This window comes from Streptomyces sp. NPDC047880 (assembly GCF_040706515.1).
Lineage (GTDB): Bacteria > Actinomycetota > Actinomycetes > Streptomycetales > Streptomycetaceae > Streptomyces.
Genome location: NZ_JBEZOK010000038.1, coordinates 1 through 56,273 on the forward strand (window position 1 = coordinate 1; position 56,273 = coordinate 56,273).

The 56,273-nt window shown below is 70.4% G+C and carries 48 protein-coding genes and 7 pseudogenes (1 of these 55 running past the window's edge); 26 read left to right on the top strand and 29 right to left on the bottom strand.

Features of this window, described 5'->3' with window-relative positions; all coding sequences use genetic code 11:
* Positions 1–100 precede the first annotated feature (100 nt).
* The 5 genes from AB0937_RS36255 to AB0937_RS36275 form a co-directional block, all read right to left on the bottom strand.
* A complete protein-coding gene (locus AB0937_RS36255; protein WP_366718095.1) occupies positions 101–1,129 on the bottom strand; it encodes a methyltransferase in 1,029 nt (342 codons plus the stop codon).
* 86 nt (positions 1,130–1,215) lie between these two features.
* Positions 1,216–2,319 carry a right-handed parallel beta-helix repeat-containing protein gene (locus tag AB0937_RS36260; protein WP_366718097.1) on the bottom strand — a complete coding sequence of 368 codons (1,104 nt, stop codon included), beginning with the start codon at positions 2,317–2,319 and terminating at the stop codon, positions 1,216–1,218.
* 213 nt (positions 2,320–2,532) lie between these two features.
* Positions 2,533–3,003: a hypothetical protein gene (locus tag AB0937_RS36265; RefSeq protein ID WP_366718099.1), complete on the bottom strand. Its 471-nt coding sequence runs from the start codon at positions 3,001–3,003 to the stop codon at positions 2,533–2,535.
* A gap of 193 nt (positions 3,004–3,196) precedes the next feature.
* Complete coding sequence (locus AB0937_RS36270; RefSeq protein ID WP_366718101.1) at positions 3,197–3,748, bottom strand: GNAT family N-acetyltransferase; 552 nt, start codon at positions 3,746–3,748, stop codon at positions 3,197–3,199.
* A gap of 66 nt (positions 3,749–3,814) precedes the next feature.
* A complete protein-coding gene (locus AB0937_RS36275) occupies positions 3,815–4,447 on the bottom strand; it encodes a hypothetical protein (RefSeq protein ID WP_366718103.1) in 633 nt (210 codons plus the stop codon).
* A gap of 282 nt (positions 4,448–4,729) precedes the next feature.
* Here AB0937_RS36275 and AB0937_RS36280 point away from each other — a divergent pair, with 282 nt between their 5' ends.
* Positions 4,730–4,897, top strand: a complete 168-nt coding sequence (locus tag AB0937_RS36280; protein WP_366718104.1) for a hypothetical protein — start codon at positions 4,730–4,732, stop codon at positions 4,895–4,897.
* A gap of 73 nt (positions 4,898–4,970) precedes the next feature.
* Here the strand turns inward: AB0937_RS36280 and AB0937_RS36285 are convergent, their stop codons facing one another.
* Positions 4,971–6,476, bottom strand: a complete 1,506-nt coding sequence (locus tag AB0937_RS36285) for an FAD-dependent oxidoreductase (protein WP_366718106.1) — start codon at positions 6,474–6,476, stop codon at positions 4,971–4,973.
* A 156-nt stretch (positions 6,477–6,632) separates the two neighbouring features.
* On the opposite strand from AB0937_RS36285, the gene AB0937_RS36290 reads away from it, so the two are divergent.
* Positions 6,633–7,829 carry a cytochrome P450 gene (locus tag AB0937_RS36290; RefSeq protein ID WP_366718108.1) on the top strand — a complete coding sequence of 399 codons (1,197 nt, stop codon included), beginning with the start codon at positions 6,633–6,635 and terminating at the stop codon, positions 7,827–7,829.
* Between the two features lie 127 nt (positions 7,830–7,956).
* Here the strand turns inward: AB0937_RS36290 and AB0937_RS36295 are convergent, their stop codons facing one another.
* Complete coding sequence (locus AB0937_RS36295; RefSeq protein WP_366718110.1) at positions 7,957–8,334, bottom strand: hypothetical protein; 378 nt, start codon at positions 8,332–8,334, stop codon at positions 7,957–7,959.
* 201 nt (positions 8,335–8,535) lie between these two features.
* Between AB0937_RS36295 and AB0937_RS36300 the strand changes: the two are divergent.
* Positions 8,536–9,023 (top strand): annotated as a pseudogene (locus AB0937_RS36300) (MarR family winged helix-turn-helix transcriptional regulator).
* A 71-nt stretch (positions 9,024–9,094) separates the two neighbouring features.
* Here the strand turns inward: AB0937_RS36300 and AB0937_RS36305 are convergent.
* Positions 9,095–10,441, bottom strand: coding sequence for a jacalin-like lectin (locus AB0937_RS36305; RefSeq protein WP_366718112.1), 1,347 nt, complete (start codon positions 10,439–10,441; stop codon positions 9,095–9,097).
* A 760-nt stretch (positions 10,442–11,201) separates the two neighbouring features.
* Here AB0937_RS36305 and AB0937_RS36310 point away from each other — a divergent pair.
* Positions 11,202–11,825, top strand: a pseudogene (locus tag AB0937_RS36310) (fuconate dehydratase); the annotation flags it as partial.
* A 110-nt stretch (positions 11,826–11,935) separates the two neighbouring features.
* On the opposite strand, the gene AB0937_RS36315 reads toward AB0937_RS36310, so the two are convergent.
* A complete protein-coding gene (locus tag AB0937_RS36315) occupies positions 11,936–13,447 on the bottom strand; it encodes a glycoside hydrolase family 43 protein (RefSeq protein WP_366718114.1) in 1,512 nt (503 codons plus the stop codon).
* 317 nt (positions 13,448–13,764) lie between these two features.
* Between AB0937_RS36315 and AB0937_RS36320 the strand changes: the two genes are divergently transcribed.
* On the top strand, positions 13,765–14,391 hold the full coding sequence (locus tag AB0937_RS36320; protein ID WP_366718116.1) for a TetR/AcrR family transcriptional regulator: 627 nt from the start codon (positions 13,765–13,767) through the stop codon (positions 14,389–14,391).
* A gap of 133 nt (positions 14,392–14,524) precedes the next feature.
* Here the strand turns inward: AB0937_RS36320 and AB0937_RS36325 are convergent, their stop codons facing one another.
* The 3 genes and pseudogenes from AB0937_RS36325 to AB0937_RS36335 form a co-directional block, all read right to left on the bottom strand.
* On the bottom strand, positions 14,525–15,676 hold the full coding sequence (locus AB0937_RS36325) for a S1 family peptidase (RefSeq protein WP_366718118.1): 1,152 nt from the start codon (positions 15,674–15,676) through the stop codon (positions 14,525–14,527).
* A 172-nt stretch (positions 15,677–15,848) separates the two neighbouring features.
* Positions 15,849–16,277: pseudogene (locus AB0937_RS36330) on the bottom strand (glutaredoxin domain-containing protein); the annotation flags it as partial.
* Positions 16,274–16,804 (bottom strand): ATP-binding protein, encoded by a 531-nt coding sequence (locus tag AB0937_RS36335; RefSeq protein WP_366718120.1) that lies wholly within the window; start codon positions 16,802–16,804, stop codon positions 16,274–16,276. The gene AB0937_RS36335 and the pseudogene AB0937_RS36330, both read right to left, overlap by 4 nt.
* A gap of 244 nt (positions 16,805–17,048) precedes the next feature.
* Here AB0937_RS36335 and AB0937_RS36340 point away from each other — a divergent pair, with 244 nt between their 5' ends.
* The 5 genes and pseudogenes from AB0937_RS36340 to AB0937_RS36360 all read left to right on the top strand — a co-directional run.
* Positions 17,049–18,464: a family 2B encapsulin nanocompartment shell protein gene (locus AB0937_RS36340; RefSeq protein WP_366718121.1), complete on the top strand. Its 1,416-nt coding sequence runs from the start codon at positions 17,049–17,051 to the stop codon at positions 18,462–18,464.
* A gap of 130 nt (positions 18,465–18,594) precedes the next feature.
* Positions 18,595–20,001 (top strand): family 2 encapsulin nanocompartment cargo protein terpene cyclase, encoded by a 1,407-nt coding sequence (locus AB0937_RS36345; protein ID WP_366718123.1) that lies wholly within the window; start codon positions 18,595–18,597, stop codon positions 19,999–20,001.
* A gap of 17 nt (positions 20,002–20,018) precedes the next feature.
* On the top strand, positions 20,019–20,900 hold the full coding sequence (locus AB0937_RS36350; RefSeq protein WP_366718125.1) for a geranyl diphosphate 2-C-methyltransferase: 882 nt from the start codon (positions 20,019–20,021) through the stop codon (positions 20,898–20,900).
* 183 nt (positions 20,901–21,083) lie between these two features.
* Positions 21,084–21,479: a DUF6281 family protein gene (locus tag AB0937_RS36355; RefSeq protein WP_366718127.1), complete on the top strand. Its 396-nt coding sequence runs from the start codon at positions 21,084–21,086 to the stop codon at positions 21,477–21,479.
* Positions 21,470–21,661, top strand: a pseudogene (locus AB0937_RS36360) (hypothetical protein); the annotation flags it as partial. The gene AB0937_RS36355 and the pseudogene AB0937_RS36360, both read left to right, overlap by 10 nt.
* A 31-nt stretch (positions 21,662–21,692) precedes the next feature.
* Here AB0937_RS36360 and AB0937_RS36365 read toward each other — a convergent pair.
* A pseudogene (locus AB0937_RS36365) lies at positions 21,693–22,883 on the bottom strand (spore photoproduct lyase family protein).
* Between the two features lie 184 nt (positions 22,884–23,067).
* Between AB0937_RS36365 and AB0937_RS36370 the strand changes: the two are divergent.
* The 6 genes and pseudogenes from AB0937_RS36370 to AB0937_RS36395 all read left to right on the top strand — a co-directional run bounded on the left by AB0937_RS36370 (position 23,068) and on the right by AB0937_RS36395 (position 30,036).
* Entirely contained in the window at positions 23,068–23,712 is a 645-nt protein-coding gene (locus AB0937_RS36370; protein WP_366718129.1) for a hypothetical protein, read from the top strand.
* A gap of 80 nt (positions 23,713–23,792) precedes the next feature.
* Positions 23,793–23,900 (top strand): annotated as a pseudogene (locus tag AB0937_RS36375) (AraC family transcriptional regulator); the annotation flags it as partial.
* Positions 23,901–24,125: 225 nt separating this feature from the next.
* Positions 24,126–26,408 carry an NACHT domain-containing protein gene (locus AB0937_RS36380; RefSeq protein ID WP_366718131.1) on the top strand — a complete coding sequence of 761 codons (2,283 nt, stop codon included), beginning with the start codon at positions 24,126–24,128 and terminating at the stop codon, positions 26,406–26,408.
* A 425-nt stretch (positions 26,409–26,833) separates the two neighbouring features.
* A complete protein-coding gene (locus AB0937_RS36385; protein WP_366718133.1) occupies positions 26,834–27,391 on the top strand; it encodes a PadR family transcriptional regulator in 558 nt (185 codons plus the stop codon).
* A 78-nt stretch (positions 27,392–27,469) separates the two neighbouring features.
* Complete coding sequence (locus AB0937_RS36390; protein ID WP_366718135.1) at positions 27,470–29,194, top strand: acyl-CoA dehydrogenase family protein; 1,725 nt, start codon at positions 27,470–27,472, stop codon at positions 29,192–29,194.
* Positions 29,195–29,601: 407 nt separating this feature from the next.
* On the top strand, positions 29,602–30,036 hold the full coding sequence (locus AB0937_RS36395; RefSeq protein ID WP_366718137.1) for a VOC family protein: 435 nt from the start codon (positions 29,602–29,604) through the stop codon (positions 30,034–30,036).
* 103 nt (positions 30,037–30,139) lie between these two features.
* On the opposite strand, the pseudogene AB0937_RS36400 reads toward AB0937_RS36395, so the two are convergent.
* A pseudogene (locus AB0937_RS36400) lies at positions 30,140–31,156 on the bottom strand (PHB depolymerase family esterase); the annotation flags it as partial.
* A gap of 340 nt (positions 31,157–31,496) precedes the next feature.
* Here AB0937_RS36400 and AB0937_RS36405 point away from each other — a divergent pair.
* Complete coding sequence (locus AB0937_RS36405) at positions 31,497–32,951, top strand: tannase/feruloyl esterase family alpha/beta hydrolase (protein ID WP_366718139.1); 1,455 nt, start codon at positions 31,497–31,499, stop codon at positions 32,949–32,951.
* Between the two features lie 29 nt (positions 32,952–32,980).
* On the opposite strand, the gene AB0937_RS36410 is transcribed toward AB0937_RS36405, so the two are convergent.
* Both AB0937_RS36410 and AB0937_RS36415 read right to left on the bottom strand, forming a co-directional pair.
* Positions 32,981–33,637 carry a DUF1326 domain-containing protein gene (locus tag AB0937_RS36410; protein WP_366718140.1) on the bottom strand — a complete coding sequence of 219 codons (657 nt, stop codon included), beginning with the start codon at positions 33,635–33,637 and terminating at the stop codon, positions 32,981–32,983.
* 112 nt (positions 33,638–33,749) lie between these two features.
* Positions 33,750–34,586: a DUF2182 domain-containing protein gene (locus AB0937_RS36415; protein ID WP_366718141.1), complete on the bottom strand. Its 837-nt coding sequence runs from the start codon at positions 34,584–34,586 to the stop codon at positions 33,750–33,752.
* A gap of 146 nt (positions 34,587–34,732) precedes the next feature.
* Here AB0937_RS36415 and AB0937_RS36420 point away from each other — a divergent pair, with 146 nt between their 5' ends.
* Complete coding sequence (locus AB0937_RS36420; RefSeq protein ID WP_366718142.1) at positions 34,733–35,239, top strand: hypothetical protein; 507 nt, start codon at positions 34,733–34,735, stop codon at positions 35,237–35,239.
* 43 nt (positions 35,240–35,282) lie between these two features.
* Here the strand turns inward: AB0937_RS36420 and AB0937_RS36425 are convergent, their stop codons facing one another.
* Together AB0937_RS36425 and ppk2 are read right to left on the bottom strand one after the other, a co-directional pair.
* On the bottom strand, positions 35,283–36,098 hold the full coding sequence (locus AB0937_RS36425; RefSeq protein ID WP_366718144.1) for a beta-glucanase: 816 nt from the start codon (positions 36,096–36,098) through the stop codon (positions 35,283–35,285).
* Positions 36,099–36,219: 121 nt separating this feature from the next.
* Complete coding sequence (ppk2, locus tag AB0937_RS36430) at positions 36,220–37,023, bottom strand: polyphosphate kinase 2 (protein ID WP_366718146.1); 804 nt, start codon at positions 37,021–37,023, stop codon at positions 36,220–36,222.
* Positions 37,024–37,279: 256 nt separating this feature from the next.
* Here ppk2 and AB0937_RS36435 point away from each other — a divergent pair, with 256 nt between their 5' ends.
* Positions 37,280–38,305, top strand: coding sequence for a 6-phosphofructokinase (locus AB0937_RS36435; RefSeq protein WP_366718148.1), 1,026 nt, complete (start codon positions 37,280–37,282; stop codon positions 38,303–38,305).
* 4 nt (positions 38,306–38,309) lie between these two features.
* Here the strand turns inward: AB0937_RS36435 and AB0937_RS36440 are convergent, their stop codons facing one another.
* Together AB0937_RS36440 and AB0937_RS36445 are read right to left on the bottom strand one after the other, a co-directional pair.
* On the bottom strand, positions 38,310–39,197 hold the full coding sequence (locus AB0937_RS36440) for a universal stress protein (RefSeq protein WP_366718150.1): 888 nt from the start codon (positions 39,195–39,197) through the stop codon (positions 38,310–38,312).
* A 156-nt stretch (positions 39,198–39,353) separates the two neighbouring features.
* Positions 39,354–40,355 (bottom strand): DUF389 domain-containing protein, encoded by a 1,002-nt coding sequence (locus tag AB0937_RS36445; protein ID WP_366718152.1) that lies wholly within the window; start codon positions 40,353–40,355, stop codon positions 39,354–39,356.
* 200 nt (positions 40,356–40,555) lie between these two features.
* On the opposite strand from AB0937_RS36445, the gene AB0937_RS36450 reads away from it, so the two are divergent.
* Entirely contained in the window at positions 40,556–40,957 is a 402-nt protein-coding gene (locus tag AB0937_RS36450; RefSeq protein ID WP_366718154.1) for a hypothetical protein, read from the top strand.
* Positions 40,958–40,987: 30 nt separating this feature from the next.
* Here the strand turns inward: AB0937_RS36450 and AB0937_RS36455 are convergent, their stop codons facing one another.
* Positions 40,988–41,824 carry a DUF5937 family protein gene (locus AB0937_RS36455; RefSeq protein ID WP_366718156.1) on the bottom strand — a complete coding sequence of 279 codons (837 nt, stop codon included), beginning with the start codon at positions 41,822–41,824 and terminating at the stop codon, positions 40,988–40,990.
* Between the two features lie 1,130 nt (positions 41,825–42,954).
* Between AB0937_RS36455 and AB0937_RS36460 the strand changes: the two genes are divergently transcribed.
* A complete protein-coding gene (locus AB0937_RS36460) occupies positions 42,955–43,389 on the top strand; it encodes an NlpC/P60 family protein (RefSeq protein ID WP_366718158.1) in 435 nt (144 codons plus the stop codon).
* Positions 43,390–43,635: 246 nt separating this feature from the next.
* Here AB0937_RS36460 and AB0937_RS36465 read toward each other — a convergent pair whose 3' ends face one another.
* Both AB0937_RS36465 and AB0937_RS36470 read right to left on the bottom strand, forming a co-directional pair.
* Complete coding sequence (locus AB0937_RS36465; RefSeq protein WP_366718190.1) at positions 43,636–44,664, bottom strand: acyl-CoA desaturase; 1,029 nt, start codon at positions 44,662–44,664, stop codon at positions 43,636–43,638.
* A gap of 192 nt (positions 44,665–44,856) precedes the next feature.
* A complete protein-coding gene (locus AB0937_RS36470; RefSeq protein ID WP_366718160.1) occupies positions 44,857–46,371 on the bottom strand; it encodes an alpha/beta fold hydrolase in 1,515 nt (504 codons plus the stop codon).
* Between the two features lie 121 nt (positions 46,372–46,492).
* Between AB0937_RS36470 and AB0937_RS36475 the strand changes: the two genes are divergently transcribed.
* Positions 46,493–47,437, top strand: a complete 945-nt coding sequence (locus AB0937_RS36475) for a MerR family transcriptional regulator (RefSeq protein ID WP_366718192.1) — start codon at positions 46,493–46,495, stop codon at positions 47,435–47,437.
* Positions 47,438–47,514: 77 nt separating this feature from the next.
* Here AB0937_RS36475 and AB0937_RS36480 read toward each other — a convergent pair whose 3' ends face one another.
* Both AB0937_RS36480 and AB0937_RS36485 read right to left on the bottom strand, forming a co-directional pair.
* The gene (locus tag AB0937_RS36480; protein ID WP_366718162.1) at positions 47,515–48,318 is read right to left on the bottom strand and encodes a phosphatidate cytidylyltransferase; all 804 of its coding nucleotides are present in this window, start codon (positions 48,316–48,318) and stop codon (positions 47,515–47,517) included.
* Positions 48,315–50,072, bottom strand: coding sequence for an aminotransferase class I/II-fold pyridoxal phosphate-dependent enzyme (locus AB0937_RS36485; RefSeq protein ID WP_366718164.1), 1,758 nt, complete (start codon positions 50,070–50,072; stop codon positions 48,315–48,317). The genes AB0937_RS36480 and AB0937_RS36485 overlap by 4 nt, the downstream gene beginning before the upstream one ends.
* A gap of 177 nt (positions 50,073–50,249) precedes the next feature.
* Here AB0937_RS36485 and AB0937_RS36490 point away from each other — a divergent pair, with 177 nt between their 5' ends.
* Positions 50,250–50,870 (top strand): LysE family translocator, encoded by a 621-nt coding sequence (locus tag AB0937_RS36490; RefSeq protein ID WP_366718166.1) that lies wholly within the window; start codon positions 50,250–50,252, stop codon positions 50,868–50,870.
* Between the two features lie 56 nt (positions 50,871–50,926).
* Here AB0937_RS36490 and AB0937_RS36495 read toward each other — a convergent pair whose 3' ends face one another.
* Positions 50,927–51,160, bottom strand: coding sequence for a hypothetical protein (locus tag AB0937_RS36495; protein ID WP_366718168.1), 234 nt, complete (start codon positions 51,158–51,160; stop codon positions 50,927–50,929).
* On the opposite strand from AB0937_RS36495, the gene AB0937_RS36500 reads away from it, so the two are divergent.
* Positions 51,150–51,488: an alpha/beta hydrolase gene (locus tag AB0937_RS36500; RefSeq protein WP_366718170.1), complete on the top strand. Its 339-nt coding sequence runs from the start codon at positions 51,150–51,152 to the stop codon at positions 51,486–51,488. The two genes, AB0937_RS36495 and AB0937_RS36500, sit on opposite strands and share 11 nt — an antisense overlap.
* 27 nt (positions 51,489–51,515) lie before the next feature.
* On the opposite strand, the gene AB0937_RS36505 is transcribed toward AB0937_RS36500, so the two are convergent.
* Positions 51,516–51,974: an SRPBCC family protein gene (locus AB0937_RS36505; RefSeq protein ID WP_366718172.1), complete on the bottom strand. Its 459-nt coding sequence runs from the start codon at positions 51,972–51,974 to the stop codon at positions 51,516–51,518.
* A gap of 155 nt (positions 51,975–52,129) precedes the next feature.
* Positions 52,130–53,638: a cryptochrome/photolyase family protein gene (locus AB0937_RS36510; RefSeq protein WP_366718174.1), complete on the bottom strand. Its 1,509-nt coding sequence runs from the start codon at positions 53,636–53,638 to the stop codon at positions 52,130–52,132.
* A gap of 209 nt (positions 53,639–53,847) precedes the next feature.
* Here AB0937_RS36510 and AB0937_RS36515 point away from each other — a divergent pair, with 209 nt between their 5' ends.
* Positions 53,848–54,399, top strand: coding sequence for a SigE family RNA polymerase sigma factor (locus AB0937_RS36515; RefSeq protein WP_366718176.1), 552 nt, complete (start codon positions 53,848–53,850; stop codon positions 54,397–54,399).
* On the top strand, positions 54,396–55,757 hold the full coding sequence (locus AB0937_RS36520; RefSeq protein WP_366718178.1) for a PQQ-binding-like beta-propeller repeat protein: 1,362 nt from the start codon (positions 54,396–54,398) through the stop codon (positions 55,755–55,757). The genes AB0937_RS36515 and AB0937_RS36520 overlap by 4 nt, the downstream gene beginning before the upstream one ends.
* Positions 55,758–55,812: 55 nt before the next feature.
* On the opposite strand, the gene AB0937_RS36525 is transcribed toward AB0937_RS36520, so the two are convergent.
* Positions 55,813–56,273: the 3' portion of a phospholipase gene (locus AB0937_RS36525; protein ID WP_366718180.1), read on the bottom strand. The gene runs 49 nt beyond the window's last position; the window shows 461 of its 510 coding nt (coding positions 50–510); the start codon falls outside the window, past its right edge; the stop codon is at positions 55,813–55,815.

Sequence of the window (56,273 nt, forward strand, 5' to 3'; positions counted from 1 at the left end):
GGTCCCCCCCGGGCCGCCGGGCCCGCCCGGCGGCCCACCCGGCGACCGGTCGTCCAGGGGGGAGCCGCGGGGCACCAGGGCTCCGCGGTACGCGGTCGGATCAGCCGGGAACGTGGCAGTCGAACGCGTGCAGGTAGGGGTTGACCGGGCTGATGTCGTCGATGACCAGGCCCGCCTCGGTCAGCCGGTCCACCATGCTCCGGGTGGTGTGCTTCGCCCCGCCGACGTTGAGGAGCAGCAGCAGGTCCATCGCGGTGCTGAACCGCATGGACGGCGTGTCGTCGACGAGGTTCTCGATGACCACGACCCGCGTCCCCGGGCCGCCGGCCTGGCGGACGTTGCGCAGTGTGCGGGCCGTGCTCTCGTCGTCCCATTCCAGGATGTTCTTGATGACGTAGACGTCGGCCTTCACCGGGACGGCCGTCCGGACGTCGCCGGGCACCACACGTGCGCGGTCCGCGAGGTCGCCGCCCGCGCGCAGCCTCGGGACGGCGTTCTCCACCACCCGCGGAAGGTCCAGCAGCGTCCCGTGCATCGCAGGGTACTTGTCCAGCAGGCTCGCGACCACATGCCCCTGGCCGCCGCCGACGTCGGCGACCGACGCACTCCCCGACAGGTCCAGGAACTCCGCGACGTCGCGCGCCGACTGCACGCTGGAGGTCGTCATGGCGCGGTTGAAGACGTCGGCCGACTCCGGGGCGTCCTCGTTCAGGTAGGGGAAGAACTCCTTTCCGTACAGGTCCTCCACCACGTTGCGGCCGGTGCGCACGGCCTCGTCCAGCTTCGGCCAGACGTCCCAGGTCCACGGCTCGGTGCACCACAGCGTGATGGCGCGCAAGCTGTTGGGGTCGTCCTCGCGCAGCAGCCGGGAGACGTCGGTGTGTGCGAAGGTCCCGTCCGGGCGCTCGGTGAAGACGCCGTAGCAGGACAGTGCCCGCAGGAGTCGGCGCAGCGGGCGGGGTTCGGCCTTCACCGCGGCCGCGAGGTCCTCCACGGCCATGGGATCGTCACCGAGCGCGTCGGCGACGCCCAGCCGGGCGGCCGCGCGAAGGGCGGCGGCACATGCCGCCCCGAATGCGAGTTCCCGCAACCGCATGGAGGGTGCGGGGGCGGGCTGAGTGGTCGTCATGTGCCGCCTTCCTTCTTGAGTCACGTGAAGCAGGGGTTACCGGGTATGTGTGCGGGCCCCGGTGCGCCGAGGAGCGGGACGGACGATCAGCACAGGCCGGCGGGCCGGGACGTCGCGCAGGAGTTGTCCCGGAACGTGTTGCCCCGACCGGAGTCCGTGTTGATCAGGTCCGCCGGGGAGTTGCCCTCCAGCCGGTTGCCGCTGATCCGGTTCCGCTCGCTGGTCGTGCCCACGAAGCTCTTGAACACGACGATGCCTCCCGACAAGGGGGACCTGCCGACGTTGTCCCTGATCACGTTCCGAGTGATCAGATTGTCGTCGGCGCCCGTCACGACGATGCCGGATCCCTGCAGGGCGTCCAGCCGGGCTGTCTTCGGGCAGGACTTGTTGTTGCGCTCGATGCGGTTCCCGCGCACGGTCACGAAGCCGGCCTTCGGCTTGTTCTCGTCGCCGACGACGAAGACCGCCGCGCAGTTGCCGGTGAGGTGGTTGGCCGCGACGGTGAGGTTGCGCAGCCGTCGCACGGTGACACCGATCCGGTTGCCCTCCAGCCGGTTGTGCTCCACCACCGTCCCCCCGGTGTCCGAGGCGCCCTGTTCCTCCTTCACCGTGTTGGCGAGGAACAGACCCGCGTCGCCGTTGTTGCGGGCGACGTTGCCGCGGAACACGCCACGGCGTGAGCGCTCCGTGGCGATGCCCCACACTCCGTTCCGGACCGCGGTGACATTCCGTACGGTCAGGCGGTCGGCCTCATGGGCGTAGACGCCGGTCTTGGGGAAGCCGGTCACCGTCAGGGAAGCGATGGTGACGCCGGCGACGTTGTGGCCCTTCGTGCCCGCCACGCAGATGCCGTTGCCGGCCGCGGCACAGCTGCCGGCGGCCTTCGGTGCGCGCGATGCGGTGCTCGGGGCGGTGGCGGCGGTGCTCGTGCCCGCCGCAGGCCGGAGCACCGTGCCCCGGCCCATGCCCCGCAGGGTCAGCCCGGGCGTGGTGATGTCGACGCTCGTACGGTGGATGCCGCGACCCAGCAGAACGGTGTCGCCCGGCCGGGCCGAGTCCACCGCCTTCTGGATCGACTCTCCCGGCTTGACCACGTGGACCGTATGGGCGGCGGTGTGCGGAGCGGCGCCGAGCCCCGTCCCGAGCAGCGCCGCCAGGCACGCCAGAGGTGCGATATGGCATTTACTCATATCGCGCAGGTTATGTCCCAATGCTTCCGAGTTGGCGGGTTGGTCCATCCGGCGGCGTGGCTCCGACAGCCCCCACGGCCAGGCAGCAGCCGGCCGCCTCGTCCCTGCGCACCCGCGCGCCATGCGTCAGGCGCAGCAGTAGCTTTCGTGGCTGCTCGCAGCCCTCGGCAGGATGCAGGCACCCTCGCGCTTCAGCGCACCGCGAGGCGCACGTCAGGCGATCCACGCCTCGTTGTGCCTGTGACGGTCCAAGCCCACCGCCGAGAACTCGTCCTCTCCGGCACGCGCCACAGCTCCCAGTCGCCGCAACGCTTGGGAGACCGGACTCCCGACCGGCGCAAAGGGCTCACCTTCCTCCACGTGAAGCGGCCCGAGCGCGACCTCGCCGCCGTCCCACACGACAGCCCGCTGCTCGCCCACACCGCCGAAGTACTCCGACTCCACGTACGCCACCGGCCCACCCGCTGACCAGCGGGCCAGGGCCTGCTCGAACCCGCCCGGGAGCCGCCGGAACCCCAATGCGCCCACCCCGCTGCTGTCCGCGACGGTTTCGAGCAGCGCGTCCGTCAACGGCATCATCGACAGACCCTGCCCGATGGGTGCCAGCCGGGCGGCGGTCAGCTCTCGCGAGACCACATGCAGTGCCTCCTCGGCCGCGATCACTGCCTGTAGGTCGTAACTCATTCCAGCCCCCCTCAGTGAGGGTCCCCATCATGTCCTGCAACACACCGAGATGTGCCGCCGCTCGGAGGCCCATGCGCATGCCGGGGAGGGAGAAGGCGCCGCCGGGGGCGGAGAGACCGCAGCCGACGGACCCGGGCCACGCGCGGCCGACCGAAGCCCCCGGCAACGTGGGAAGCGGCACGGAGACGGCCGCTCAACCGGAGGACACGCTGCCCGACTTCCGCACGCCCAACCACTGTTCGGTGCCGTACTCCTCGAACCGTTCCACCTCGCTGAAGCCCAGTTTCGCCGCGAGGCGCATCGCGCGTGCGTTGGCGGTCTGGGTGCACAGCACCACCGGCTCGCCGGGAAGCGCGTCGGCGAACCAGTCGAGTACCGCCGCGCACGCCTCGGCGGCGTATCCGTGCCCCCACGCCTCCGGCAGCAGCATGTAGCCGAGTTCGGCCTCCTCCGCTTCCGGCCGGACGTGTCCCGGACGCTCCGCGCCGCGCCGGTCGAGCGTGATCATGCCGATCATCGCTCCGTCCAGATCGATCACGAAGACGCCGGGGCGACGCCCGGGCGCCTCGGGAACCGCACGCTCGAGCTCGTCACGCGGCCGGGCGCCACCGACGTAGGTGCCCACCTCCGGCGAGGCGAACAGCTCGATGAACGCCGCACGGTCCCGCGCCTCGGACCCGCGGAGCACGAGCCGTTCGGTACGTAGGGGGGCGGGTGGCCAGTCGAGGGGCTCGGGTCCAGTCATGGCGCGCAACGTACCGCACGAGCCGCGAACCGCCGTCCCACAGGGCCTCGTCGGCCCGCCCGCCTCTCAGCTGTCGGCGGTCTCGGTCTCGGCCTTGGCCTCGGGTGCGGCCGAATCCTGCTGTGCCGGTGCGCTGTAGAAGACGGACCTGCCCTGCTTGGAGCGCTCGGCACCGCTCTTGGCCACGAGCCCCTCCAGGGTGACGCGCACGACCTTCGGGGAGATGTCACGGTCGGAGTGGGCCTGGCCGAGCGCCGTGGAGATCTCCGCGGCGGAGCGGGGTTCCTTCTGTTCGGCGAGGTGGCGGCGGATGAGTTCCACCAGGGTCAGGTCGGCCGCCTTCGGCGTGTTCGCCGTCTTGGCCGCGGACTTCCTTACCGCCTTCTTCGCGGGAGCGGCAGTCGCCTTGCGTGTCTTCTGCTTCCCCCCGGCCGCGGCGGCCTTCTTCCGCCGCGGTGAGGGCACCACGGCGCTCTTGGACTCGGCAGCGGACGCGCTCCTCCCGTGGGTGATGCCGAGTGCCTGCTGCATGCTGACCAGCACGCCGTGGTCATGCTGCAGAGCGGCAAGCTGCTCCTGCAGGGAGGCGATCTCCGCGCTGATGCGTTCCTGTTCCTTGAGGTTGGCGTCAAGATCGCCCGTCACCTGGGCGATGTACTGGGAAGCCAGTTCGGTGGCGGGAGCTGCTGTCTCGGACATGGCACTGCCCTTTCCTGTGTACCGCAAGATGCCTTGGTGGGAGATGGTACGGACAAGAGCAGCGGCTTGTTCCCGTCGAGTGGCGTTCTTTTGCCCGGTGGCACCTTCTCACCCGCCGGGTACATCCCCAACAGGACTTGCCACAGTCCCAGTTGACTCCTGCGGTTCACGTCGCAGAGTCAGAAGACTTCATCGGTACCCGCACAGGCAGGCGAACATTCCGGTGTCTGCGGGGGTGAAGGCGGGGCATACGCGCTGCATCCCCTTCGAGAGGAGCTCGTCATGCTCGGCATTGTCGCTGCGGTGTTGTTCTTCCTGGCGTTCCTGATCAACGCGGCCGAGATCGGCACCAACGATGTGTTCTCTTCGACGAACGTCATGTTGCTCGGACTGATGTGCCTGGGTCTGCAGGTGGCCGGCGTCGGAGCCGGCTGGGCCCGCCGACGCTGACCCGGTGCTCCGCAGGTCCGGTGATGTCCGGTCACCGGACCTGCACCAGCCGGAGCGGCAGGGGACGGGACGGTTACATGACGCCGCCCTCCAGGCCGACTTGTGCCAGATAGCGGCCGAGCTGCTCGGCGCTGTCAGCGGCCAGGCCGATGTGGTGGTCGGGGCGGATGAGGAACAGTCCCGTGCCCAGCTCCTCAGCGAGCGGCCCACCGGTCACTTGATGGGTCCTGGGACCCTCTGCCGCGGCGGGCGGCGCACAGTTCACCGCGAGCAACGTGAAGTCCGGGCCGCGCAACAGCTCGAAGAGATTCCCGCAGAAACCCTCGGTGGTGACACACGGCAGGTCGGGCACACGGTCACCGGCCTGGACACCGGCCGGAGAGCGGCGCTCCCGGGCGTCCGTCGAGAGCTCACTGTCGCGGTAGTGCACCGACAGCAGGTGACAGACCCGCCCCCGGTAGCGAGCCTGCTCGCAGGGGTCCTGGGTCGAGCGGCCCGCCCGGTACAGGCGGGTGCTGAGGGCCAGGGTGTCCGCCGCGGCGGCCCGGCGCTCGACCTCGTAACTGTCCAGCAGCGCGTCCGGGGCATGGCAGCGCACGACCTGGCCCAGCTTCCAGCCGAGGTTGTAGGCATCCTGCACGCCGATGTTCAGCCCTTGGCCACCGCCGGGCGGGTGCACATGGGCGGCGTCCCCGGCGAGCAAGACCCGCCCGTGGCGGAAGCGTTCGGCCATCGCGGTACGAGGGCGGTAGAACGAGAACCACCCGACGTCCGTGACCGCTTCGGACGACAGATGAGTGCGGGCGGCGATCAGACCGCGCACGGTCTCGGGCGTCGCCGTGAACTCCTCACCGGTGATCTTGGCGTTCAGCTGGAAGTCGGCGGTCCCGGGCAGCGGACACAGCAGCAGTTCGCCGGCCGGGTCCGGCCAGACGTGCCAGTGATCGCGGTCCAGCCCCGGCACGCGTACGTCCGCCACCACTGCCGAACGCAGCCCGCTGTCCTCACCCTTCAGGGCGATGCCCAGGGATTCACGCACCGTGCTTCGGCTGCCGTCGGCGCCGACCAGGTAGCGCGCCGGCACCAGGTGACGGGTACCGTCGGAGTGCGTCACCTCCGCGCTCACGTGCGTGTCCGACTGCGTGAGGGAGGTGAGCCGTACACCGCACTCCAGCGTGCCGCCCAGGTCGAGCAGCCGCTCGCGCAGGATGTCCAGCGTGCGCCACTGGGGGACCAGCCACGGACGCGGATGACGCGACACCGGGGCCTGCGGGTCCGGCTCGATCAGCTGCCACTCGCCTTGGCGCTCGCCGTCGCGCCAGGTCTGCATGGGCGGGAAGAAGGAGCCGGCGGCCCGCAGCGCGTCGACGACACCCAGGTCGTCGAACGCCTCCAGGGTGCGGGACTGCAGGCTCTTGCCGCGTGAACCGGCCAGGAGCCGGTCACCGGCCTCGATGACATGGGTACGCACACCACGCCTGGCCAGGTCACAGGCCAGGGTGAGTCCGGTGGGTCCGGCTCCGACGACCAGCACGTCCACGGCCGGCCGCTGCGGTGTCTGAGGGGTGGGATCGGGCACGTCTCCCCGCTTTCTGCCGTTTGACCCGGCACTGGGTGCATGGAGCGGCGCTCTGCCGCACTATGCGAAATGTCCCCCGTGGGTCGGGCGGCCGTGCTCCGCGCCCACCGGGTTCCGCCCACATGGCCGCACCGCCGCACGCGCTCAGGAGTACCCATGGCCCACGTCGCCGTCTGCCCCTTCGACTTCAGCGAGCAACTGGCCTTCGACCCGTCACTCGGCCGGCTCATGGCCGACGGTCCGGTCAGCCGTATCCGACTGCCCTACGGCGAAGCCGAGGCATGGCTGGTCACCACCTTCGAAGGGGTACGTCAGGTGACGACGGACCCGAGATTCAGCAGGGCCGGCATCGTCGGCCGTGACTACCCCCGTATGACTCCCGAGCCGATCGTCTCCCCGGAGTCGCTCAACGTCATGGACCCGCCGCGCAGCACCCGGCTGCGTCATGCCGCCGCCCGCGCCTTCACACAGAGCGGCGTGAAACGCATGACGCCGGCCATCGAGAACGTGGCGCACCGTCTCGTGGACGAGATGGTCGAGCAGGGCCCGCCGGCCGACCTGGCCCTCGGCCTGTCCGCGCAGCTGCCCAACCACACCATCTGCGCCCTGCTGGACGTCCCCGTCGCGGACCGGCCCCTCATGCTGCGCCACACCCAGCAGATGCTCGCCACCGCGCCGGAAGCCCGTCAGGCGGCGGCCACGGCCAAGCAGCACCTGCGCGCCTACTTCACCACGCTCGTCGCCGAACGCCGGAAGGAGGGAGGCGACGGCCTCATCAACACCATGGCGGCCTGCGAACCGGGGGAGGAGCCCCTGAGCGACGACGAGCTGGCCGTCCTGGCACTGACCCTCATCCTCAGCGGCAATGACACCGCCACCTGCCAGATCAGCAACATCGCCTACACCCTGCTCACCCGACCCGAGCTTCTCGAGCTGCTGAGGAGCCGTCCCGAACGACTGCCCCGGATGCTGGACGAACTCCTGCGGCACATCCCCTTCCGCAAGGGCGTCGGTATCCCGCGCGTCGCGCTGGAGGACGTGAAAGTGGAGGGAGTGCTGATCCGCGCGGGTGACTTCGTCCACGTCTCCTATCTGGCGGCCAACCGGGACCCGGCGGTGTTTCCCGACCCCGACGCCCTCGACGTCGACCGCGCTCCTCACCCCCACATGACGTTCGGCTGGGGCGGCCACCACTGCATCGCCAGCACGTTCGCGATCGCGGAAGTCGGCACGGCGATCGAGGTCCTGTTCACCCGCCTGCCCGGCCTGCGCCTGGCGGTACCGGCCGAGGACGTGCGCTGGGACACCCAGACCATCCGGCGCTTCCCCTTGGAGCTGTCCGTGACCTGGTGAGACACACCCGCACTGACAACCTCCCACGACTTGGTCCACGCGAGCACCGTCAACAGCGGGCTCACCGAGCCGGGTTCGACCCGGCATCGACTGAACTCACCTGCGACACCACGGTGTGTTGCCTCCCTCAGGACAGCAGCATGCGCGTCCAGGCAATGGCCAGAACCGTGCAGGCGAACGTGAACAGGCCTTGCACGACGGCGGTGACGGGCATCCTCAGACGGGCCTGCACGACGGCGCCGGCCGCCGCCACGGCCGGAACACCCCAGATGACGAACCATGCCAGAACCGGAGTGCCGGAGGAGTGCGCCGCGGAGGAGTACGGCGAGTGCGCCCGGCCCATGCCGACAGCGACGAGCAGCATCACGGCCACGACGAGGATGACCACGTCCGCGATCAGGAGCAGCAGGGCGACGGCGACGTCGATCAGCCGGGAGGGACGCCCGCGCCCGGGAGGCGCCGGAGCGTCCTGGCCATCCGTGTCATCCGTGAGCGAGGGGGCCATGCCCTGACTGCACCACGGAATGGCACGTTCGACACCTTCCGGGGCCTGGGTGCATGGACCCGGCGCCTGAAACCCGGCCAGGGCTCGTCGGGGTGGGCGTGGGTGACGATGAGCCGGTCCAGCGGCTTGCAGGTGACGTCCGGAGACGGTGCGGCATGATCGGGGAGTGGGTGTGCGAAGGAACGAAGGGGAGCCGGGGCTGTGCATGAGCAGGCGATCTCGACGCCGGAGGAAGCGGCGAACGACGCCCTGGTTCTGCCTTCGGCCGGTTGCAGGCCGCGAACCGGCTGGAGTACATCCTGGGCCAGGCGCTGGAGGCGGAGTGCGGCATCAGCCATCTGACGTTCGAGGTGCTGCTCATCCTGGGGAGAGCGGGGGATCCCGGGCTGTCGATGGGGGCCATCGCCCAGGAGCAGGTGCTGACCACGGGAGGGGCCACCCGACTGGTGGACCGCATGGTGGCGACCGGACTGGTCGAACGGGTCGAGGACCCCGGTGACCGCCGCGCGCGTCTGGTGTGCCTGACCGCGCAACGGGAGGAGACCACGGTCACCGCGGCCCGGGCGCACGTGGAGAACATCAAGCGCTACTTCCTGGCGCCCCTGCCGGCCGAGGACCGGGAGCGGTTCGCCGAGAACCTCCGCGCGCTCAGCCATGCGGCGCGGGACATGCTGGCCCGCCTGCCCTGACGGCGGCGACAGCCGGTGAGATGCCGTCGCCGCCGTCCGCGGGCCGGCAACGAGGGCCGCCGGCGGGCGCGTCAGCGCTTCGTGTAGACGAAGCCCAGCTTGTCGACCTCGTCACCGGCACGCCCGTGGAAGCCGGCGATCTGCCATCCCGAAGGCGCTGTGCGCGTCACGCAGTCGGACGTGGTGGTCCCGCCCGACAGGCTCCGGCCGAGGTTCGTGGTGAACGCGGCGGAGAAGATCCGTGTACGGCCGCTCTTCTCACCCCGGCACAGCTGGGCGGAGCTGAGGTACTCCCCGCTGCCCAGGTTCAGGGACGACACGGTGCCGCCGGTCCCGCCGTGGCTGATGACCTTGCCGTTGCCGAGCGTCAGGCCGACACCGTCGACACGGGTGCCGCTGCGCAGCGAGACGCTGACCGGGCGTGCGCCCGCCGGTACGGCGTCGATGTCGGTGTAGTAGTCGCCGTGCGGCCCGCCGAACTGTTCGGTGAGCTGGAAGTCCGTGGTGCGCGACCAGGAGAAGTCCACCTTGATCGGGTCGTGGTCGGACAGCATGAGCCCGTCGCCGGTGAGGAACCTGGAGTGCTCGTTGTTGTACGAGGTGGCCTCGAGCGAGACGAGTTTGCTGCCGCGGTACAGGACCTTGTCCACGACCTCGCAGGTGTTGGGCACCGTGGGGCCGGTCTGGTCGCAGACCAGTGCTTCGCTGCCTTTGGCGGGCGGGACGCCGCCACGGATGAGCCGGACCCAGGGATCCGTCAGGCCGTTCGCGGCCGCGAACTCGGCGATGGTGTCACCGGAGCGCGTGTAGCGGGTGTTGGTGTCGCCCATGACGACGACGGCGTTCCCGGCCGAATGGCTCTTGATGAAGGCCGTCAGCTGGTTGAGGTTGTCCGCCCGCGAGGCCAGGTCGCCGGGGTTCGTCCCGGCGTTGGTGTGCAGGTTGTAGAAGTCCACGTACACGCCCTCGGCGAGGCGCTGGCGGATGAAGGTGAACCCCTTGGGCGTGAGGCAGTCCCCGGAGTCGAACTGGCAGGAGTTCCAGCGCACCCGCTCGAAGTCGTCAGTGTCGTAGGGGAGTTTCGCCAGGGTGTTGAGACCGCTGCCGATACCCGCACCGCCGCTGGTGGGTGTCCGGTGGGCGTGCGCGGTGTCGCCGGCGTAGAGCAAGGCGTGGTAGTTGAAGTCCTCCTGGACGTTGACGATGTCGTACGGCGCGATCCGCCGGCCGATTTCCGTGGTTGCGGGCTCGCGTGGGGTGGGAGCGCTGGAGATGCTCTCCGGCAGGCCCGCCACGTTGTAGGCGAGGACGCTGAAGGAACCGGACGCGGGGTCGGCGGCAGCGGCGGGGGAGACGTTCGTGACGAACCCTCCGATCGCAGCCGCGACCACCGCAAGAGGGGCTAGAAGTCGGCGCATGAACCGGGACTCCTGACAACGGGGAGTGGGGAGCCGGAACGTACCGCGGGTAACACCCCGGCGTCCCGCGTCCGCCTGAGCGAGACCGAATCTTGACCGACGGGTCCGGACCAGCCGGCTCGTGCTTGGAGCGAGCCCGCCGGCAGGTGACACCCACCCCGGAACGTTCTGCTGGTCCACGGTGCCGTGCGCACCCTGGATCTTCGATCCGCTGCGCGAGCGGCTCACAGCCCGCGACATCACCTCCTCCGCCCGTGCAACTGCCCAGCAGCAGCCCTGAATCCGAAGCAGTCAAGCGCCTCAACCGGCAGGGCGTACGCGCCTTCATCGAGAACCTGGGCGCCGCACCGGCAGACGTTCCGCTGACGTACGAGGTGGCCACCGAGGACCCCACCCCGCCGCCCCCCGTTCAGCAGCGGTGGGCCGCCCGTGCCGCTCACCGTCCGCGCATCCCCTCGGGGCATTCCCGCACTTGTCCCACTCCGAGGACATGGCCGTCGTCCTCGCGGAAGCGGTGGCACGGGCCGCAAATGACGACTGACGTCGATCGCTGACACTTTCCTCCGATGTATTCTTGAAGCAAAGGGAGTCGGTGTTCCTCCTTACCCGTGACATCGCCTTGCGTTTAAGGTCGCGCTGCTGTCATACATCCGATGACTGGGGGAGTGTGGCACGTGTCCGAGTGACACCGTCGAACTCCCCGTCGATGAGCTCGGCAGCAGGGTCAGGCCGCCCTCGGCCGAGCGTGAAAGGCAGGCCCGTGACCGCCGTCGCAGCCCGGATCACCGCACTCGACACACACGACGTCCGCTTCCCCACCTCGCGTGCACGGGACGGCTCCGACGCGATGAACCCGGATCCCGACTACTCCGCCGCCTACGTGAGGCTGCGCACCGACACCGCGGACGGACTCGAAGGTCACGGCTTCACCTTCACCATCGGACGCGGCAACGACGTGCAGGTCGCCGCGATCGACGCCTTGCGGCACCACGTCGTCGGACGTTCCGTCGCCGGACTCTGCGACGACCCCGGCTCGCTCAGCCGCGACCTGATCGGCGACAGCCAGCTGCGCTGGCTCGGCCCCGAGAAGGGCGTGATGCACATGGCCATCGGCGCCGTGGTCAACGCCGTGTGGGACCTGGCCGCCAAGCGCGCCGGCCGGCCGCTGTGGCGCCTGCTCGCCCACGCCGAACCCGAATGGCTCGTCTCCCAGGTCGACTTCCGGTACCTCACCGACGCCCTCACCCCCGAAGAGGCCCTGGCCCTCCTCCGCCAGGGCCGTGCCGGGCTCGCCGACCGCGAAGCGACGCTGCTGGAACGCGGCTACCCGGGCTACACCACCTCCCCGGGCTGGCTCGGATACTCCGACGACAAGCTCACCCGGTGTCGCCGTCCTCATGTTCATCTCTGACTCTCCTCTGTCGGCCGGGCGGGGCGCCCGTGGGGGGGGCAGGTGGTCGAGGAAAGGCCGGCCGGGGGCGACCCGGCGCCGGATCAGGAGCCGACGGGCTCGTGGTCGAACCAGTCGAAGTGGACCGCGCCGGCTGCGGCGTACATGCCGATGACCCGGCCGGTGAAACCGCCCGCCACCTCGGTCGACAGATAGCGGCCGTCGAGTGCTCCGAGTTCGGTGAACGTGCCGTCCGGCTCCTGGACGCCGAAGGTGAGGGTGTCCGGCCCGGTGCGCGGGCCGCGCGGCGGCGTGGGGGAGACGCGAAGTCCGAGGACCGCGGGTCCGGCGGGTACGGGCCGTGACGCCACGACCGTGCGCAGGGGCCCCACCCGGGCGAGCACCTGGACCTCTCCCTCGGACACCTCGATCTCGTAGTGGTGCTCCTCGTCCAGGCGGACCGCGAGCCCGCCGCGGCCTTCCGCCGGGTCGACACGGGTGCGCGCCTCGTACGTCAGGTGCTGCTGGCGGCGTCCGACGAACACGGCGTCCGGCTCGTCCAGCGACCCGCCGCGGGCGCGCAGCGTCAGCCAGCCGGAGCGTTCCTTGGTGGTGCAGTGCTCCACGGGCCTGTCCCGTACGGAGATCCACTGCGGGCGCAGCTCACTGAGGTCGAAGACGTCACGGACGGCCTCGGCGGGTGCGGGGACGAGCGGCCAGGCCGGTGCGGTCAGTTCGGTCGGCACCTCGCCGACGACCGGCCAGCCCTCCACCCACTCCACCGGCGCCAGGAACGTCTCGCGGCCCAGCACGTGCCAGCCCGGTGTGCCGCCCCGCGGCCGGACGGCCAGCAGCACCATCCACCACGAGCCGTCGGGCGCCTGGACCAGGTCCGCGTGCCCGGTGTTCTGGACGGGGCGGTCGGTGCCGCGGTGCGTCAGGACCGGATTGTGCGGGCACGGTTCGAACGGGCCGGAAGGAGACGCCCCACGGGCGATCGAGACGCCGTGGCCGCGCTCGGTGCCGCCCTCGGCGATGAGCAGGTACCAGTACGCGCCGATGCGGTAGAGGTGCGGCGCCTCCGGGGCCATGGCGCCGGGGCTGCCGGACCAGAGCGGCTGCGGCTCACCGAGCGTCTCTCCGGTGGACGGGTCGATACGCACCTGAGAGACACCGGCGACCGTGCACCAGCACGTGCCGTCCTCGTCCCAGGCGAGGTCCGGGTCGATGCCCCCGACCCTCGGCAGCCGCACCGGCTCCGACCAGGGACCGGCCGGGTCGGTGGCGGTGAACAGGAGGTTCCCCTCGCCCGGGGCCACGTTGGTGACGATCAGCCAGAACCGGTCGTCGTGGTGGCGCAGGGTCGGGGCGTAGATACCGCCCGACGACGCCATGTCCGGGGGCAGGCGGAGCTGGCTGGGCCGGTCCAGGGCGTTGCCGATCTGCGTCCAGTGCACCAGGTCGCGACTGTGGAACACGGGGATGCCGGGGAAGTACTCGAAGCTGAAGCACACGACGTAGTAGTCGTCGCCCACCCGGCACACACTGGGGTCCGGATGGAAGCCGGGGATCACGGGGTTGGTCACGGCAGCCTGCTGGAGCGCCTTCTCTGACACGCGGTCATTCCTTCTCGTCAGTGATCGGCAGACGTCTCGTCGAGGCGGAGGACACGGAGACAGCCCTTCTCCCTGGATTATCGAAGCGCTTCACTTGGCGGCGAACACTGGCGACAGGATTCGTGCGAAACAAGAGCGTCGGAAACCTGGAAACTTTCCTAAGTCACTGTATTGAAAGCCTGCCAGGCCGCCCGAGCGACAGCGTCGAAGCGCTTCAACTCCTCAGAAGCGGTCTGCTTCCGGGGCGCCGTGTGGGCTCTCCGTCCGGCGAGGTGCTGCCGGTCAGCAGCCGGCATCCGGGCGGCGAGAATGGTCCGGTGCCGAAACGCAGTGACAGCGACCAGAAGAAGTCCGCGGTGAGTCCGCCCGAGCGGCGCGGGGAGCTGCTGGCCATCGCGGCCCGGGTCTTCGCCGAGCAGGGGTACAACGCCACGACCGTCCGCAAGATCGCGGACGCGGCGGGGATGCTGGCGGGCAGTCTGTATTACCACTTCGACTCCAAGGAGTCGATGCTGGACGAGATCCTCTCCGGCTTCCTGGACGAGCTCTGGGCCCGGTACGACGCCGTGCTCGGCGCCGGGCTCGGACCCCGGGAGACGCTGGAGGCGCTCGTGACCGAGTCCTTCCGGGAGATCGACCGGCACCTCGACGCGGTCGCCATCTACCAGAAGGAGTCCAGGCACCTCGGAGACAGGCCGCGTTTCGCGTATCTCGCCGCGTCGCAGCAGAAGTTCGAGAAGGCGTGGCTGGGCACGCTTGAACGTGGTGTCGCCGCGGAGGTGTTCCGTGCCGACCTGGACGTGCGGCTCACCTACCGCTTCGTGCGCGACACGGTCTGGGTCGCCGCGTCCTGGTACCGGCCGGGTGGCCGGCACAGTCCCGAGGAGATCGCCCGCCAGTACCTGTCGATGGTGCTGGAGGGCATCGCCCTGCGCGGCTCATAGACAGTGCCGACCGCGCTGACGCCGGCTCCGGCATGGATCCGGCCGCCGTGTGGAGGACGTGGTGTGGTCCGGGCGGGCTCCGAGGGCCATGGTGTGCCGAGGCCGCCGGAGCCCGCCCGGGGTGCGGGTGAGGTCAGGCCGTGTGCAGTGTCAGCCCGTACCGGTTGAGGATCTCGTTGACGGGCTGGTGCCAGGTCTCGCCACCGCTGCCGCAGTTGCCCCAGCCGCCGGAGGTGACGCCCTGGGCCTGGTCACCGCTGATGAAGGAGCCGCCGGAGTCACCGGGCTCGGCGCAGACGCTCGTCTTCGTCATCTGGTGGACGGCGCCCTGGCTGTAGTTCACCGTCTCGTTCTTCGCCAGCACGGTGCCGCAGTGCCAGTGCGTGGTGGAACCGGAGCGGCAGACGGAGGCACCCACCGGCGCCTCGGCGGAGCCGCGTACGAGCCGGTCCGGGATCGTCCCCCAGCCGAGCACCACCGGGACGGTCCACCAGCCGCTGCCCACGTTCACCCAGGCGTAGTCGTCGCCCGGGAAGGAGGAGCCCTGGAAATTACCGATGTAGGACCGGTCCCAGCCGTACACCGCGGCGCTCGGCCTGCCGCAGTGCCCGGCGGTGACGAAGCCGCCGTGCACCGAGAAGCCGATGGAGCAGCGGACGTTGCCGGTGTAGTAGGGGTCGCCGCCCACCGTGCCGGCGGCGAAGGTGCGCGGTGCGGCGGGACTCTGCCGCACCGTTACCGGACCGGCCTGGCGGGCCCGGGAGAGGAAGGCCCGGACATCGTTGTCGTCCCGGTGTGCGGCGACGACGCTGACGACGACCTTGTTGGCCTTCGGGTCCACGTGCCAACCGGCGACTCCCGCAGGCGCGTTGAGAGTGTCCATGTGTTTCTTCACCGCGTCGAGGTGCCGCGCGTCGTACCGCACGAGGCGTACGGCCGCTCCGGTCGCGCGTACGGCGTCGGCACGCGTGGCACGGGTGAGGGCGACGGTGAGTCCGCCCCGGTGGGCGTCGAACCAGGAGCCGCCGTAGGCCGAACCCGCGGCTTTCCGAGCCCTGCGTTCGACATCTGTGGCGGTCTTCTCGGCGACCAGGCGAGCTTCCGCCTCGTCACGGGTCAGCCCCAGGTCGCGCTCCATCGCGGAGAGGAGCTCGGGGGAGGCGGGCGCTTGGGCGGAGCGCGCGGGAGAGTCCGCCGCGGAAGCCGGCAGGGCGCTCGCGGTCGCCCAGGTGCCGAGCAGGAGGAGCGCGGACAGTCCGGTGCGCAGGCTTGTGGTGCGTCTCAAGGGATGCCCCTTCGTTGTTCCAGCGGGTGGGGGTGGAACAGCAGAGCTTGAGAGCGCTCTCGGATACGCCCGGCAGAGCGTAGCCCCGGATCAGGAAAGGGTCTAGGCCTATCCTCGGCCGTTGTGGGTGCCCTGTGGTGTCCGGGCTGCGGCCGGCTCCTGGCCACGGGGAGGGTCGGAGCTGGGCGCGCACCCATGACGGATCGGGGTTGGTGTGCGGCCGGCCATCCACGACGACAGCGGGCACGGTCTCGTTGCCCTCGTTGACTTCCCTGACCGCCGCCGACGCGGCCGGGTCCCGCCGGACGTCGACCCAGTGCAGCCGGCGGGCCCTGCGCCCCAACCGGATGCGCAGACGCAGACCGTACGTGCAGCCCGGCCGCCAGAACACGACCGGCCGGCCGTCGACCGCGCTGCGGCGTCGCGCCTCCAGCGCGTCGATCGATCTCGGGAAGACCAGGGGCGAGTTGACGGCTGCGAGCAGCAGGAACGCCACCAGGAGGGCCGCGGCTGTGCCTGGGCTCCCCGCGGAGATCAGTCCCTTCGCGAGGAGTGAGCCGCACAGCACCAGCAGGACCGGCGGGATCCACATGAGCCTCATGGCCGTGGCCCGACGGCCTCGGCGATCCGCAGGGCGGCCTCGGCGGGCGTGAGATGCGTGGTGTCGACGACCTCGGCCGCGTCGTGCAGCCACGTGCGGGCCGCCTCCGCGTAGGGCGCGAGGTGTGCGAGACGGAACGGGGACGGGATGGCGTGTTCCCCCTCGATGCGCCCGCGGAGGGTGTCCTGGTCGGCGTGGAGGACAAAGTGCCGCACCTCGATGGAGTGTTGGGCGAGCCCCGCGCTGATCTCCCGCCAGTACTGTTCGACCAGCACCGTCATGGGGATGACCAGTGTGCCTCCCGCGTAGTCGAATACGTGGCGGGCCGTCTCGACCACGAGTGGACGCCAAGGCGGCCAGTGCTGGAAGTTCTCCCTGCCGGGGCCGGGCAGACCCGGCGTGATGTCCATGAGCGTCTCGCCGACCTTCTCGGCGTCGAACACGCGCGAACCCGGGATCAGTTGCTGCACGAGCGCACTGGTCGTCGTCTTGCCTGCGCCATGAGTGCCGTTGAGCCATACGATCACCTGTCCGACCCTACGGATACGGGCGATGACAGGTGGGCGGACCGATAAACCGCGAGCAACTGATTGTCACTGCTTCGAGGTAAGCATCCCGTCTCGATGGCCGATGCGGCCCCCTCAGCGGCTAGCTTTCTGCAGGTGGGCGGATCCGCGTGATCCTTCCCGCTCGTTGTCCACCCCCCCTGTCTCCCGGTCGACGCACCCGTGTGCACCGGACGACCCGTCATGCAAGGAGCGCCTGCCCTCGATGACCGTCGACAGCCTCCCGGAAGCTCGGACCACCGCCGACCCGCCGCAGCAGTCCCTGAGCACCGCCGCCGCGCGCAACCTCGCCACCACCACCAAATCCGCCCCGCAGATGCAGGAGATCACCTCCCGCTGGCTGTTGCGGATGCTGCCCTGGGTCGAGGCCAAGGGTGGCGCCTACCGGGTCAACCGGCGGTTGCGCCACACCGTCGGAGACGGGCACATCGAGTTCGTCCAGGAAGGTGCCACGGTCCGGGTGATCCCCCGGGAACTCGGGGAACTGGCCCTGCTGCGCGGCTTCGAGGACCCGGACGTCCTCACCGCCCTCGCCGACCGCTGCACACAGCGCGACTTCACGGCGGGCGAGGTCCTCGTCGAGCGCGGCAGCCCCGCGGACCGGATCCACCTGATCGCCCACGGCCGGGTCAGCCAGACCTCCGAGGGCCGGTACGGCGGAGAGATCGCCGTCGGGGTGCTCGCGGACGGCGACCACTTCGGGGACCAGGCCCTGCTGGGCTCCGGGGCCCGCCACGAGTGCACGGTCACCGCGGAGACCTCCGGCACCCTCCTCACCCTCTCCCACGCCGACTTCGCCGCGGTCCAGGCCTCCGCGCCCCAGCTCCAGGCCCACGTCGAGGAGTTCACCTCACGCGCACGGCAGCGGCAGAACAAGCACGGCGAGGCCGAGATCGCCCTGTCGGCCGGCCACGTCGGCGAGGCCGAACTGCCCGGCACCTTCGTCGACTACGAACTCCAGCCGCGCGAGTACGAGCTCTCCGTCGCGCAGACCGTTCTGAGGATCCACACGCGGGTCGCCGACCTCTACAACGGTCCGATGAACCAGAGCGAGGAGCAACTCAGGCTCACCGTCGAGGCCTTGCGGGAGCGGCAGGAACACGAGCTGATCAACAACCGCGAGTTCGGGCTGCTGCACAACGCCGACTTCAAGCAGCGCATCCAGCCCCGCTCCGGCCCGCCGACCCCGGACGACATGGACGACCTGCTCTGCCGCCGGCGCGGTACCAGACTGTTCCTCGCCCATCCCAGGACGATCGCCGCCATCGGACGCGGATTCAGCGCCTGCGGCCTCTACCCCGACCACGTCGACCTCGGCGGACAGTCCGTCCCCGCCTGGCGAGGCGTTCCCATCCTGCCCTGCAACAAGATCCCGATCAGCAAGGAACAGACCAGTTCCATCATCGCGATGCGCACCGGCGAGGAGAACCAGGGCGTCATCGGCCTGCGGCAGACCGGACTGCCGGACGAGTACGAACCGGGGCTCTCCGTGCGGTTCACGGGCATCAACGAACAGGCGATCATCTCCTACCTCGTCACCACCTACTACTCCGCCGCCGTGCTCCTGCCCGACGCCCTCGGAGTGATGGAGAACGTGCAGATCGCCCCAAGTCCGCGCTGAATCCCAGGTCGCGCAGGACCAGGCCCGTCACGCCCTCGTAAGGCCGCGCTGAAGCGCTGGCCGCGGCAGGCGCACGCCTGTCACGCCCCCGTACCGCGGTGCGCCCATCCCACCCAGCAAGGAGCCGCCGATGCCCGACTCCGGGCCCCTCGGACCATCCCTTCCCGAGCAGCGGCCGACGCCGCCCACCCCAGCACCGGACGCTCCCACGCCGGTGGTCCCCGGTCTTCCGGTCACACCCACCGCGCTGCACTTCCTGGCCGGGTTGCATCCACCGGTCACGATCCCCGCCCCGCCGCCGTCACCGACGGCCGCTTCCGCCGTACAGGACGCGCGTGCGGCGGTCCCGGCCGGACCGGACGTCCAGGTCATGCCTGCCGCGGCAGCGGCCGCCTCCGCCGTACGGGACATGCCCGACGGGGCCGAGGCAGGCTCCGCACTCCAGCGGGTCCTGCGCGGACCGACCGGACCGGGCACCGCCTCGCTGTCCGTGGCGCGCGGCTACAAGCCCACGCCCCCGGAGCCGGTGCCTTTGGCCGCCCCCGCCCGTCCCGCCGCGGGGCAAGCCGTCCCCGGCCTGTACCACCACCCCGTCCCGGAACCCGACCCCGCACGCGTCGAGGAGCTGAGCCGCCGGATCAAGCGCTGGGCCGAGGGCGAGGTCCAGCTCTACCCCGAGGAGTGGGAGGGCCAGTTCGACGGCTTCTCCGTCGGCCGGTACATGGTCGCCTGCCACCCCGACGCCCCGACGGTCGACCACCTGATGCTGGCCACCCGCCTGATGGTCGCGGAGAACGCGGTGGACGACTGCTACTGCGAGGACCACGGCGGGTCGCCCGTCGGTCTCGGGGGGCGTCTCCTCCTCGCCCACACCGCGCTGGACCACTTCCACACCACCGTGGAGTACGCGCCGGCGTGGCGGGAGTCGCTCGCGTCGGACGCCCCGCGCCGGGCGTACGACAGCGCGATGGGCTACTTCACCGACGCGGCGACCCCCTCCCAGGCCGACCGCTACCGGCACGACATGGCCCGGCTGCACCTGGGCTACCTCGCCGAAGCCGCCTGGGCGCAGACCGGTCATGTGCCGGAGGTGTGGGAGTACCTGGCGATGCGCCAGTTCAACAACTTCCGCCCCTGCCCCACGATCACCGACACCGTCGGCGGTTATGAACTGCCCGCTGACCTGCACGCCCGGCCGGACATGCAGCGGGTCATCGCGCTCGCCGGCAACGCGACCACCATCGTCAACGACCTCTACTCGTACACCAAGGAACTCAACAGCCCCGGCCGCCACTTGAACCTGCCGGTGGTGATCGCGGAACGCGAACAGCTCTCCGAACGCGACGCCTACCTCAAGGCCATCGACGTCCACAACGAACTCCAGCACGCCTTCGAGGCCGCCGCGGCCGACCTCGCCGAGGCCTGCCCCCTGCCCCCCGTGCTGCGTTTCCTCAAAGGCGTGGCCGCGTGGGTCGACGGCAACCACGACTGGCACCGCACCAACACCTACCGCTACACCCTGCCCGACTTCTGGTAGAGAACGGACAACTCTCTGTGACCACTGAAACGACCTCCACCGCCACCGCCACCGCGAAGATCCCGGCCCCGGCGACGCCGTACCAGGGGGACATCGCCCGGTACTGGAACAACGAGGCGCGGCCGGTCAACCTGCGCCTCGGTGACGTGGACGGTCTCTACCACCACCACTACGGCATCGGCGCCGTCGACCACGCCGCGCTCGGCGACCCGGCCGACAGCGAGTACGAGAAGAAACTCATCGCGGAGCTGCACCGGCTGGAGTCGGCGCAGGCGGAGGTCCTCATGGACCACCTCGGCCCGATCGGGCCCGACGACACGCTCGTCGACGCCGGCTGCGGGCGCGGCGGTTCCATGGTCATGGCCCACCGCCGCTTCGGCTGCAGGGTCGAAGGCGTCACCCTGTCCGCCACCCAGGCCGAGTTCGGCAACAGGCGCGCACGGGAACTGCGGATCGACGACCACGTCCGCTCCCGTGTGTGCAACATGCTCGACACGCCCTTCGACAAGGGCAGCGTCGCCGCCTCGTGGAACAACGAGTCGAGCATGTACGTCGACCTGCACGACCTGTTCGCCGAACACTCCCGCTTCCTCAGGGTGGGCGGCCGGTACGTGACGATCACCGGCTGCTGGAACCCTCGCTACGGCCAGCCGTCGAAGTGGGTCTCCCAGATCAACGCCCACTTCGAGTGCAACATCCACTCCCGCCGCGAGTACCTGCGCGCCATGGCGGACAACCGGCTCGTGCCGCAGACCATCGTCGACCTCACCCCGGACACCCTGCCCTACTGGGAGCTGCGGGCCACGTCCTCGCTGGTCACCGGGATCGAGGAAGCGTTCATCGAGTCCTACCGGGACGGCTCCTTCCAGTACGTCCTGATCGCGGCCGACCGCGTGTGAGCCCCGACCTCGCGGGGCCGGAGCCGCCGGTGCGGACCCCGGCCCCGCGAGGTGCGCCCGCACCCGGCGGACACCCGAACGAAACCGACCTCCGCTCCGTCGGAATGGATGAGGCATTGATGAGGCCGGACATGCCTCCGCACTCAGACGTGGCGGTTCGGGATTCCACCGGGAGGTCGGTTCATGCGCTGGGCCAAGCGATCCGTGATCGCACTGCTGACGGCAGCCGCAGCGGCGTCGGTTTCCGCTTGCGAGCCGGAGGAGGACAGCGGCGAGGCCGCGCCGTCCTGCGCCTACGTGGTGACCTACGAGGGGCGCACCTACCGCGATGTGGCCAACGTCGAATTCAGCGTCGGCACCAGACTGGGGACCGCGACCCGGCCGCCCTGCGACGACACCGGCGGCCGGAACAAGCACGAGGAACCGTCCACGACGGAAACCGCCTACGCGGTGGACGGCATCTCTCCCGAAGTGGCCATCGCCGTCGGTGGCGCACCCGGCGACGTGCTGTTCGTCGCGGTCCGCTCCGGCAACGACTTGCCCCCCGAGGTGAAGAAGCTGATCGCCGGCTCCCGGTGAAGAAGGCCACGCGTACGTACCACTTCCGGGTGCTGCGCGAGGCGGGCCTGGTGACGCAACGCGACCACGGCAACGGAAGCACACTGACACTTCTCAGGGCGGACATCGAGGAGCACTGCCCCGGTCTGCTGCCGCTCCTCGTGGCCGAGCTCGGACAGTCGAGTGAGGGGGAAAGCAGGTGACAGCCGGGCGAGGCCGGTCCGGCTCCGCCGCTCAGAAGGCGTACCGCACCCGCAGCCACGGCGCAAGGCGGTCGATCAGAGTGCGCAGTGTCCGCACGGCCTCCCCTTTGACGCCGTTGCGGTAGCGGACGTTCAGGGCGCCGTTCTCGGAGCGCTTGGCCTGCTGGAGGTCCGGCTGCCACAGGGCCTCCTCGGCCCGGGGGTGCCAGCCGAGGTTGACCTCGTGCAGCTCCTGGTTGTGGGTCAGCATGATCACCTCCGCGGCGGCCTGCTCCTTCACCCGCCGGGGCAGGACGTCGTCGAGGTGCGTCAGCAGCCGCGCTCAGGCGTCCTGCCGGCCGGGGCGGATGACCACGGGGGAGAGGTTGAAGTGCACCTCGTACCCGGCGTCGAGGAAGTCCGCAGCGGCGCCGATCCGCTCGGCGACGGGGGAGGTGCGCACGTCGAGCAGTCGGGCGTCGTCCGGCGGCATCAGCGAGAACCGGATGCGAGTGCGGCCACGCGGGTCGAGGGCCAGCAGGCCGGGGTTGACGAACTTGGTGGCGAAAGACGCCTTGGCCGTGGGCCACTGCCGGAAGGCGTGCACGAGGTCCGCGGTGTTGTCGCAGATCAGCGCGTCCACCGAGCAGTCGCCGTTCTCCCCGATGTCGTACACCCACGCCTCGGGGTCGCACTGGTTCGGCTCGGGCTTGCGTCCCTGCCGTGCCACGTGCCGGGCGAGGTGGGCGATGATCCGGTCCGTGTTGGTGAAGACGGCGATGGGGTTGGCGTACCCCTTTCGCCGGGGCACGTAGCAGTAGGCGCAGGCCATGGCACAGCCGTTGGAGGCGCCGGGGGCGATCCAGTCGGCGGACCGGCCGTTGGGGCGTTTGGCGAGGGTCTTCTTCTCGCCCAGCACCAGCGTTTCCCCCTTGATGCGTACCCAGCGCTCGATGTTGCCCTGGTTGCCGTGCAGCCCGGGGATGCGCCAGTGGGAGTCGACCATGGTCAGCCGGGCGTCGGGGAACCGGGCGCTGATCTGCCTGCCACGCGGGGACGCGGCAGCCTCGGGCTCGGCGTAGATCTCCTGTACGGGCAGCAGCCGGCGTGCCTCCGGGGAGGTGCGGAACGAGGAGGACCGGTCCGCCACGGCGGGGCCGGGGGACAGGGCGTCGAGCCCGAACAGCGCGCCGGAGTCATCGTCCGGACTGCCGGACGGATGGTGCCCGGACGGGTGGTGCATGGAGGCTCCCGTACGGATCGTGCGAGGGGACAAGAGGCTTCCGGAGCAGAGGCCGTCCGCCGTCACTTGACTGTACGGGGCACACACCGCTCACGCGCTGCGGCGAGCCCGACGGCACAGCCCTCGACGCACGGCGAGGGCGTTCCAGAGCCCCGCCCGCGGCTCCCCCGGCGCCGTGCCGCCAGTGCAGAGCTGGGACGATGCGCCGGTGGATATGTTCTCGAACCTCAGCGGCGGCCCGGAGCACGACGGGCAGGATCACCCGCGGCCAGGACGAGCCGAGCCGGGCCAGTGGCCGAAGCTGGAGTCCGCGCTCGCTGCGGTCAATCGTGACCTGCGGGCGACCCTGCCGGGCCAAGATCCGCTGATCCTGATGGTGGACCCGCCTCGGCAGCCTGTGCCTGCGAACGGGAGCGACAGGGGCCAGGTCTACGTGGCGATGCCCGACGGCCGCTGGCACGGCAACGCGGTCAATGCGTGCGATCTGGAGGAGGGTGACCCTCCGGAGCCGCACCACGCTGCGACGGTCCTGACCGTGGTCGCAGACGCCGCGCAGTCGACGATCATGGAGCTGCTGTGGCAGGTCTGGCCGGTCTGCCGGGAACACAAGCTCGGGACGCACCCTCGTCCCGCGGGGACGGCTGACGACTGGTGCAAGGACGAAACGGATGCGGCGGGCCCACCTGTGTGGTGGTGCCCGGGCAACCGGGACGAAACCGGTCACGCCGTCGCCCCGGTGGGAGAGTTGGCCGCCACCCTGCCGGGAAAACAGCGTCGAGCCCTGCGGCGCAGCGAGCGTGGGCGAAAAGGCCGCAGTCAGCCCTGCTGATCGGCCCCGGTTCACTACACCCTTGGAAACCCCTGGCGGAACAGAAGAGGACGCATCTTGCACGAGGCCCGTGCCGGCCACGGCTGAGCGGTCTGGGCACCACTGCCAACCTGCGCACGCTGATGTGTCGGGAGACGGACATCGCTCCGTCGGCGTACGAGCGTCGGTTCGGGCCTGAGGCGAGTTGACGACACGGACGTCCATCCAAGCCAAGCCAACGGAAAGATCACATCACCGAGTCGGCATGGTCGAACTCGCGGTCAACATGATCAGTTCGACATCGCGTCCGGTAAACCATCCCGCTTTTCAGATAAGTCGGGGTGTAACGGGCTGATTTGGGGCACAATTCCGGGATGTCTCGGGTACATAGAAGGCGCAGCGCGAGCATCGCAGCCGTATGCGTCAACGGTGTCATGGTCCTGCTGGCGTTGGTCTGGGCTGTCAGCAAACTCGGAGAAGCGAACTCGGCACCCGACACCTCGGCCGTCGTGGGGATTCCGCTCAGCGTGGTGAGCCTCTTCGTCTCCGTAGTCAGCTTAGCTGTATCCATCGAGGCGACGAACCGCGCCGCCACCGCCTTGACCACTGCCGAAGAGGCGTCCAGGAGGATCGCCAGAGAGATCGAGGCGACGGAGAAACGGCAGCTGGCCATCCTGGTAGGCGACGTCAGTAACGCATGTGTCAACCTGCACTACTCCCTGCGCGACACCGGGCAGTCGGCAGCGATGACGGCCACGGAAGGGTGGCTGCACGTCGTCGAGGGTTCAGGGACGACGAACATGGACGTTGCCTCCTTCTACCGGAGCGTGCCGCATGGCCGGCTGGTCATCGTGGGCCCACCCGGTGCGGGGAAAACGGTTCTGGCCATGGAACTGGTCCGGAAACTGGCCGAGTCCAGGACGGACCTCGCCACCTCTGTCCCTCTTCGGCTGTCATTGGCCGAGTGGGACCTGACAAGAATGCCTCGACTCGAGGACTTCCTCGTAAGCCAGATCGTCTCCACCTTCGACTGTTCGCGGACGCTGGCGAGGGAGCTGTTCGAGTACGGCCTCATTCTGCCGGTCCTTGACGGCCTCGATGAGATGGATCCGCCATTGAGGGACAGTGGGGGCATCGTCCGGGACACCTCCGGCTTCCCGTGCCCTGACCCGAACGCCACGCGGGCTCTTACCGCTCTGAAAGCACTTGAGGAGTACGCATGGGACAAGCCCCCGGGACCACTGATCCTCACCTGCCGCGACACCCACTACGACGCACTGCCTGATAAGGCCAGACTGCGCGACGTCGCACTCGTGCTCGTCGACGGCGTCGACACGGGGCGGGCGGCGGCCTACCTGCACGCGCGCTGCACCCAGAGGACTGACTGGCGGCAGGACGACTGGGAGCGGCTGCTCAGGACCCTGGCGCAGAGGGCAGTTGAGCTGAGGGACGCGCTGTCGACGCCGTGGCGGCTGTCGCTGATTGCCGCTGCCTACCGTGACGAGGGTGACCCTGCGGAGCTGCGTGCACCGCGCTCGCCTGAAGCAGTGGAGGAGTATCTGCTGGATCGCTACATTCCAGCGGTCACGGCGAGCCATGCTTGTCGTGACGGACGGTACGACGCGGTCAAGGTGCACCGCTGGCTGCACCACATGTCCACATCGCTCACCAACCCACGTCCGGGACATCGGCCCGACGCACCGCCGGAGCCAGGGGCGGATCTGGTTCTTCACCGCCTGTGGCCGCTGGGTGGAAGGACACGTGTACGGTTCGTCGACGGTGTACTGACCTTCGTCGTCTTTGTCGCGCTGTGGTCACCTGCCATGGTCGTGGCGCCACCCCTGGGTACGTCGAACGTCTTCGTCGTCGGTCTGGCGGGACTTCTCGGGGTCGTGAACGCTGTTGGCGCGATCCGGGAACCTCAGCCTTTGAGCCTGCCTTCTCGCTCGAGGCGCCGCCGCCTGCGTCCATTGGAGGGGCTCAGGACCGCCTATGACGAGGTCAGGTGGGGCCTAGAGCCAGAAGACCTCCCAAGAACCGTCCCCATGTTCGCCTTCGGGTACTTGGTGTTCTCCCTGCTCGTGCACGTGTTCCATGTCGTAGACTTCCCCTCTCGCACTCCTGCGGTTCTCCGGATGAATTTCCTGGACGCGGAAGCCAACCCCGTGTTCCGTTTCATCACCACGACCGTGTTCAGCTTTGCGTTCGGCGCTTTCATCGGGTACGTCCTGGTGCGCTTCGTCTGCCTCGCCTTCTGTGTGGCAGCCCTGCCAACTGCCTTCGTCCGCGGTGTCACCGTCGCGGTCACAGATCCCACGAACCGCCCCCGCCCGCCTGGTACCGATATCCGGGACGATGTGCGGTCCGCTCTGGGTGTGGCCCTCGTGACAGCGGTTACAGTCGCGGCCGGCTCCACGGCCGTCAGTGGTTGGTATGCCGCCACAGGCCTCGGCTGGCTCGCCTTCACCGTGAGCCTGCTGTCCCTCGGACCTAACGCGTGGCGGCGCCATCTGGCTTTTCGGCTTTGCACGTTGGGGGGCCAGCGACTCCCTGTCAGGCTGCGGTCCTTTCTCGACTGGGCCAGTACAGCGGGACTTCTGCGACCGTCCGGCATCGCCTATCAGTTCCGCCACCAAGAGCTCCAGCAATGGATTGCCGCCCGCCCCGCGGCCCCAGAGCCGCGCCGCGTGCCTCCGCCGGATGCAGGCCACGGATGAAGAGAAGGCACCGGACCGGGGACGGGACAGGACTGCACACAGCCGCGGCGGGGTTCTCAATCACCGGCGTCCTATGTGGTCCCGATGGTGCTGTCGCAGATCAAAGCCTGTGACAGTAGGCCTACGTGCCGGTTGTGGGACGCGCAGCGTGCAGCCGGCTGCCCCCCGATAGGTCGTGGCCTGAACCTTGACCGCCAACCTGGAGACCTTTTCCGCGGGCTGCCGGCGAGCAAGGTGTTCGACGACGCCGGTGCTGTCATCCCGGCCGGTGCGGGAGTTCACGTGGCGGGCGAGGCAGAGGCAACGCCCCGGGCTTGAGGTGAGGGAGCCATCAGGCCGGAATGATCTGCGCGACCTGCCCCAGGTGAGCCGTGTCTCACGGTGGAAGCGTTGTTATGCAACGAGGTGCATAGGAGGATCGCTGCATGGCGCTCGAGCATGCGATCCTCGTTTCCCTGCTGGAGAAGCCGGGCTCCGGCTATGAGCTGGCCCGGCGGTTCGAGCGGTCCATCGGGTACTTCTGGACCGCCACCCACCAGCAGATCTACCGCGTACTCAAGCGGATGGAGAGCGACGGCTGGGTCGACGGCCGGGACGTCCCGCAGTACGGGCGTCCGGACAAGAAGGAGTACTCCGTCGCCCAGCCCGGACGAGAAGCGCTCTCCGTGTGGCTGAGCGAACCGACCGAGCCGGAGAGCGTGCGGCACGACCTGGCGGTGAAGATCCGGGGTGCCGCCTTCGACGATCCGGCAGCCTTGATCAGTGAGGTCGAGCGGCACCGGCAGGCGCACACCGGCCGCCTCGCTCACTACCTCGCGGGCGAGGCCCGTGACTTCGGGGAGCCTCCGGCGGACGGTCCGCTCGACGCCGAGCGGGAACTCCAGCACGTCGTGCTGCGCGGCGGCATCGCGTACGAACGCATGATGATCGCCTGGCTCGACGACGTCCTCGCCACACTCGCCCGCTTCGGCGCCGAACACTGACCTGCCGAGCGGGCCCTCACCGGGACCATGACCGTGCCCGGACCCACCCTCATCCATCCCAGCCGAAAGGCGGCACCCGTGACCGACGCGCTGCTCTTCAACCCGCGCACATACGACCCCGCGCACTTCGACCCGGAGACCCGCAGGCTGCTGCGCGCCACCGTCGACTGGTTCGAAGAGCGGGGCAAGCGCCGGCTGATCGAGGACTACCGGACCCGCGCCTGGCTCGGCGACTTCCTCGCCTTCGCCGCCGAGGAAGGGCTCTTCGCGACCTTCCTCACCCCCGCCTCCGCCTCCGCGGAGGACGACGGCGACAAGCGCTGGGACACCGCCCGCATCGCCGCCCTGAACGAGATACTCGGCTTCTACGGCCTCGACTACTGGTACGCCTGGCAGGTCACCATTCTCGGGCTCGGCCCCGTCTGGCAGAGCGACAACGCCGAGGCCCGCGCCCGAGCCGCCGAACTCCTCTCCCAGGGCGAGGTGTTCGCCTTCGGGCTCTCCGAGAAGACGCACGGCGCCGACATCTACTCCACCGACATGCTGCTCGAGCCGGACGGGACGGGCGGCTTCCGGGCCACCGGTTCCAAGTACTACATCGGCAACGGCAACGCCGCCGGACTCGTCTCCGTCTTCGGCCGCCGCACCGACATCGAGGGCCCCGACGGCTACGTGTTCTTCGCGGCCGACAGCCGCCACCCGGCGTACCACCTGGTCAAGAACGTCGTCGACTCCTCCAAGTACGTCAGCGAGTTCCGCCTCGAGGACTACCCGGTGACCCCGGCGGACATCCTGCACACCGGTCGCGCCGCCTTCGACGCCGCCCTGAACACCGTCAACGTGGGCAAGTTCAACCTGTGCACCGCCTCGATCGGCATCTGCGAGCACGCGATGTACGAGGCCGTCACCCACGCGCAGAACCGCATCCTCTACGGCCGCCCCGTCACCGCCTTCCCGCACGTGCGGCGCGAGCTGGCCGACGCGTACGTCCGACTCGTCGGCATGAAGCTGTTCAGCGACCGCGCCGTCGACTACTTCCGCACCGCGGGCCCCGACGACCGGCGCTACCTCCTCTTCAACCCCATGACGAAGATGAAGGTGACCACCGAGGGCGAGAAGGTCATCGACCTGATGTGGGACGTCATCGCCGCCAAGGGCTTCGAGAGGGACAACTACTTCGCCCAGGCCGCCATCGAGATCCGCGGCCTGCCGAAGCTGGAGGGCACCGTCCACGTCAACCTGGCGCTGATCCTCAAGTTCATGCGGAACCACCTCCTCGACCCGGTCGCCTACGAGCCCGTCCCGACCCGCCTCGACGCGGCCGACGACGACTTCCTCTTCCGCCAGGGACCGGCCCGCGGCCTCGGCTCGGTGCGCTTCCACGACTGGCGGCCGGCCTTCGACACCTACGCCCACCTGCCCAACGTCGCCCGGTTCCGTGAACAGGCCGACGCGCTCTGCGAGTTCGTACGCACAGCCGCTCCCGACGAGGAACAGAGCAGGGACCTCGACCTCCTCCTCGCCGTCGGGCAGCTCTTCGCACTCGTCGTCCACGGACAGCTGGTCCTGGAGCAGGCAGCCCTGGCCGGCGTCGAGGAGGACGTCCTCGACGAACTGTTCGCCGTCCTCGTACGTGACTTCTCCGCGCACGCCGTCGAGCTGCACGGCAAGGACTCCGCAACCGAGGAGCAGCAGCACTGGGCACTCGGCGCCGTCCGGCGCCCGGCGGTCGACGAGGCACGTTCGGAGCGCGTCTGGCAGCGCGTCGAGGCGCTGTCGGGGGCGTACGAGATGATGCCCTGAGGCCTCGGCACGGCCTCGGACGAACCACCGCGGGGTACGGCGGCCGCCGCCGTACCCCGCGAGGCGTTCGCCGGTGGGCCGGAGCGGTTGGCCGGAAAGGCGGTGCATTGCTCCTCGGCGGTGGCGAAGAAGGCGTGCTGGCCCGTGGTGTCACTGACGCGGGCGAAGCGGTCCGGGAGTGCGGCGGCTGAGGCCACGGGAGTGAGGCAGATTCTCGCCGCGGGGCCGGATGAGCGCCTGGATGAGGACGCCCGACAGGCAGCGAGCAGCATGACGGGCGATCGCTCCGTGACACACGGTGTGGAGGGTGGGGCGTGTATCGCGAGCCTCGGGTCGCATCCGAAGCTGTAGGTCGTGCCCTCGAAAAGCGCTCGTGCTGGCAGGGGAGCCCCCGGTATGGTGCGCCGATGCCGTCGATCAAGAAGTTCCAAGTCACTTTCGACTGTGCGGAACCTGCGCGACTCGCCGCTTTCTGGTGCGAGGTGTTGGGGTACGTCGTGCCGCCGGCCCCGGAGGGGTTCGCCACGTGGGAGGACCACCATCGCTCGCTGCCGCCGGAGGACCAGGTCGTCTACTTCGCGTGCAGCGATCCCTCGGGCGAAGGCCCGCGCCTGCTCTTCCAGCGCGTTCCCGAGGGCAAGGTCGTGAAGAACCGAGTGCATCTCGATGTGCGCGTCGGCACGGGACTTGTGGGCGAGGAGCGCCTCGCCGCGCTGGAGGCCGAATGCGAACGGCTTGTCGCGCTCGGCGCCGAACACGTGAAGACGCTGCTCGCCGATGACGACAACGAGTCATGCATCAACATGCGGGACATCGAAGGCAACGAGTTCTGTCTCGACTGACCGCAGGTGACGATCCCAGGCGCCTGATCCGGGGGTGCCGCGCTCGTCGGCGCGGGATCGAGACGCTCCGCCGTCAGCCGAGCGGGGTGCCGCCGTTCTCACGACCGTCGAGCCCCCAGAACCGGGCGGTGTGGTAGCTGGAGCAGATGGTGTCGAGGTAGTAGGTGCCGGAGCTGCCGCACTGTTCGGCGCCACCGCCCGGCTCGACAGCCAGCCCGTGCCTCATGCCGTACACGGAGTACACCTCGACGGCGGAGCGGCCGGAGGCGTCGTCGTACACACTCGACGTGGTGCCCCCGCCGAGGGACTCCGTGCGGGAGGGCGTCTGGCCGATGCCCCAGACGTTCGTCCACTGGTCGCGGAGTTCGGTGGCGTTGGCGGGCCTCACGGTCGTGTCGGAGGTGCCCTGCCAGATCGCCACCCGTGGCCAGGAGGTCGTGCCGGCCGGAGCGGCGGACCGCACCGACTGCCCCCACTGGGCGGGGCTCTTGTCCGGCGGGCTGTACATGCAGGTGTAGGCCGTGACCAGGCTGTTCGCGCAACGTGCCGGCATGCCGGAGTCGATGGCCCCGCCCGCGAAGACGTCGGGATAGGCGGCCAGCATGTTCGCCGTCATGGCCCCGCCCGCGGACAGGCCGGTGATGTAGACGCGCCGGGTGTCGCCTCCGTACAGCGCGACGGCCTTGTCCACCATCTGCTTGATCGACAGCGCCTCGCCCTGACCGCGTCCGCTGTCGCCCGGCTCGAACCAGTTGAAACAGGAGTTGGCGTTGTTGGCGCTGCTCGTCTGGGGGAGGACCAGCGCGAAGCCGTAGAGGTCGGCGAACTTGGGCCAGCCCGAGTGCGTGTAGTAGTCGTTCGCGCTCTGCGTGCAGCCGTGGAGGGCGACCACCAGCGGGGCGTCGGCGGGCAGCGAGTCTGGCGCGTAGGTGAACATCGACAGGTTGCCGGGGTTGGTGCCGAAACCTGTGACCTGGGTCAGACCCGCGGCGGATGCCTGCGGGCCGGCGGCGAGCAGGCCACCGGTCAGGGCCAGAGCACCGGCGGTGGCGGTGGCCCAGCGGCGCACGCCCCGGACGAGGTTCAGCGGAAAACGGAACGCAAGACGCGAATGTCCCATGACGACTGCCTCCTGACGTGGGGGGAATCCCCGGTACCCGCAGCACCGGTGACCGGGCCAGCATCATCGGGGTTCACGTGCCGGGGGCGGCATGGACGGGACGGCCACCAGCGACGAGAACTTGTGTGACGGCGGGACATTCCCGACCCGTGAAGACTCGTGTACGGCCAGGATCCCGTAGGCCAAATCCCCCCTGGGTCAGGCTGATTCGACCCGTCGCCAGGTGGTGCCCACAACTACTCCACCGCTTCGGACGATGGTCGGCAGCCCCATATGTCGCGGCGAACCGGCGTCATAGCCTTCCGCGCACCCCCTGCACGCGACCGCGGAGGTTCACGCCATGCGCTTCTCGTTCCACCCCGGGCCACGATCCTGGCGACGCGGCGGGCCGGCGGCTCTCGCGCTGGCCGTCCTCACCCTCACCCCCGGGCCCGCCACGGGGGCGCCGGTGAGCGCCGGCAGCGGCCTCTGCGCGCGTATCAGCCAAGCGCGCGTACCGGGGGCGGAGCATCAACGCGCCACCTGTCTGGATGAGTTGACCACGGCAGGCACCGTAGCCTCGGGTCACACCGACCCTGCGGACTGGGCGGGCCTCACGCCGAGGGACCTGGCCGTACCCAGTGGGGTCCCCGGCGTTCAGATCGACGGCTACTTCCCGGATACGTCCACCACCAACACCAACCACGGATGGAACCACGACGCCCAGTTCGTCATCCGACTGCCCGACCGCTGGAACGGCGGCCTGGTGGTCGCAGGCACCCCCGGCAACCGTGAGCAGTACGCCAACGACCGGGCCATCGCCGACTGGGTGCTGTCCCGCGGCTACGCCTACGCCGCCACCGACAAGGGCAACACCGGCCCGGCCTTCTACCGGGACGGCAAGAAGCCGGGCGACGCCATCGCGGAATGGAACAGCCGGCTCACCCAGCTCACCCGAGCCGCCCGTGCCACCGTCGCCCGGCACTACCACCGGCCGCCGTCGCGCACCCTGGTCACCGGCATGTCCAATGGCGGCTACCTCGTGCGCTGGCAGCTGGAGAACCACCCCGGCCTCTACGACGGGGGAGTCGACTGGGAGGGCACCCTGTGGCGCTCCGACGGCCCCACCCTGCTGAACTTCCTGCCGGAGGCACTCCGCAGCTACCCCGGGTACGCCGACGGGGGCGAGGACGCCGACGCGGCGCGCAGGGCTCTGCACACCGCCGGCTTTCCGGCCGGTTCCGAGTTCCTCTGGCCGTACCACCACAAGGTCTACTGGGACCTGACCCAGCGCCTCTACCGTGAGGAACTGGACCCCGGTTTCGACGGCCCGACGGAAGCGGGGACGCCCTTCTGCGCGCCGGGCACACCGGCCTGCGACGCCGACTACGACTATGCCGCCCGGCCCGGCGAAGTCCGCAGAGCCGTGGAGAAGATCGAGCTGACCGGCCGGATCGGCAAACCGTTGATCACCGTGCACGGCACCCTGGACGTCCTGCTGCCGATCTCCCAGGACTCCGACGTCTACGCCCGTATGGTTCGCAAGTCTGGCCGGGGCCCGTTGCACCGCTACTACCGCATCGAGGGCGGCACCCACACGGACGCGCTCGTCGACACCCACCCCGACCGCCTGCGCCCGCTCACGCCGTGCCACCGCACCGCCTTCGCGGCCCTGGAGAACTGGCTCAGCCGGCCAGGGCACCGTCCGCCTGCCTCCCGCACGGTGCCGCTGCCTTCCGAAGCGGACCCGGCGACACTCCTCGAGGACTGCCCCCTGACCGCCCACGCGGACGCCGCTTCGCCGCCCAGGCCCTGAACCGCCTGACACGTCCTGCGGAGCCCTGCTCAGTCGGGTCCTGTCCAGTCGAAGGGGAAGTGTTTGCTCGACTTCCCCGAGCGTTCCCAGGAGAAGCCGAAGGCGTCGGCGCGGTCCGCGGTGGCCCGTCCCCAGGTGGCGACCTGGCCCGGTCCCACCTCGGCGCCCGGGGCGTTGTGTACCTGGACGCGGGCACCCTCCGGTGCCGTCGGGCCGGTGAGCGCCTCGGCCGTGGCCGTGACCCGGCCGGGGATCTCGGCCCTCCAGGTGGCGAGGTCCTCGTCGATCTCCACTCGGATCGGCGCGAACTCCATGCCGCGCATCTCGGGCCGCAACATCTCGCCGAACCGCGCCGGCCAGCCTCCCGCCTCACCGCCGAAGACGGCCCCGAGCGCGGCTCGCTGCCCGTCGTCGGCGCGCTCGTCCAGGAAGACCGCGGCGTACGCGTCACTGTGCTCGCCGGCCCAGACGTTGCCCACGAACGCGCCCAGCATCAGGACGTTGAGATCGTCGAGGCGTACATCGCCGTAGCTGCCCTCACGGATGTGCCAGACCAGCACGCCCTCGCAGTCACCGTAGGTCGGCGGCTGCGCGAACGTGCAAGGGCACGGTATGGCGCATTTGCACACGTCGAACCAGTCACCCGCCAGATGCCAGCTGGTGCCTGCGCTGTCCTGTTCCGTCATCTCGCATCCCTCCCGTCGAGCCCGAGCGGGGCTCTTTCGGAGTGGCGAGACCGCACGTCCCGAGCCGCACGCGGATCGCGACGCGGCCTCCCTTCCAGCCTGCCGCAGTGCGTCACATGTCGCTCATCGAAGGCGCCGATTCCTGCAATCCGGGCAGCAGCCAGTCCTGGAACGGCGCCAGCACGGCGAGGACCAGGAAGACAACACCCACCACTCCAGCCAGCAGCGGCCCCCTTGACCACAGCTTCTCCACGAAGATCACCACCGCCAGTCCGGCCATCGCCGCAACGTTCATGACCCCGAGCGGCACGAGGACGATCATCAGTCCCGCGCAGCAGCCGACGCAGTAGCCACCGTGGTGGAGGCCCACCCGCAGATCGCGGGCCGGCCGCCGGAACCCGGCGTAACGCACCAGCTGGCTCATGGGGTCGCGGCAGTGCCGCAGGCAGACGTTCTTGAGAGGGCCCAGCTGGTAGAGGCCCGCCAGCAGGAAGGCCACCGCCCCGATCCAGCGTCCCGCCGTCGGACGATCGGCCACCAGGTCACCGGTGAAGTCCAGAGCGACGTAGGCGAGCAGCCCGAAGGCCGTCCACACGAGCAGGTACCCGCCCACGAACTCCACGGTGTGCCCCGCCCGGCTCCACCCGGACGACCGGCGCCCGAGCCCCCTTACCCAGGTGAGGGCCACCGGTGCCATGGAGGGCAGCATCATGGCCGCCATCATCGTCACCCAGAGCAACAGGAACAGCGGCAGGGCCAGACCCATCGTGCCGGGCTCGACGCCCATGTCCCCGGCCTGCCCGGCGGTCAGCACCCAGGCGGGCACGGCGATCAGGACGACCAGCGACCAGGCGACCGCGAGCTCCCGCGTCGGCAGCAACGCTCCTCCCGCTCCGGTCGGGGCGGGGGACCGGGCGGAGACGAGGACGGAACTCCGGAAATGCCGCATCGATGCACTCCCTGCGTATCATCCCAGCACAGCACGCACCTTGCCGCGCCGCGACTCCTCGCCGCGTCCCGAGTAAGCTACCGATCGGTAATTGCGTATCGCCTCGGGTTCGGCCACATACGGCAGCGGGGCAAGGGGGGATGCGGATGTCCGGCCTCGACTTCTACGCCCACGTCGCCACCCGTGGCGACGTGCTGGGTGTGGGCATCGGCGCGCAGCCCGCCGAGTGGGAGACCGCACTCGGCTCCGATTTCCTCGACGCGGAGGACGGGGGCCTGCTGCGCCGGGACTACGGGCTCGTGGAGCTGTCGTTCCAAGAGGAGGAGGGCGCCTGGCCCTGTTTCGGGGTGAGCGTGCAGGTGCACCGTCTGCGAGGGGACACCGAGACGTCCGTACCGGCTGCCCTGCGCGACGCCTACGGCACCTTCGCCCCCGCGACGCGCTTCGAGGTCCTGGCCGCGGCGATCACCGGGCGCGGCTGCTCGATCGAACTCGAACCGGACGAGGACGGCACGACCGGGGACATCCACCGCTACCGCGTGCGGGGGTCCGGCGTGAGGATCTTCGTCCGTGCGGACGAGGACGCCCAGGGGCAGGCGGGCGAGGTGCGGAGCCTCAGCCTGTCTCCCGCGTGGTGGCGCGAGGAGGGGTGATCAGGCAGCCTGGCCCGTGGTTTCGAGTCGGCCGGTCCCCGAATCAGGGTGAGGCGGAGTCCTCCCGAGGCATGTGCGCCGGCTGTTCGCCGCCGGTGACGGTGGGCGCTTCCCGCTCATCGGCGTCAGGCGTGGCGTCAGCCGGGGTGTTGGCCGAGGCGGGTCGGCGTACGAGCAGGTGGCTCACCTCGTACGACATCTCAGTGGTTCCCCGCTGAGGTGGGGGGTGGTATCTCCCGGCACAGACGGAGAGGTTGACGATGAGGTAGGCGTGCCAACTCCGGCCCACGCCGCGCCCGTCGCTGAAGACGGGCCTGTCGTTGAGCCACCAGTCGACCGAGCGGGTGCCGAACACGGTGCGCAGGTTCACCCAGGCGTCCGGGCGGACCGCCTTGTCGCGGTGGTAGCGGTTGGTGCCCCGTACATGGTTGGTGAACTCGAGGAGATCGGGGTTGTCCGGGTGGTATTCGAAGACGTCGATCTCCTGGTCACCGTCGCGCCAGGTCCAGATCGCCGGCCAGGCACCGATCTCCTTCGGCAGCCGAACGCGCGCTTCCAGCACGTCTCCGGCGCGGACGGTGAATCCCTCCTGGCTTCCCTCGGTGGTGAGCAGCCCGGTGTTCCACCGGCCGTCCTGTCGCCGTCTCGCGCGGAAGACGCCGGAACGGCTGTAGTCGGCGTCGGCCACGAGGTGGTCGAGCTTGTCATCGTGTGGGTTGACCGGGCCTCCGCCGGGATAGGCCCAGGAACGGCCCGCCACCCATTGGGTGGTGGAGGTGAAGTCGGCTGTGAAGACGACCGGGGTGGACAGCGCACGGCCGGGAGCCGGGAACGAGCCGGTCGATAAGGGTTCGGTCATAGCAGATGTCTCACCGGCCGGCGGCCCGACATGCTCCCGATCCCCCGCGGAGGGCATATTTGACCCGTATGAGTGAACGCGGGGCCTCCGTCGTGCATGCCGCAACCGCCGGTCCGGACGCTCACAGCCCTGCGGCATGGTCGGGAACGTAAGTCTGCAGATCGCGCGGCGGGCGCTGATAGCCGGTCGAGGGCGGGCGGGCGGGCAGCTCGAGCACCGACGGGGGCACCTCGTGGTAGGGCAGGGATCCCAGCAGGTGAGCGATCATGTTCAGCCGGGCGCGGCGCTTGTCGTCGCTCTCGACGACGTACCACGGTGCCTCGGTGATGTCGGTGTGCACCTGCATCTCGTCCTTGGCGCGCGAGTACGCCTCCCAGCGGGTGATCGACTCCAGGTCCATCGGTGACAGCTTCCAGTGGCGCAGCGGGTCCTTCAGGCGCTTGCGGAAGCGCTCCTGCTGCTCGGTGTCGCTGACCGAGAACCAGTACTTGCGCAGCAGGATGCCGTCCTCCACGAGCATCCGCTCGAAGATCGGGCACTGCCGGAGGAAGAGCTGGTATTCCTCCTTGGTGCAGAACCCCATCACGTGCTCGACGCCGGCCCGGTTGTACCAGGACCGGTCGAACAGCACGATCTCCCCGGCGGCCGGCAGGTGCTCGACGTACCGCTGGAAGTACCACTGGGTGCGTTCGCGTTCGGTGGGCTTGGGCAGCGCGACGATCCGGGCGATACGCGGGTTGAGGTGCTCGGTGACCCGTTTGATGGTCCCGCCCTTGCCGGCTGCGTCACGCCCCTCGAACACGATGACCAGCCGGGCTCCCTCCGCCCGCACCCACTCCTGGAGCTTCACCAACTCCGTCTGCAGACGCAGCAGTTCCTTCTCGTACACCTTGCGTGGCAGCTTCGCCGACTTGCTGTCCGTCATGCCGTCTCCCGCTCCGGGATTCCTCGGGACGCCGTGCTGGCACCGTACTGGCGTGCGGGCACGCCCGCACGACGGACGACCGGGTCGCCTGCGGGGCGATCCGGTCGAGGTCCGGGCCGGAGTCCTTCGAGTGGCCACCGTGGACGGAACCGAGGGAGGCTGTAAGCGAGGCGGCGGTTCCTGCCTCCCGGCTGCGTGCCACGGTCGTCACGAGGTCCGCCGTCGGACGGAGCGTGCGGCGAACGGGAGAGGGCCCATGAAGGTCGGAGTGCTGACCGGTGGCGGTGACTGCCCCGGCCTCAACGCCGTGATCCGCAGTGTCGTCCGCAAGGGCGTCCAGGAGTACTCGTTCGACTTCGTCGGCGTGCGCGACGGCTGGCTGGGTCTGCTCAAGAACGATGTCGTCCCCCTGGACATCGCCGGCGTGCGCGGGATCCTGCCCCGGGGCGGGACCATCCTCGGGTCGTCCCGTACGAACCCGTTCAAGCACGAGAACGGCCTGGAACGCGTGCGCGAGACCCTCGCCGCGCACGAGGTGGACGCGCTCGTCGTCATCGGCGGAGAGGACACCCTGGGGGCGGCCACGGAACTCAGCCGCCAGGGGATCAGCCTGGTCGGCGTGCCCAAGACCATCGACAACGACGTCACCGGGACCGACTACACCTTCGGCTTCGACACCGCCGTCGGCATCGCGACCGAGGCCATCGACCGGCTCCACACCACCGCCGAATCCCACATGCGAGCCCTGGTCGTGGAGGTGATGGGCCGCCACTCCGGCTGGATCGCCCTGCACGCCGGCGTCGCGGGCGGCGCCAACGTGATCCTCATCCCGGAGCGGCCCTTCGACATCGAACAGGTCTGTGAACAGGTGAAGAGCCGGTTCCAGATCAACTACGCCCCGATCGTCGTCGTGGCCGAGGGAGCCGTCCCCAAGGCAGGGCAGATGATCCTCAAGGACCAGTCGCTGGACGAGTTCGGACACGTACGGCTGTCCGGCATCGGCGAATGGCTGGCCCAGGAGATCTCGGCACGCACCGAGAAGGACGCCCGCACCACCGTGCTCGGGCACATCCAGCGTGGCGGCACTCCGAGTGCCTTCGACCGGTGGCTGGCCACCCGCTTCGGGCTGCACGCGATCGAGGCCGTGAAGGACGGGGACTTCGGCTGCATGGTCGCCCTCGAGGGCACCCGCATCGTCCGCCTGCCGCTGGCGGCCGCCACGGCGGAGAACAAGCTGGTGGATCCGTCGCTGTACGACGAGTTCGAGGTGTTCTTCGGCTGAGCCGTCACGCGCCGTGCGGTACGACCGCGACCGGACAGCGGACATGGTGCAGCACGGCATGCGCGACGGGACCCAGCCGGCCCTCGGGTGCCCCGGGGTCGGTGCGGCGCCCCACGACGAGCAGGTCCGCATCCCGGGAGGCGTTCAGGAGCGCCTCCGCGGCATGGAGCAGCATGAGATCGGTCGCCACCCTCACGCGCGGATACTTCTCCCGCCACGGCCGCAGTGCGTCGGACAGCCCCAGGACCTCCTGGTCCTCCCAGGTGGCTCGGTCCTCCTCGGTCACCACGAAGGTGCGGGGGGAGACGGATTCGGCGGGCAGTGCCCACGCCTGCACCACGTGCAGGCGTGCCGCGCCGGCGTCGGCGGTGCGGAAGGCGAAGTCCGCCGCCTCAACGGCCGGCCGGTGGGCGTCGAAGCCCAGCACGATGTTGCCGGTGTCGCGCGGCGGGGCCGTACCGTCGGCCAGGGTGCTGTTCGGTGGAGGGACGAGCACGACGGGGCAAGGGGCCGCCGCCGCCATCCGCAAGGCGACCGAGCCGATCACCAGATCCCGGAAACCGCCCGTGCCACGTGAGCCCACGACGAGAAGTCCGGCCGCGCGTGCCGCGCCGAGGAGAGCGAGGGCGGGAGGCTCGTCCGCCTGCTCGCCCTTCACGTCGAGGTCCGGATGGCGGGCGGTGAGGCTTTCGACCGTCCGCTGGACCAGCCGGGCTCCCAGCACGTGCAGGCGTTCCCGCGCCGGGCCCGCAGCGGTGGGCCCGGTGAACTCCGGGGACACATGCAGCAGCCGCAGCGCGGTGCCGCGCAGAACTGCCTCCCGCGCCGCCCAGTCGGCCGCCGCCGCCGCGCACTCGGATCCGTCGATGCCCGCCAGAACAGGGGGACGCATCCCGGCCTCCTTCGTCCGGCCCGCACAGTGAGGGCGCCGTGTCTCCTCGTCTCCACTGTTCCACGCCGGGACCGCTCCGGCGCCCGGGCCGGACAGGGAAGCGGACACCGTGCGTGGGGCACGGGTGAGCCCGCTGCCCGGGTGCGAGGCGGTCGGTCAGTCACCGACCGTTCCGGCGTCGATGCGCCGACCACGCGAGGCGTCCACCACGACGGGCATGCCGTCCGGGATCCGTCCCTCGAGCCGGTCGAGCAGGGACCGCACCGGCGGCAGTTCTCCCGGCGTGCGCACGTGGATGTACATCGTCCGGGCGTGCGCGTCGACACTCGTGACGTCCGCGCCCGGCTCGTCGGCGAGCCACTGCTGCGCCGCGTCCTTGGCGCGGCTGGTCCAGGCGTTGAGCAGCAACGTGAGCGCGGTGTTGGCAGTCAAGGGCACGAGCACGACGACGAAGAGCACAGCCATGGCCGCGTACGCGCTGCGCGCGGGACGCCCGGCTGCCGCGCCGGCCCTCGTGGCGTAACCGAGCGAGGCGAAGACGATCATGCCCGCGAAGACGAGGGCGAAGAGGTTCGACACGAACAGGGTCAGCGCGCCCAGCGCCAGCCACCCCGACAGCTTCCCCAGGCACACCCCGACCACCACCAGGGGAGGTACGAGGGAGATGGCGATCGCGACTCCGGGCAGCACGGCGGCGACGTCCCGCCGTGCCAGCGCCACCGCGCCGGCCAGGCCCGTGGCCAGGGCGGCGATCAGGTCCATCAGCCCCGGCGACGTACGGGAGGAGATCTGGCTGTTGGACAGCAGGTCGTAGTCATCGGGCAGAACCAGCGACATGACCGCTCCGACCGCGATCACCAGCAGGCACGCGAGGAGGACGATCAGGAGCGAACCGGTGCGCCGGCGCTGCACCGAGCCGAGGGCGATGCCCATGATCGGCGTGGACAGCGGCGCGATGATCATGGCGCCGATCACGGTCGCCGTCGAGTCGGTGAGCACTCCGCCACCCGCGATGACCGACGACAGCGTCAGCATGGTCCAGAAGGCCGAGCGCTTGGACGTGGTGTCGCCGGACGACAGATCGAGATCCTGGGTCAGTTCGTCCAGCGAGCGGCGCTGGGAGACCGGCAGAACGTGCGCGCGAACCTTGCTGATCATGTCTCCAAACAATCACGCCCAGCCCGCTCCTCACGGGCAGGACACGTGCACGAGGCGCCGCGGCGCGGGAGAAGGCCGGCCTCATGAACCTCACCCGTCACGGGTGAGCAACCGGCGCGGGCCGCCGCCCATGATCGGAAGGGCAGCACGACTCGCTGCACGACGCGGAAGCTGTACGACGCGGAAGTGAGGAAGCGGACATGGCAACAACCGCCCACCATCGCTCGAGGGGATCCGAGGCGGCCGCCGGAGGGCTGGTGACGTTCGCCGCCGTTCTGCTGTTCGTCGCAGGCATCCTGGACCTCTTCCGGGGCATCATGGCCATCGCCGACGACGACGTCTACGTCTCCACACCCGACTACATCTTCAAGTTCGACCTCACCGGCTGGGGCTGGATCCAGCTGATCCTCGGAGTGATCGCGCTGGGCGTGAGCGCCGGCCTCTTCTCGCGCGCGCTGTGGGCCAGGGTGGTCGGCGTGGCCATCGCGGGACTGCTCATCGTCGCCAACTTCCTGTCGATCCCGTACTACCCCGTGTGGTCCCTCGTCCTGATCGCGCTGTACGCCTTCGTCATCTGGGCGCTGTGCGTCGTACGGGAGTGACGTGTGGCAAGTGGCCCCGGCCGGAGTGACTCAGCGCGCCACGGTCGCCAGCACGTCGTGCCCGAGCCGGCGGACGACATCGGTGGCGAGCCGGTGACGCACCAGCTTCCCTTCCCGGGTCGAGCGCACGAGGCCTGCATCGCGCAGGGGCCGCAGGGCGCGGGAGACCTGCGGTTCGCTGGAGCCGAGCCGGGCGGCGAGCTCCGAGATGGTGATGGGCTCGCCCAGCAGATGACGGCACAGCTCCATCCGGGCGGGTGAGGTCAGCGCCATCAGCCGGTCGTGCAGATCCCGCAAGGTGAGCTGACCGCCCGGGGTCGCGGCAGGCACCGGGTACTGCACCGTCACGCAGGAGGCGTGCTCGTGCTCGACCGTCAGATGTGGCCACACCCGGGCGGACGGGACGAGGACGAGGGGCCGCGGGGCGATCTTCACCTCGTCGGTCTGCAGCTTGTCCAGCCGGACACGTTCCCCCGGCCCGACACCTACCGCGGTCGGCAGCAGCTCGCTGAGCACGTCGGCGGGCGACCGCGCTGCCAGCCTGCGGCGCACTTCCCGGGCGTGGTCCTCCAGGAGCGGCCGCAGCCGCTGCCAGTCCTCGGCGAAGAACGCGGTGTCGGCGGCCCGCAGCGCCGTCAGGAGCCGGTCCCGCAGCTCCAGCGGGGCCGCCACCAACTGTCGCGCCAACTCCCCGCGGGCGTACGAGCGGCGCAGACAGCGGCGCGTGGATTCCTCGGCAGCGCCGTCTGATCGCCCATCGCCCGGCCTGGCGGTGCGACGCCGGCTCACGCCGTGTTGGCCGGTGCCGGTGCCGGTGCGGACGGTTGCGGATGATCTCGGTTGCGCGGCGGGAGGGGCGAAAGTCACAGAAGCATAAAGGGCAATTCGCAACTTCGATCTTCACGGAAGGCTCACAAGTTGGTTAAGTTGGTTACCGCGTGCACGACTTCTGCCGATGGACAGGTGGTTCTCGTGTGCTCTTGGACGGAAGGAGTGCCTTTCCATGGCGCTGGAACGAACCCCGCTCCCCGGAGTGACCGACTTGGCTGGTGCCCGCGTTGGCGAGTGAGAGCGAGAGGCCGAGCCCCGAGGAGGTCCGGCGGCGGATCGACAGCCTCTACGACCGCGCCGAGAGCGACTCAGGCACCTTCAACGCGACCCGCGCCGCCGCGATCCCGCGTCAGCGGGGCGTGGCCGCCCGAGGCCGGTCCGAGGAGGAGATGGAGCCGGCGGTCGGAAGCTTCGCCCGCCAGTGGTTCGACCTCGCCCGCACCAAAATGGGCCCAACGGTGCCGGCCTGGCACGCGCAGCGCAAAGCGCCGGTCCGGCCCGACAGCGCGCCCCGGGAAGCACGACCCGCGCGTCCCGCGGAACGCCCTGCGGAACTCCGCGCCCTCGAAGCGCCCCAGGCGGCGACCGGTGGTGCGCGGGAGCTGACCGCCGGATCAGCCCCGGCTCCGGCCACTGACCTTCTCCCGGAGCTCCCCGGCCCGCGTGTGGCACAGCCTGCGGCAGGCGAGCCCCATCCGGACGCAAGCGCCCTGCAAGCCGCTGCACCGCCGGCCTTCGGCGGTGACATGGCCCCGTGGTCGCCGTATGAGCCCGTACCGGGGCCCGTACCGGCAGCGCCCGCACCCGCACCCGTCCTGGAGTCCGGCTCACAGTCCACCGCGGCCCTGTCCGCTGTCCCGGCCCTCGCGGCGGGTGTTCACCCGATGGATCTCCCGACAGGCGGGACGGAGACGTACGGTGTCGATTGGGCGACCGGTGCAACCGCGCCGTATGCCACGCCTCCGTCACTCGACCCCACCGCGTATCACAGCTCCGGTCCGCCGACCGAAGTGGCCACACCGTACCGTGACTTCGGCTTGCCCGACATCCCGGCACCTTCGCTTGCGGCCCCTGCCCCGGCGGGGGTGGCCACCGAGCCGGGCACCGCATCCACCCCTGCCGCACTGTCAGTTGACGCCGCACCGCCGGTCTCGGAGCCCCTCGCCGTGCACCGGCCTGCCTCCACCACCTACGCACCGGGCGACTACGCCGGCTCCTGGTCCACGCCGGCCGGCGGCCACAGCACCCAGGCCGAGCGGGTCATCGTCTTCGCTCGCGCTCAGATCGGTCGGCCCTGCGTGTGGGGCGCGGTCGGGCCGGGCTCGTACGACGCCCCCGGTCTCACACAGGCCGCGTGGAAGGCTGTCGGCGTCATGCTTCCACGGAGCACCCAGGCCCAGTGGGGGGCCGGAGTGCAGATCTCGCTCGCTGATGTCCAGGTCGGAGACCTGGTCTTCTTCCACGACGACCTCAGCCACGTCGGCATCTGGAGCGGCGACGGCATGATGATCCACGCCCCGGGACCGGGAGCGCTCATCCGTGAGGAGTCGGTGTTCTTCGCCGGCCAGTCGGCGATCAAGGGCGCGATCCGCCCGGTCTGAAACCTGACCTCGGCTGTCGACGGATCGCGAGAAGAAGTGGAGAGAGAGACCGGGGCCAGGCACTGCTGTCAGGTCTCCTCGTCACACCTCTGGCTTTCCTGCTGCATGGGGTCGGGACCGGCTCATGGGCAAGGCGGGGGGCAGGCGCACGGGCTCGGGCCCGCCGTCGGGGCGAAGCGGCGGAGTGACACCGGGAGGTCGAACGCACCCCCTGGTGCCGCCTGCCCATGCAGCCGGGAAGCCGGGTCAGCCCGCTGCCGGGGCGCGCAGCGGCTCGCCGACGCTCCTGAGGTGGCGCAGCGCCTCCCGGTGCGAGGCGATCAGCCCGGTCTGGTGGTAAGGGACGCCCAACTCCGCGCAGTACCGCTCGGTGATGACCTGGGCCCTGGCGAGTGCGGGTGTCGGCATGCTGGGGAAGAGGTGATGCTCGATCTGGTAGTTGAGTCCGCCCATGAAGGCGTCGATCAGTGCGCCGCCCCGGACGTTGCGTGAGGTGAGGACCTGACGGCGCAGAAAGTCCAGCGAGGCCCCCTCTTCGATCATCGGCATCCCTTTGTGGTTGGGCGCGAACACCGAACCGAGGTAGATCCCGAACAGGCCCTGGTGGACAGCGAGGAAGAGAAGCGCCTTGGCGGGGGAGAGGACGGTGAACAGTCCGCCGAGGTACACCACGAAATGCGCCACCAATAGCGTGCCTTCCAGCGCCGGCCTTTTCATCGACGGACTTTTCAGGGCCTGGAAGCTGCTGAAGCTCAGGTTCAGCCCTTCCAGGGTCAGCAGCGGGAAGAAGAGCACGGCTTGGTGCTTCCCGATGAAACGCGGCAGACCCCGGGCGGTGCGCGCCTGCCGGCGCGACCAGACGAGAATGTCCGGTGAGACGTCCGGGTCCTTTCCCTCGTGGTTGGGGTTCGCGTGATGCCGGGTGTGCTTGTTCATCCACCACCCGTAGCTCATGCCCAGCAACAGGTCGGCGACCAGCAGTCCCCCCGCCTCACTGGGCCGCCGACCGGAGAAGACCTGCCGGTGGGCGAGGTCGTGGGCGGCCAGGCCGAGCTGTCCGAAGACCACGGCCAGGGCGACGGCGACGAACAACTGGCCCCAGCTGTCCCCCAGTGCGATGAACGCGCCGACGCACCCGGCGAGCGCGAGGGCGACCAGTCCGAAACGGACCGTGTAATACAGCGGACGGCGCCGGAGAAGCCCGGCCTCGGCCATGCGCCGCGACAATTCAGAGAAATCGCTCCCCTTGTTCTTCCTCTGTCGTTCTCCTCGCATCGGCGGGCCTGCCGGAAGCACCAGTGAATTGGTCATGGGGCTCAGTATCGAAGTCATTCTCCGGCGGCAGAATGGTGTCCACCCCCCGCGCGGGGTGGTGCCAGCGCCACCACGGTCGTGGGGGGAAGACCGCAGCGAGCCCACCGATCGCCGTCCGTCACCGCGCTGAGCCCGTCGCCGTGACCGGGGGAGTCACCTGGTCAGATGGGTGACCACGGAGCGCATCGCACGGCGCATGGCGGGGAGCGTCTCCTCCGGTGGGTCGAGGGTCTCGAACCCGTGACGGCCGTTGGGGACATCGACCAGTTCGAGGCGCGCTGAGTCGGCCGCGGCCACGAACGCGTCGACGGTCGCGGCGATCTCGGGTGACTCCCGCCCGGCACGAAGGAGGACGACGGGCAGGGACCCCGTTTGTCGGACCGCCGTGGCAGGGTGGAAGCGGCTTCCCGTCATGCCCCAGGCGGGAAGGGGAGCCAGGACGGGGTAGGAGGCGGCCAGGCAGCGCAGCCAGGCGGGCGGCTGTGCAAGCCAGTCCGCGGTGAGGGGCCCGCTGCCGGAGAAGAACCACAGGGCGACCCGGTCGGCGTCCACTCGCGGATCGGCCCGCACCCTTTCCACTCCGGCGGCGATGTCCGCGGCGGCGCGGTCGTAGTCCGCGACGTCATGGAGCCGATGCTCGAGACTCACGCCGACCATGCCCTCGGCCGCGGCCCACCGGGCGTATCCCACCAGGGTCGGCCACTCACGCGGGCGAGGCTGCGCCCCGGCGGGCACCGGCCCGCCGTGCACGAACACCACGGCAGGTCGTGGGCCCTCACCCTCGGGGACGTACAGATCGACCAAACCCTGACGGTCGCGAGGCAGCTCGGGGACCTCCATGGGGAACGGGCGCAGGTGGGCAGGCCCCGACGCACCACCGCCGGCCGGCCGCAGACGGTGCCCCTCACCGGCAGCGGCCTGCAGCAGCACGTCCGCCAGGGCGGCAGGGCAGGACAGCATCGGCCAGTGCCCAGTGGGCAACTCGAAGAAAGTGACCTGAGGCTGCGTCAGGAAGGCCAGCGTGGGGTCGCCGAAGTCGACGAGCCTCTGCACCATGTCGATGCCGGCACCATTGCGTGTACACAGCACGCCGGTGACGGGTACCGCCGCCACGGCTCCGGTCAGCCGCAAGGGCTGAATCAGGGTGCCCAGCGGCTGCGGGACCGCCAGGGCGGTCAGCCGGTCCAGGTCCGCCTCGCCGACGCCATCGGTACTGCCCCAGCGTTCCCAGTCCCCACGGGCTGGTGGCGCCAGTACACCCTCGCGCTCGCCTGCCCCGGCGCGTTCGGCGAGCTGTGCGCGCAGCCCCTGGTCCGGTACGGCGGCCAGCGCCGGAACACCGTTCTGCGGCATCCCGCTGTCCAGGTGGACGACCCGCGCGATGCGCTCCGCACGCCGGTCGGCGGCGCCGAGCACCGGGTGGATCCCGTAGTCGTGACCGACGAGCACGATCTGCCGCCCGGCAGCGTCCACCGCGTCGATCGCCGCGATCACGTCCTCGACGTGCGTCTCCAGACCGACGTGCGACGCAGTGGCGGGCCGGTCCGGATCGATGCCCGTCAACGGGACCGCGTGCGCGGTGCCTCCCGCCGCGACGAGCCGAGCGGCGGTCTCCTGCCAGACATGGGTCCCGGTGAACGCACCCGCCACCATGATGAACACATGCACAAAGTCCTCCCCGGACTGGTCTCGTGACGCCGCGCCGGTCGCGCACGTCATCGTCCGCGGGCCACGGCGTCTGCCCGGCCCGGCACCGGTACCGTAGGAACTCCCCTTAAGGGAGGTTCAACTGTCCGCTTCGCATGAGCTGTTGTGGAGCATCGGGGAGCTCGCCGAGCGCGCCGGTGCCACCGTGAAGACCGTCCGCTTCTACTCCGACCAGGGACTTCTCCCCGAAGCCGCCCGCAGCAGTGGCGGACATCGCCGCTACGGCCCACCGGCCCTGGAACGCCTGCAGTTGATCCGCTCCCTGCGCGCCCTCGACCTGCCCCTGCCCGGGATACGCCGCGTCCTCGAGGACGAAGAGGCAGCCGGCCGTGCACTGGAGAGCGCCCTCGACAGCCGTCTGAGCGAGCTCGGCAGCGAGCTGAAGGCCCTGCGCTGGCGCGAGGCGGCACTCCAGCTGGTGCGCGCGTGCCCGCCGGGTCAGCGCCCCGGTCGGCTGAGGCTGCTCGGTGCGCTGAACACCCCGCCGAGCACCGCGCCACTGGCCAGGTTCTGGCGCGCCTGGCTGCCACCACGCATGCCACACCGGGCGACCGCGGCATTCCTGGAGGTGGCCGTCCCCCAGCCGCCGGACGAACCGCACCCCTCCCAGGTGCTGGCCTTCGCCCGGCTGCACGCGATGACCACGGCCCCCTGCCCGGACGGCCGGCAGCCCCAACCGGAGGTGCACCGTGTGGCGGGGGCCGACGGCGCCGTCCTGCTGTACGCGGGCCTCGCCGAAGCCTTCGAACTCGCAGCCCCCCACGTGCGCCGGGCACGCGCCCCGCAGCCGGGCGAGGCCCTGGACGCCTACGTCGCGGCGTACGCGAGCGCGTACCGCAGCCGCGACACCCCCGAGTTCCGCCGCTCGCTGGCCGCCCGTCTCTCGGTCGAAGCGCGCCTGAACCAGTACTGGGAACTGGCTGCCGTCGTCCTGACCCCGCCGGGCAGCCACCCGCAGCCGACGCCGGGCTCCGCGGACGACTGGCTGCGCGCCGCACTTCAGCTGGACAACGCCATAGCGGTGTGAATCCGGGAAACCACAGGGCGGCTGCCCGGATCCGGTCCGCTGCGGACGAGCGGCCCAGTCCGTACGCGCCGGTCCGCTCACCCCAGGATCATGACCACCGCCAACGCCCCCACGAGTGAGTCGATCCGGTCCAGCAGCCCCCCGGCCCCCGCCAGCCACTGGCCCGAGTCCTTGACCCCGGCGCCGCGTTTGACCAGGGACTCCACCAAGTCGCCCACCGGCCCGCCGACGGCCACCGCGGCCGCCGCCGGCCAGCTCCACGCCGACAGCAACGCGAGGACGGCCAGACCCGCCCCCGCGCCGCACAGCGTTCCGCTCCACCGCTTCGCCGGGGACAGCGGCGACAGCCGGGGCCCGCCCAGGCGAGGCCCGGCGAAGTACGCCACCACATCTGCGATCGACACCGCCGCGAACATCGCCAGGCCGAGCGCCCCCAGCGGCGCCAGCCCGGCCAGCACCCCCAGCCACACCAAGCCGAGCAGACCGGTGCCGAGCCGCCGCAAGCCGTCCTCGGCATCGCCGGCCAGCAGCGGGACGGCAACCAGCGCGCAGGCCCCGACCGCACCCACCCGCCAGAGCTGGTCCGGCATCGACACAGCGGCGACGATCAACCCCGTCACGCCTGCGGCGAGCACCACCCGGTCGGCCGGGGGCAGCCGGGTCAGGGCGCCGAACTCCCACACCGCCACCACCGCGACGAACGCGGCGAGCAGGGCGATCCCGGGCCGCCCCCACCAGAAAGCGGCCGTCACCACCGGCACACCCACCGCCCACGCACACCACCGGACCACCAACTCCCGCCGCCGCGACGCCCCCACCAGCACACCGCTCGCCAGCAACGCGCCGCCCAGCCACGGCGCCAGCGCGGCCACCGAGGTCACCGTGCCGCCCCGGCACCCGACATGGCAGACGAGACCGCACGCAGTTCACCGAGGGCTGCCCGGTAGGCGTCCACGATGCGGGCGTTCTCGACGGCGTCACGGACCGCCACGCGCACGGTGCGGCCCTCGTACGCCGACGACAGCGGCGACAGGTCCCGCAGGAACACACCGTGCCGCCGGCACTCCGTCACCAGGGACGCGGCGCTCGCCCCGCCCGGCGGCAGGGTCAGCGTCAGGAAGTTGGCCACCGACTCCTCGACCGTGACCGAGGCGTCCACAGCGGCCAGGTCGGCGGCGAGCCCACGCCGAAGCTCGTGCGTACGCCGCAGCACGCCGGTGTAGTACTCCGGGTCGCGCAAGGCCGCCACGGCCGCGAGTTGAGCCGGCAGCCCGACCGCCCAGGGCGGGGTCCACCGGCGCAGCTCTGCAGCCGTATCCGCCTCGGCGACCAGGTATGCGGCCCGCACGCCGGACAGGGCGTACACCTTCGACATCGAGGTGCAGACCACCACGCGCGGGTCCCTCGCGGCGAACGGGGCGAGCGAGTCGGCGGGATCCACGTAACCGAGGTACGCCTCGTCGATCCACCACCGGGTCCGGGCCGGGGCCGCGCTGATGACCGCGCGCAGTTCCGCGGCCGGTGCGTGACGGCCGGTCGGATTGTTCGGGTTGACCACGACCACCAGGTCGTACGCCCCATCGGCCACTACCGCCGACAAGCCGGCCGGGTCGATGCGCCAGCCCTCCTCGCGCCGCAGCCGGAACCGGTCCACGCGGCAGCCGATCACCCGTTCCGTGACATGGGCGTACTCGCCGTACCCGGGGTCCAGCAGCAGGACCCGGCTCGTCGGCGTCAGCCAGCGGCCGAAGGCCCGGAAGATCAGGTCGGAGGAGCCGGCGCCGACCGCGAGCGTCTCCGGGGGCAGACCGCGGACAGCGGCGAGCTCCGCCAGCAAGCCCTCCGCGCCGGTCGGTGGTGAGGTGCGGGCGACCCACGCCGCGTCCTCGGCGAGCACCGCGCGTGCCCCGGGGGCCGGCGGAAACCAGGCGTCGAGCACGTCGGCCGCGACCACCTCGTGACGCCGCGCCAGCGTGCGGAAATCAGTGCCGATCGCGGTGAACGAGGCCCCACCGTGCTCGCAGCCGTCCGGGCGGGGCGCGAACGGCACGTCCAGCCGCCAGTCCACCCCGGCCGCCAACCGGGCCACGGTCCCCGCATGCCGCCCCGCCGCACGCCGCGACAGCTCCGCCACGTCTCCGGTGAGCACGTCGAACGCGACCGCCCCGCTGCGGACGGTACGGCCGACGGGACGCAGGCCCGCCGCCCGGTACATGCCGATCAGATCGGTGCGGCCCATCGCCACCACCCGCCGCCCGCCCCGGGACGCGATCCAGCGCAGCGCCGCGTACATCAGCAGTGCGCCCGCGGCTCCGTTGCGGGCGCCGGGCTCGACGGTGAGCAGGCGGACCTCGAAGACGTCGGCCTCGTCGAGGAGCGGCAACTCCGCGCGGGTCAGGTACTTGTCCAGCCCGTACCGGCCCACCCACGGTGGCGTCACGCTCACGAACCCGACGCGCTCCGCACCCCGCGCCGCGACCAGGTAGACGTTGTCGCCGTCCAGCCCGTCGACCAGCCGCCCGTCCGCACGGGGTGAGTGCTGGCCCAGCTCCTCGGCGTAGACGCGGTGCCGCAGTTCATGAATCCAGGGCATGTCGTCGGGACTGGCGGAACGCAGAGTGAGGGCGCGGGCCATCTGAACCTCTTCGCAGGGAGACAAGGGCGGTCCAGTGTTGCTACGAGCAGCCCGCGGGGAGCAGGGGAGGACAGCCCGGACGGTCTGAGTACGCGTACTCATGCGCTTCCGCTCTCCTGCGCCACCACTTCCACGGAGGGGATCCAGCCGCACGCCACGGAATGTGAGACTGAAGGCATGCTCATTCAGTTCCTCACGGCGGCCGGCGTGCTCGCCGTGCTGACCATGGTGCCCGGGCCGGACATGGCCGTCGTGACGAAGCGGGCGGTCGCTTCCGGCTGGCAGGACGGGCTGCGCACGGCCGGCGGCATCACCGCGGGGCTGCTGATCTGGGGTCTTCTCACGGTCGTGGGCCTCGCCGCGGTACTGGCCGCCTCAGCCACCGGCTATACGGTGATCAAACTCGTGGGCGCCGCCTACCTGGTCCTCCTCGGCGTCCAGGCGCTGCTCCACAGCCGACGCGCCCGGGCGCGGGCCCATGACGCCCTCCCCGGCGCCCCCGCGGGCAACCCCTGGCGGACCGGCCTGGTCACCAACGTCTTCAACCCCAAGATCGCTGTCTTCTACACCGGTCTGCTCCCGACGCTGGCCCCGACCGGGCTCTCCCCGCACACCGGCATGGCACTGCTGGTCCTCATCCACGCGGCGTTGACCGCCGTATGGCTCGGCGGCTACGTGATGCTGCTCGCCAAGGCGCGCGTCTTCTTCCAGAAGCCCGCCGTGCGCCGGGCCATGGACCGCGTCACGGGCGTCGTCCTGATCGGGTTCGGCCTGAAGGTCGCGACGACGCATCCCTGACCAGCGACGTCGACCCTGCCTCGACCGGGATGGCCGGTCCGGGACCGGGAGCGTGCTCAAGCCCGGCGAACCGCATACCCCAGATACGTCACGAGGGGCTTGCCCTCCGGATCGAGCACCATGTCGACGAGCTCCGGCAACTGATCATCGGTCAGCGCCCCATGCCGGCGGCCACGCGCACCCACCTCGTCGGCGCCGCTGCCTGCGGCCACCCCGGTCTTCTGCTCGGACTGACACCTGCCGGTGCGCGACTTCAGGACGTACGCATCGCTCGTCGCCATGATGGACAAGACCGCACCCGACCTGCCCTGTCTGCTGCCGGTGCGCATGGTGGCGGCGTGTCTGGGCGCGCCGACCGCCAACCCGCAGCACCGCCTGGGTGCACACGGGGCCCCACCGGTCCTGGAGTCCAACGCGCTGCACGACCCCGCCACCGGCCATCCGTGGGCCGTCTCGGTGACCCGGCAGCTCGGCCGCAGCGGCGTGCTCCTCACCTATGAGGGGCACGGCCACGGCAGTGTCACCAGCGGCCCGTGCATGCAGGACGCCGTGGACAGCTACCTGACCGACCTGACGGTGCCACCACGAGGCACCATCTGCCCCGCCCAGCGGCCGTGAGGGCGCGGGCACTGGCTCTCCGGATGGTCAGCGCGGCCGGATCGCCGCCTCGGCCGCTGCCTTGATCCTGGCCCCGAAGGCGGGCGCATCCTTGCGGGCGGCCGTGAGGGCCAGGCCGACGAGCAGCTTGCCGAGCCCGTGGCCCTCCAGAACGTTGTGGAGACGGACCCGTCTCCTGCCGTCGGCCAGCGGTTCCAGGTCGTAGCCGCCTTCAGCCACCGACACGCTGTTCTTCGACGTCTCGGTCCACCGGATCCGCGTCGGGGCCTCGAGTTCGGTGATCCGGAACTCCCTGGCCGTCTTCACCCCGGCGTCCTTGACCGTGCTGCGGAACACCGTTCCCACGGCGGTCGGTGTCTCGGGAACCCGGTCGATCCTCTGCACCCGGGGACTGAACTGCGGATCGTTGCGCCCGTCGGCGAGGTAGTCGAACACCGCCTCGACGGGCCGGTCGATCTCGGTGCTCGCCACGAACTGTCCTGACATACGAGCTCCTCGGTCACTGGGTCCGCGCGGTCGTGAAGGGCGCTCGGTGCGTCCTGCCGTATCGGCACCGAGACCTTACGGGAGCGCCCGGTGTCCCGCGAGGCGACCGACACGCCATCGCAGGAGGGCACCGGGCTGCGACCCGACGCCAACGGTCACGGCACCTCGTCTGCTCGGTGCCGCTCCTCGCGCAGTACGTCGTCGAGGTCGCCGAGTCGGTCCAGACCCTGCACCGGGCGCCGCATGCGAGGGTTGCCGGACAACCTGTCACGGTGCCGGTGGAGAAAGGCCCAGTAGCCGGAGGTGAACGGGCAGGCGTGCGGACCGGTGCGGTCGGCCGGCCGGAAGGAACAGCCCCCGCACAGGTCGCTCATGCGGTGGATGTAGGCGCCCCCGGAGGTGTACGGCTTGGTGGTCATCCGGCCGCCGTCCGCGTACTGGGACATGCCGATCACGTTCGGCACCATCACCCAGTCGTATCCGTCGACGAAGCAGCGGTGGAACCAGTCGGTGACGGCCGCCGGGTCCCAGCCGCGCTGCAGGGCGTGACTGCCCAGCACCATCAGGCGGGGAATGTGGTGCGTCCATCCGGTGTCACGCACCTGGGCGAGCGCACCGGCCAGACAGCGCGCGGTGACCGCGTCCGCGTCGAGTTCGCCGAAGTAGGCGGGCAGCTCCCGCGTGTGCCCGAGCGCGTTGCGTTGCCGGTAGTCCTCACCGAAATGCCAGTACAGCTGCCAGACGTACTCCCGCCACCCCGCGACCTGCCGGACGAAACCCTCGGCGCTGTTCACCGGGACACCGCCCTCCCGCCATGCACGCTCGGCATGCTCCACGCACTCGGCGGGGTGCAGCAGCCCCAGGTTCATCGAGGACGACAGCAGACTGTGGGCCATCACCGGATCACCGGCCAGCATCGCGTCCTCGTACGGCCCGAAGGAAGACAGCCGGTGCGCCACGAAACGGCGCAGCGCCGACAGGGCCTCGCGCCGGGTGGCGGGGAAACCGCGGGGGCCGTCCCGGCCGACGAACCGCACCCCGTCCTCTCGCTCCCACCGGTCGAGGTCCTCGCGCACCCCGGCGTCGATGTCGTCCTCCCGCGGCCGGTACGGCCCCGGCACGTCCAGGGTCCGGGCGCCGCGCGGCGGAGGCTCACGGTTGGCGTGGTCGTGGTTGAACCGGCCCCCGGCCGGGCGGCCGGCGTCCATCAGCAGGTCGTGCCGCTCACGCACCCAGTGGTAGAAGCTCTCCTGGAGCAGCCGCCGCCCGCCGAGTCCCGCGGCCCAGTCGGTGAACTCCTCGTGCGTGACCAGGAAGCCGCGGGCGGGCAGCACCCGCACCCCCGGCAGGGAACGCACCAGCCGCAGCGCCGCGTACGACGTGGGGTGGCACACCGTCACCGATGCGTCGCCCACCGCGCGGCGCAAACCCTCGCGGTAGGTCTCCGCCCGCACGTACGTCACCCGCTCACCCAGCTCCGCCGCGCGGTGCCGCATCGCCGACAGCACCAGATGGGCCTTGGCGCGGTGAAAGCGCCTGCGCCGGAAGACCGACTTCGCCTCGATCATCACCACGGGTGCTCCGCGTTCGGGGCCCTGCTCACGGGCGGGGGTGAGGAAATGCGGGCCCAGCTGATCACCGAAGAGCCAGTGCGGAGTGGGCATGGCAATGAGCCTTCCGTCGGGGGCGCATGCGTACGGACGGTGCAGATTTCGCCCGCCGGCGCGGTACCGGATGCGGTCGGCCGCCGAATGGCCCCGTTCGGGTGCCGGCACTCGGCGCCGCCGTGCCGGTGCGCACACACAAGATTCGACGACGAGGGATAGCCGGGGGCGGTTCAGCACGTCGTGATGGTTCGAGAAGGGGAGGGTCGATGGAGGCCTCGAGTCATGACGAGTTCCGGGAGTTCGTGGAGATGCGCTCCACCGCGCTGCTGCGGCTCGCGGTGCTGCTCACCGGTGGGGACCGGTACGCCGCGGAGGATCTGCTGCAGATCGCACTGATGAAGGCCTACCGACGCTGGTCGCGCATCGAGCAGCACGAGGCCTACGTCCGGCAGGTGATGTACCGCCAGCAGGTGAACCGCTGGCGGTTGCGAAGACACCAAGCCGAGACGACGGTGCCCGTACTGCCGGATGCCCCAGGGGACGCGGCGGCCGGGTCGGACTCCGACCTGCGTATCGCCCTGTGGGCGGCGCTCGGCCGCCTGACGAACCGGCAGCGGGCCGTGGTCGTGCTGCGCTACTTCGAGGACCTGCCCGAGGCCGAGGTCGCGGCGCTGCTGGGATGCCCGGTCGGCACGGTCCGCAGTACGGCCCACCGGTCACTCGCCAAGCTCCGGCAACTCGTACCGGAACTCGGCCCCGAACGGCCCACGGAACGGATCCAGTCGCTCGGCTACACGCCCAAGGAGGTTCAGCGATGACGACGGAGCGCGTGGAGGAGAAGGTCCGGGACACGCTGCACGCGGTCGCCCTGGACCGGGTGCGGGCGCCCGGGGACCTGGTGGAGAAGGTGGTGCGGCGGCGCAGCAGACGGCGTTTCTCGCAGGCCGCGGGCACCGCGGTCGCCGTTGCCGCTATCAGTGTGGGCGCGGTGTTCGGCTTCGGGGACGGAGGTTCGGCACGGCATGAGCGCCCCGTGCGTCCGGCGGCGTCACCCGCGACCCCGCCTAAGGGCTGGAAGCCGTGGCAGAGCAGCGGTGCGGGCGCCAGCGAGCGTGGGTGCCTGGTGGACGGTTCCGCGCTGTACTGCAGCGGGTCCGAGTACGACGTCGCGAAGGTCGACGCCAACACGGGCAAGCGGTTGTGGAGCGTAGGGGTCAATCGCGAAGGTGACGGCATCGACCACCCGTTCGCCGTGCGCGACGGGGTGGTGTACGCCTACCGCAATCACACGGCCCGGAACCTGCCGGACGGGGACTACTTCGGCGGCACCGACCTGATGGCGGTGAACGCCGGCACCGGCACGGTGCTGTGGACGGTGCAGATGCCGCAGGACGACCGCACGGACCAGGCCGCCATGCCCATCGACGGCGCGGTGCTGGCGAACACGCCGTCGGTGCGCACCATGTCGGCTCTCGATCCGCTGACGGGCAAGGAGAAGTGGCGCCACACCTGGGACAAGGGCACCGTGTGTCAGCGGGCCGTGCTGAGCGATGTGCCCTACCTCCTGTGCTCGCGGGACGTCGAGAAGCCGGACGGCACCGATGTCCTCCGTCTTGATCCCGCCACCGGAAGCGCCACGAAGGTCACGACCCTTCCCGGCATGCAGCAGCTCATCGGAACCTCGGGGGACCGGATGGTCCTGATCGCGGCGCGGGACGAGGGCCGGAAGAACCTGCAGCTGACCACCGTCGACGGCTCGGGTGAGCACGCCTCACACCCCTACCGGATCGAGGGGACCCTGGCCGGCTCCGATGTCGTCGGTGGCCGTTTGATCACCGTCTCCCGGCAGGGCGAGGCCTCGGCCCACTCGCTGACCACGGGCAAGACCTTGTGGACCCGCCCGGTGGGCGTCAAGGTGCCCGGCGAGGACACGATGCAGGGCCTCGCCTCACCCGTGGTGTCGACCCGGCAGGGCGTCGTGTACTTCCTCGACCCGACCGGAGACCTGTCCGGACTCGACCTGCACACCGGCGCACAGGTCTGGCGCGGCCACGTCGACACCGGCAAGACGAAGCCCGGATTCGGGGGCTCGCGCCAACTCCTGCTCTACGGGGACGCGCTCATCGCCCGGAACGGCAGCACGATGGTGTCCCTGCTGCCGCGCACCGGCGACTGACAGCAAGGCCCCGGGCCGGGGAGGCATCTCCCCGGCCCGGGCCCCGTCGCCGTCGTCAGGAGGTGGCGGGCTCCGCTCCGGCCGGCGCCTTCGCCGCGCCTCCGCCTGCTGACGGCACGCCGAAGACTCTCACCGCTTGGTAGTACGTCCATGCCGTGCTGTTGCAGGCGGTCCGGCTGGCGCCGGAATAGGCGCCGCAGACGCGCTTGAGATCCTCGTAGAACGCCGAGTCGAGGCGGTCCTTGTTGGCGGAGAACGTACCAGCCGCCTCGTAGTTCCGATAGCCGAAGTCGTGGCGGGCGCAGGCGTTCTGGAAGGGGAAGCCGAACGGGTTGTCGGGCGAGGTGGTGCAGTAGTCCGTCGACCAGTCGAAGCCGTACGAGGCCCATGCGCCCTGGTTCTGGCGGGCCGCGGCCCATGCGTTGTAGCTGGAAGCACTGGTCTGCGTCCAGGAGCTGAGCACCTGGGGCTTGTCCGCCGGAGCCGCCGAAGCGGACGCGGCGGGAACCAGGACGA

Excerpts from the sequence above, each read along its gene's own strand:
- AB0937_RS36465 (WP_366718190.1), bottom strand. The coding sequence starts at position 44,664 with ATGCGAGGAGAACGACAGAGGAAGAACAAGGGGAGCGATTTCTCTGAA.
- AB0937_RS36255 (WP_366718095.1), bottom strand. The coding sequence starts at position 1,129 with ATGACGACCACTCAGCCCGCCCCCGCACCCTCCATGCGGTTGCGGGAA.
- AB0937_RS36415 (WP_366718141.1), bottom strand. The coding sequence starts at position 34,586 with ATGCGGCATTTCCGGAGTTCCGTCCTCGTCTCCGCCCGGTCCCCCGCC.
- AB0937_RS36420 (WP_366718142.1), top strand. The coding sequence starts at position 34,733 with ATGTCCGGCCTCGACTTCTACGCCCACGTCGCCACCCGTGGCGACGTG.
- AB0937_RS36340 (WP_366718121.1), top strand. The coding sequence starts at position 17,049 with ATGACCGTCGACAGCCTCCCGGAAGCTCGGACCACCGCCGACCCGCCG.
- AB0937_RS36425 (WP_366718144.1), bottom strand. The coding sequence starts at position 36,098 with ATGACCGAACCCTTATCGACCGGCTCGTTCCCGGCTCCCGGCCGTGCG.
- AB0937_RS36485 (WP_366718164.1), bottom strand. The coding sequence starts at position 50,072 with ATGGCCCGCGCCCTCACTCTGCGTTCCGCCAGTCCCGACGACATGCCC.
- AB0937_RS36355 (WP_366718127.1), top strand. The coding sequence starts at position 21,084 with ATGCGCTGGGCCAAGCGATCCGTGATCGCACTGCTGACGGCAGCCGCA.
- AB0937_RS36520 (WP_366718178.1), top strand. The coding sequence starts at position 54,396 with ATGACGACGGAGCGCGTGGAGGAGAAGGTCCGGGACACGCTGCACGCG.
- AB0937_RS36380 (WP_366718131.1), top strand. The coding sequence starts at position 24,126 with ATGGTCCTGCTGGCGTTGGTCTGGGCTGTCAGCAAACTCGGAGAAGCG.
- AB0937_RS36260 (WP_366718097.1), bottom strand. The coding sequence starts at position 2,319 with ATGAGTAAATGCCATATCGCACCTCTGGCGTGCCTGGCGGCGCTGCTC.
- AB0937_RS36490 (WP_366718166.1), top strand. The coding sequence starts at position 50,250 with ATGCTCATTCAGTTCCTCACGGCGGCCGGCGTGCTCGCCGTGCTGACC.
- AB0937_RS36515 (WP_366718176.1), top strand. The coding sequence starts at position 53,848 with ATGGAGGCCTCGAGTCATGACGAGTTCCGGGAGTTCGTGGAGATGCGC.
- AB0937_RS36270 (WP_366718101.1), bottom strand. The coding sequence starts at position 3,748 with ATGACTGGACCCGAGCCCCTCGACTGGCCACCCGCCCCCCTACGTACC.
- AB0937_RS36290 (WP_366718108.1), top strand. The coding sequence starts at position 6,633 with ATGGCCCACGTCGCCGTCTGCCCCTTCGACTTCAGCGAGCAACTGGCC.
- AB0937_RS36510 (WP_366718174.1), bottom strand. The coding sequence starts at position 53,638 with ATGCCCACTCCGCACTGGCTCTTCGGTGATCAGCTGGGCCCGCATTTC.
- AB0937_RS36505 (WP_366718172.1), bottom strand. The coding sequence starts at position 51,974 with ATGTCAGGACAGTTCGTGGCGAGCACCGAGATCGACCGGCCCGTCGAG.
- AB0937_RS36385 (WP_366718133.1), top strand. The coding sequence starts at position 26,834 with ATGGCGCTCGAGCATGCGATCCTCGTTTCCCTGCTGGAGAAGCCGGGC.
- ppk2 (WP_366718146.1), bottom strand. The coding sequence starts at position 37,023 with ATGACGGACAGCAAGTCGGCGAAGCTGCCACGCAAGGTGTACGAGAAG.
- AB0937_RS36435 (WP_366718148.1), top strand. The coding sequence starts at position 37,280 with ATGAAGGTCGGAGTGCTGACCGGTGGCGGTGACTGCCCCGGCCTCAAC.
- AB0937_RS36445 (WP_366718152.1), bottom strand. The coding sequence starts at position 40,355 with ATGATCAGCAAGGTTCGCGCGCACGTTCTGCCGGTCTCCCAGCGCCGC.
- AB0937_RS36405 (WP_366718139.1), top strand. The coding sequence starts at position 31,497 with ATGCGCTTCTCGTTCCACCCCGGGCCACGATCCTGGCGACGCGGCGGG.
- AB0937_RS36280 (WP_366718104.1), top strand. The coding sequence starts at position 4,730 with ATGCTCGGCATTGTCGCTGCGGTGTTGTTCTTCCTGGCGTTCCTGATC.
- AB0937_RS36395 (WP_366718137.1), top strand. The coding sequence starts at position 29,602 with ATGCCGTCGATCAAGAAGTTCCAAGTCACTTTCGACTGTGCGGAACCT.
- AB0937_RS36265 (WP_366718099.1), bottom strand. The coding sequence starts at position 3,003 with ATGAGTTACGACCTACAGGCAGTGATCGCGGCCGAGGAGGCACTGCAT.
- AB0937_RS36410 (WP_366718140.1), bottom strand. The coding sequence starts at position 33,637 with ATGACGGAACAGGACAGCGCAGGCACCAGCTGGCATCTGGCGGGTGAC.
- AB0937_RS36275 (WP_366718103.1), bottom strand. The coding sequence starts at position 4,447 with ATGTCCGAGACAGCAGCTCCCGCCACCGAACTGGCTTCCCAGTACATC.
- AB0937_RS36440 (WP_366718150.1), bottom strand. The coding sequence starts at position 39,197 with ATGCGTCCCCCTGTTCTGGCGGGCATCGACGGATCCGAGTGCGCGGCG.
- AB0937_RS36500 (WP_366718170.1), top strand. The coding sequence starts at position 51,150 with ATGATGGACAAGACCGCACCCGACCTGCCCTGTCTGCTGCCGGTGCGC.
- AB0937_RS36305 (WP_366718112.1), bottom strand. The coding sequence starts at position 10,441 with ATGCGCCGACTTCTAGCCCCTCTTGCGGTGGTCGCGGCTGCGATCGGA.
- AB0937_RS36450 (WP_366718154.1), top strand. The coding sequence starts at position 40,556 with ATGGCAACAACCGCCCACCATCGCTCGAGGGGATCCGAGGCGGCCGCC.
- AB0937_RS36295 (WP_366718110.1), bottom strand. The coding sequence starts at position 8,334 with ATGGCCCCCTCGCTCACGGATGACACGGATGGCCAGGACGCTCCGGCG.
- AB0937_RS36345 (WP_366718123.1), top strand. The coding sequence starts at position 18,595 with ATGCCCGACTCCGGGCCCCTCGGACCATCCCTTCCCGAGCAGCGGCCG.